Source organism: Pseudomonas sp. GW823-FHT02C02 (genome assembly GCF_058797635.1).
Genome location: NZ_JBXAJV010000014.1, coordinates 88,923 through 146,593 on the forward strand (window position 1 = coordinate 88,923; position 57,671 = coordinate 146,593).

The 57,671-nt window shown below is 53.1% G+C and carries 49 protein-coding genes (2 of these 49 cut by a window edge); 34 read left to right on the plus strand and 15 right to left on the minus strand.

Annotated features, from left to right (window positions below):
• A protein-coding gene (locus AC1ROI_RS23115; RefSeq protein WP_102599486.1) for a hypothetical protein crosses the window boundary here: on the minus strand, positions 1-907 show its 5' portion. Its footprint begins 2 nt before the window's first position; only the first 907 of its 909 coding nucleotides appear in the window; it begins with the start codon at positions 905-907; the stop codon is cut by the window's left edge — 1 of its three bases falls inside, at position 1.
• 224 nt (positions 908-1,131) lie between these two features.
• On the opposite strand from AC1ROI_RS23115, the gene AC1ROI_RS23120 reads away from it, so the two are divergent.
• The 13 genes from AC1ROI_RS23120 (at position 1,132) to AC1ROI_RS23180 (ending at position 15,562) form a co-directional block, all read left to right on the plus strand.
• Positions 1,132-1,743 carry an OmpA family protein gene (locus AC1ROI_RS23120; RefSeq protein ID WP_102599485.1) on the plus strand — a complete coding sequence of 204 codons (612 nt, stop codon included), beginning with the start codon at positions 1,132-1,134 and terminating at the stop codon, positions 1,741-1,743.
• Positions 1,740-2,024 (plus strand): type IV conjugative transfer system protein TraL, encoded by a 285-nt coding sequence (traL, locus tag AC1ROI_RS23125; RefSeq protein WP_102599484.1) that lies wholly within the window; start codon positions 1,740-1,742, stop codon positions 2,022-2,024. The genes AC1ROI_RS23120 and traL overlap by 4 nt, the downstream gene beginning before the upstream one ends.
• A 63-nt stretch (positions 2,025-2,087) precedes the next feature.
• Positions 2,088-2,720, plus strand: a complete 633-nt coding sequence (locus AC1ROI_RS23130) for a TraE/TraK family type IV conjugative transfer system protein (protein WP_102599483.1) — start codon at positions 2,088-2,090, stop codon at positions 2,718-2,720.
• Positions 2,717-3,562 carry a TraK domain-containing protein gene (locus tag AC1ROI_RS23135; protein WP_102599482.1) on the plus strand — a complete coding sequence of 282 codons (846 nt, stop codon included), beginning with the start codon at positions 2,717-2,719 and terminating at the stop codon, positions 3,560-3,562. Before AC1ROI_RS23130 ends, AC1ROI_RS23135 begins: the two co-directional genes overlap by 4 nt.
• Before the next feature lie 2 nt (positions 3,563-3,564).
• The gene (locus AC1ROI_RS23140; protein WP_102599481.1) at positions 3,565-4,767 is read left to right on the plus strand and encodes a TraB/VirB10 family protein; all 1,203 of its coding nucleotides are present in this window, start codon (positions 3,565-3,567) and stop codon (positions 4,765-4,767) included.
• Between the two features lie 14 nt (positions 4,768-4,781).
• Positions 4,782-5,387, plus strand: a complete 606-nt coding sequence (traV, locus tag AC1ROI_RS23145) for a type IV conjugative transfer system lipoprotein TraV (protein ID WP_102599578.1) — start codon at positions 4,782-4,784, stop codon at positions 5,385-5,387.
• A gap of 20 nt (positions 5,388-5,407) precedes the next feature.
• Positions 5,408-5,746 carry a TraA family conjugative transfer protein gene (gene traA, locus AC1ROI_RS23150; RefSeq protein ID WP_102599480.1) on the plus strand — a complete coding sequence of 113 codons (339 nt, stop codon included), beginning with the start codon at positions 5,408-5,410 and terminating at the stop codon, positions 5,744-5,746.
• A gap of 112 nt (positions 5,747-5,858) precedes the next feature.
• On the plus strand, positions 5,859-8,291 hold the full coding sequence (traC, locus tag AC1ROI_RS23155) for a type IV secretion system protein TraC (RefSeq protein ID WP_102599479.1): 2,433 nt from the start codon (positions 5,859-5,861) through the stop codon (positions 8,289-8,291).
• A 169-nt stretch (positions 8,292-8,460) separates the two neighbouring features.
• Complete coding sequence (locus tag AC1ROI_RS23160) at positions 8,461-8,925, plus strand: hypothetical protein (RefSeq protein ID WP_102616823.1); 465 nt, start codon at positions 8,461-8,463, stop codon at positions 8,923-8,925.
• Positions 8,926-8,927: 2 nt separating this feature from the next.
• On the plus strand, positions 8,928-9,491 hold the full coding sequence (locus AC1ROI_RS23165; RefSeq protein WP_102599477.1) for a S26 family signal peptidase: 564 nt from the start codon (positions 8,928-8,930) through the stop codon (positions 9,489-9,491).
• Between the two features lie 49 nt (positions 9,492-9,540).
• A complete protein-coding gene (traF, locus tag AC1ROI_RS23170; protein ID WP_102599476.1) occupies positions 9,541-10,497 on the plus strand; it encodes a conjugal transfer protein TraF in 957 nt (318 codons plus the stop codon).
• A complete protein-coding gene (locus AC1ROI_RS23175) occupies positions 10,487-11,944 on the plus strand; it encodes a conjugal transfer protein TraH (RefSeq protein ID WP_102599475.1) in 1,458 nt (485 codons plus the stop codon). Before traF ends, AC1ROI_RS23175 begins: the two co-directional genes overlap by 11 nt.
• Positions 11,945-11,959: 15 nt before the next feature.
• Positions 11,960-15,562 carry a conjugal transfer protein TraG N-terminal domain-containing protein gene (locus AC1ROI_RS23180; RefSeq protein WP_102599474.1) on the plus strand — a complete coding sequence of 1,201 codons (3,603 nt, stop codon included), beginning with the start codon at positions 11,960-11,962 and terminating at the stop codon, positions 15,560-15,562.
• Between the two features lie 71 nt (positions 15,563-15,633).
• Here AC1ROI_RS23180 and AC1ROI_RS23185 read toward each other — a convergent pair whose 3' ends face one another.
• From AC1ROI_RS23185 to AC1ROI_RS23195, 3 genes are all read right to left on the minus strand, one after another.
• On the minus strand, positions 15,634-16,257 hold the full coding sequence (locus tag AC1ROI_RS23185) for a thiol:disulfide interchange protein DsbA/DsbL (RefSeq protein ID WP_256580144.1): 624 nt from the start codon (positions 16,255-16,257) through the stop codon (positions 15,634-15,636).
• The gene (locus AC1ROI_RS23190; RefSeq protein WP_102599472.1) at positions 16,163-17,797 is read right to left on the minus strand and encodes a GspE/PulE family protein; all 1,635 of its coding nucleotides are present in this window, start codon (positions 17,795-17,797) and stop codon (positions 16,163-16,165) included. Before AC1ROI_RS23190 ends, AC1ROI_RS23185 begins: the two co-directional genes overlap by 95 nt.
• 282 nt (positions 17,798-18,079) lie before the next feature.
• Positions 18,080-18,511 (minus strand): lytic transglycosylase domain-containing protein, encoded by a 432-nt coding sequence (locus tag AC1ROI_RS23195; protein ID WP_102599470.1) that lies wholly within the window; start codon positions 18,509-18,511, stop codon positions 18,080-18,082.
• Positions 18,512-18,559: 48 nt separating this feature from the next.
• Between AC1ROI_RS23195 and AC1ROI_RS23200 the strand changes: the two genes are divergently transcribed.
• Positions 18,560-19,525: a tetratricopeptide repeat protein gene (locus AC1ROI_RS23200; protein WP_102599469.1), complete on the plus strand. Its 966-nt coding sequence runs from the start codon at positions 18,560-18,562 to the stop codon at positions 19,523-19,525.
• Here the strand turns inward: AC1ROI_RS23200 and AC1ROI_RS23205 are convergent.
• Entirely contained in the window at positions 19,522-20,040 is a 519-nt protein-coding gene (locus AC1ROI_RS23205) for a hypothetical protein (RefSeq protein WP_146013510.1), read from the minus strand. The two genes, AC1ROI_RS23200 and AC1ROI_RS23205, sit on opposite strands and share 4 nt — an antisense overlap.
• A gap of 99 nt (positions 20,041-20,139) precedes the next feature.
• On the opposite strand from AC1ROI_RS23205, the gene AC1ROI_RS23210 reads away from it, so the two are divergent.
• From AC1ROI_RS23210 to AC1ROI_RS23220, 3 genes are read left to right on the plus strand one after another with little or no spacing between them, the layout of a single operon-like run.
• Positions 20,140-20,562 carry a hypothetical protein gene (locus AC1ROI_RS23210; protein WP_102599467.1) on the plus strand — a complete coding sequence of 141 codons (423 nt, stop codon included), beginning with the start codon at positions 20,140-20,142 and terminating at the stop codon, positions 20,560-20,562.
• Positions 20,559-21,686 (plus strand): hypothetical protein, encoded by a 1,128-nt coding sequence (locus tag AC1ROI_RS23215; RefSeq protein WP_102599466.1) that lies wholly within the window; start codon positions 20,559-20,561, stop codon positions 21,684-21,686. Before AC1ROI_RS23210 ends, AC1ROI_RS23215 begins: the two co-directional genes overlap by 4 nt.
• A complete protein-coding gene (locus AC1ROI_RS23220; protein WP_102599465.1) occupies positions 21,683-23,275 on the plus strand; it encodes a conjugal transfer protein TraN in 1,593 nt (530 codons plus the stop codon). Before AC1ROI_RS23215 ends, AC1ROI_RS23220 begins: the two co-directional genes overlap by 4 nt.
• Positions 23,276-23,357: 82 nt before the next feature.
• On the opposite strand, the gene AC1ROI_RS23225 is transcribed toward AC1ROI_RS23220, so the two are convergent.
• Positions 23,358-23,753 carry a hypothetical protein gene (locus tag AC1ROI_RS23225; RefSeq protein WP_102599464.1) on the minus strand — a complete coding sequence of 132 codons (396 nt, stop codon included), beginning with the start codon at positions 23,751-23,753 and terminating at the stop codon, positions 23,358-23,360.
• Between the two features lie 355 nt (positions 23,754-24,108).
• Between AC1ROI_RS23225 and AC1ROI_RS23230 the strand changes: the two genes are divergently transcribed.
• The 6 genes from AC1ROI_RS23230 (at position 24,109) to AC1ROI_RS23255 (ending at position 31,594) form a co-directional block, all read left to right on the plus strand.
• The gene (locus tag AC1ROI_RS23230; RefSeq protein WP_102599463.1) at positions 24,109-24,570 is read left to right on the plus strand and encodes a hypothetical protein; all 462 of its coding nucleotides are present in this window, start codon (positions 24,109-24,111) and stop codon (positions 24,568-24,570) included.
• Between the two features lie 153 nt (positions 24,571-24,723).
• A complete protein-coding gene (locus AC1ROI_RS23235) occupies positions 24,724-26,652 on the plus strand; it encodes a helicase-related protein (RefSeq protein WP_102599462.1) in 1,929 nt (642 codons plus the stop codon).
• A gap of 12 nt (positions 26,653-26,664) precedes the next feature.
• Positions 26,665-27,294, plus strand: coding sequence for a hypothetical protein (locus AC1ROI_RS23240; protein WP_102599461.1), 630 nt, complete (start codon positions 26,665-26,667; stop codon positions 27,292-27,294).
• Positions 27,295-27,382: 88 nt separating this feature from the next.
• Complete coding sequence (locus AC1ROI_RS23245; protein ID WP_102599460.1) at positions 27,383-29,167, plus strand: vWA domain-containing protein; 1,785 nt, start codon at positions 27,383-27,385, stop codon at positions 29,165-29,167.
• A 138-nt stretch (positions 29,168-29,305) separates the two neighbouring features.
• Positions 29,306-30,340 carry an AAA family ATPase gene (locus AC1ROI_RS23250; RefSeq protein WP_158244043.1) on the plus strand — a complete coding sequence of 345 codons (1,035 nt, stop codon included), beginning with the start codon at positions 29,306-29,308 and terminating at the stop codon, positions 30,338-30,340.
• A 132-nt stretch (positions 30,341-30,472) separates the two neighbouring features.
• Positions 30,473-31,594, plus strand: coding sequence for a DUF3150 domain-containing protein (locus tag AC1ROI_RS23255; RefSeq protein WP_102599458.1), 1,122 nt, complete (start codon positions 30,473-30,475; stop codon positions 31,592-31,594).
• A gap of 66 nt (positions 31,595-31,660) precedes the next feature.
• Here AC1ROI_RS23255 and AC1ROI_RS23260 read toward each other — a convergent pair whose 3' ends face one another.
• A complete protein-coding gene (locus AC1ROI_RS23260) occupies positions 31,661-32,557 on the minus strand; it encodes a helix-turn-helix domain-containing protein (RefSeq protein ID WP_256580143.1) in 897 nt (298 codons plus the stop codon).
• A 508-nt stretch (positions 32,558-33,065) separates the two neighbouring features.
• Between AC1ROI_RS23260 and AC1ROI_RS23265 the strand changes: the two genes are divergently transcribed.
• From AC1ROI_RS23265 to AC1ROI_RS23275, 3 genes are all read left to right on the plus strand, one after another.
• Positions 33,066-34,043, plus strand: a complete 978-nt coding sequence (locus tag AC1ROI_RS23265) for a hypothetical protein (RefSeq protein WP_173678008.1) — start codon at positions 33,066-33,068, stop codon at positions 34,041-34,043.
• A 156-nt stretch (positions 34,044-34,199) separates the two neighbouring features.
• Entirely contained in the window at positions 34,200-36,767 is a 2,568-nt protein-coding gene (locus tag AC1ROI_RS23270; RefSeq protein ID WP_102599457.1) for a DNA topoisomerase, read from the plus strand.
• Positions 36,764-39,319, plus strand: coding sequence for an HD domain-containing protein (locus tag AC1ROI_RS23275; protein WP_102599456.1), 2,556 nt, complete (start codon positions 36,764-36,766; stop codon positions 39,317-39,319). Before AC1ROI_RS23270 ends, AC1ROI_RS23275 begins: the two co-directional genes overlap by 4 nt.
• A gap of 104 nt (positions 39,320-39,423) precedes the next feature.
• On the opposite strand, the gene AC1ROI_RS23280 is transcribed toward AC1ROI_RS23275, so the two are convergent.
• The gene (locus AC1ROI_RS23280; RefSeq protein ID WP_102599455.1) at positions 39,424-40,419 is read right to left on the minus strand and encodes a coiled-coil domain-containing protein; all 996 of its coding nucleotides are present in this window, start codon (positions 40,417-40,419) and stop codon (positions 39,424-39,426) included.
• A 551-nt stretch (positions 40,420-40,970) separates the two neighbouring features.
• Here AC1ROI_RS23280 and AC1ROI_RS23285 point away from each other — a divergent pair.
• Both AC1ROI_RS23285 and AC1ROI_RS23290 read left to right on the plus strand, forming a co-directional pair.
• Positions 40,971-41,642 (plus strand): hypothetical protein, encoded by a 672-nt coding sequence (locus tag AC1ROI_RS23285; protein ID WP_173678009.1) that lies wholly within the window; start codon positions 40,971-40,973, stop codon positions 41,640-41,642.
• A gap of 17 nt (positions 41,643-41,659) precedes the next feature.
• Positions 41,660-42,790: a tyrosine-type recombinase/integrase gene (locus tag AC1ROI_RS23290; RefSeq protein WP_173678312.1), complete on the plus strand. Its 1,131-nt coding sequence runs from the start codon at positions 41,660-41,662 to the stop codon at positions 42,788-42,790.
• Positions 42,791-42,795: 5 nt separating this feature from the next.
• On the opposite strand, the gene AC1ROI_RS23295 is transcribed toward AC1ROI_RS23290, so the two are convergent.
• Positions 42,796-43,260: a hypothetical protein gene (locus tag AC1ROI_RS23295; protein ID WP_102599453.1), complete on the minus strand. Its 465-nt coding sequence runs from the start codon at positions 43,258-43,260 to the stop codon at positions 42,796-42,798.
• 717 nt (positions 43,261-43,977) lie between these two features.
• Between AC1ROI_RS23295 and AC1ROI_RS23300 the strand changes: the two genes are divergently transcribed.
• The 5 genes from AC1ROI_RS23300 to AC1ROI_RS23320 all read left to right on the plus strand — a co-directional run bounded on the left by AC1ROI_RS23300 (position 43,978) and on the right by AC1ROI_RS23320 (position 52,065).
• Positions 43,978-45,099, plus strand: coding sequence for a ParA family protein (locus tag AC1ROI_RS23300; protein WP_102599451.1), 1,122 nt, complete (start codon positions 43,978-43,980; stop codon positions 45,097-45,099).
• Entirely contained in the window at positions 45,096-46,130 is a 1,035-nt protein-coding gene (locus AC1ROI_RS23305) for a ParB/RepB/Spo0J family partition protein (protein ID WP_102599450.1), read from the plus strand. The genes AC1ROI_RS23300 and AC1ROI_RS23305 overlap by 4 nt, the downstream gene beginning before the upstream one ends.
• Positions 46,131-46,380: 250 nt before the next feature.
• Positions 46,381-46,998, plus strand: a complete 618-nt coding sequence (locus tag AC1ROI_RS23310; protein ID WP_102599449.1) for a hypothetical protein — start codon at positions 46,381-46,383, stop codon at positions 46,996-46,998.
• Between the two features lie 1,713 nt (positions 46,999-48,711).
• Positions 48,712-49,203 (plus strand): hypothetical protein, encoded by a 492-nt coding sequence (locus AC1ROI_RS23315; RefSeq protein WP_102599448.1) that lies wholly within the window; start codon positions 48,712-48,714, stop codon positions 49,201-49,203.
• Positions 49,204-50,616: 1,413 nt separating this feature from the next.
• Positions 50,617-52,065 (plus strand): RepB family plasmid replication initiator protein, encoded by a 1,449-nt coding sequence (locus AC1ROI_RS23320; protein WP_173678011.1) that lies wholly within the window; start codon positions 50,617-50,619, stop codon positions 52,063-52,065.
• Positions 52,066-52,083: 18 nt separating this feature from the next.
• On the opposite strand, the gene AC1ROI_RS23325 is transcribed toward AC1ROI_RS23320, so the two are convergent.
• From AC1ROI_RS23325 to AC1ROI_RS23335, 3 genes are all read right to left on the minus strand, one after another.
• On the minus strand, positions 52,084-53,031 hold the full coding sequence (locus tag AC1ROI_RS23325) for a hypothetical protein (RefSeq protein WP_102599447.1): 948 nt from the start codon (positions 53,029-53,031) through the stop codon (positions 52,084-52,086).
• Positions 53,032-53,156: 125 nt separating this feature from the next.
• A complete protein-coding gene (locus tag AC1ROI_RS23330; protein ID WP_102599446.1) occupies positions 53,157-53,816 on the minus strand; it encodes a hypothetical protein in 660 nt (219 codons plus the stop codon).
• Positions 53,817-53,834: 18 nt separating this feature from the next.
• Positions 53,835-54,653 carry an HDOD domain-containing protein gene (locus AC1ROI_RS23335; RefSeq protein WP_102599445.1) on the minus strand — a complete coding sequence of 273 codons (819 nt, stop codon included), beginning with the start codon at positions 54,651-54,653 and terminating at the stop codon, positions 53,835-53,837.
• Positions 54,654-54,955: 302 nt separating this feature from the next.
• Between AC1ROI_RS23335 and AC1ROI_RS23340 the strand changes: the two genes are divergently transcribed.
• A complete protein-coding gene (locus AC1ROI_RS23340) occupies positions 54,956-55,576 on the plus strand; it encodes a hypothetical protein (protein WP_102599444.1) in 621 nt (206 codons plus the stop codon).
• Positions 55,577-56,012: 436 nt separating this feature from the next.
• Here the strand turns inward: AC1ROI_RS23340 and AC1ROI_RS23345 are convergent, their stop codons facing one another.
• From AC1ROI_RS23345 to AC1ROI_RS23355, 3 genes are all read right to left on the minus strand, one after another.
• Positions 56,013-57,170, minus strand: a complete 1,158-nt coding sequence (locus AC1ROI_RS23345; RefSeq protein WP_102599442.1) for a hypothetical protein — start codon at positions 57,168-57,170, stop codon at positions 56,013-56,015.
• Between the two features lie 26 nt (positions 57,171-57,196).
• A complete protein-coding gene (locus AC1ROI_RS23350; RefSeq protein ID WP_102599441.1) occupies positions 57,197-57,481 on the minus strand; it encodes a hypothetical protein in 285 nt (94 codons plus the stop codon).
• Positions 57,482-57,652: 171 nt separating this feature from the next.
• Positions 57,653-57,671, minus strand: the final stretch of a protein-coding gene (locus AC1ROI_RS23355; protein WP_146013511.1) for a hypothetical protein. Its footprint extends 287 nt past the window's final position; the window shows 19 of its 306 coding nt (coding positions 288-306); its start codon lies beyond the right edge, outside the window — the gene reads right to left on this strand; the stop codon is at positions 57,653-57,655.

A 57,671-nucleotide genomic window follows, 5' to 3' on the forward strand; every position in this document is an offset into this window, starting at 1 on the left:
ATAAAAAAATGCTCTTAGATGCTGCGTTCTCACCGGCCCCAGCCTGAGCTGGTTCCTGCGATGCGTCAGCAATCCGCAGCAATGGCGATTGCAACAGCGTTTGGATCTCCATCTTGGTAAGTGCGGGATCCTGTTGGATCTGTGCACGCACACCCGGAATGTCCTTTACCTGTTGGTTGTTATCTTGAAGCTCTTTAAAACGGGCCTTGTAACTCAGATAACGCTGGGAATAATCCGATCCAGTTGGAGACGGGCCTGATTCGTTCTGCTGCGGCTGAGGGGCACTAGACGTAGGGTTTTCCGTCGATGTCATACCGGTAGCCGGGTTGCCCGCGGCTTCCATTTTTGCCTTTAGGCCAGCGACGTATTTATGGTCGTCGAATTTGCCCATGTAGACATCGGCACTGAACCCCAACAACGAAAGGCATTTTGACGTAGCGTCAGTAATGCTTTTCTTTGCGTGGTCTTCGTCACTCGAGATGGTCCCGTAGGCATCCCGGGAGAGGAAGGTAGTTGCGCCGAACTGCTTGATCGAACCGCGTTTGCCTCCGTAGATGTACCAGAGCTCAAGGTAGACCTTGTGAATGATTTCGCGACCGAGCATGCGGCCGTCTTTATCAAAGCCCAACGGGCCACCCTCAACGTAACTTTCACTGATGAGTTCAGTTCCCCATCCAAGCCCATGTGGCCCAAAAATCTGGGTAGCCCTCATGGCTTGATAGGTCGGTGATACGGCGGTGCCCTGAAAGCCACCTTTGTTGAAAGACTTTGTTAAGTCCGGATGCGTTTCTTGTACCTGGTTCCACACTTCCAGACCGATCGTAGCCGCGGGAGCACCAGGCTCCGATGGCTTGCATTCGTTGCTTGCCGGACCCGCGGTGGATACTGCTTCTGATGTGGATTGCATTTTTAAACTCCTACGACGCTGCAAAGAGTGAATACCTAATGCAGGGGTATGACGCACAGCAGCTAATAAGGTAGGGGCAGGCTCTAGGGAGCTCGCCAAGCAAGATTTGCAATACTTAACACGTCACTATATTTTAGGTATCAAGAGTACCTATTGCAACAAAAAGGCGACTGGCTGTATTATCGCTACGTGTTACGTCGCAATAACAACCAACGAGTATCCCTATGACCACCAAAATCCGAGCCTTTATGGTTGCTTCGCTCGCCCTTGCTGCCAGCACTGCCGGCGCCGTTGACGTGCGCGAAGTAGTGATTCCGGATTCAGTGGGCGTAGCGGTAGAACCTGCACATCAGGCACATGTCCTTGGTGAAGCTATCCGTGATAGCCAGGTCAAGCGCACGCCCACCATCTGGATCGTTACCGAGCCATCGCGTACTCGCGCTCTGATGCCAGAAGAAGAAGCTCGACTGGATGCAATCGACGCGGAGGCAGCCGAAGAAGCGCGACACGTGAGGACCACGCTCTTGTTTGGCTTCAACAAGAGCAGCCCAGGTGAATGGGCAGCTCTCGAGAGCGCGATCGGTGATGCCCTGCGTACAGGCAGTATCGTGAAGCTGGTCGGACATGCGGATGATGTCGGCAGCGATGCCTACAACCAGCGGCTGTCGGAAAATCGAGCAATCTCCGTCGCCCGCTATTTGATCAAGCGCGGCGTTAGCAAAAAGAACATCAAAGTCGCCGGCCGGGGTAAACGGGACCCGGTTTCCATCGTTGACAGTTCGATGAACCGTCGCGTGGAAGTGGATGTTGTTAAAGCTGCGGGGAAAACACTTTGAAAGAGATCGACATCCCGCGCTACGTCGATAGTCAGACGCAACTACTTTTCTGGGAAATCGACGAAGCTGTAATTTTCATTGGCTGCTTAGGTGCAGGTATCGCAATCGGTGGCTGGGCAACAATCGCTTCTCTGATGTGCGGGTGGTACGCAGTCAAGCGCTTCAAGCGGTTCAAAAATGGCGCACTCGACGGCATTTTGCAGCACCTGTGCTACTGGGCCGGGGTCATGCCGCTTAATAAGCACTACCAGGACTCCTCTAAACGAGACTTCTTTCTCTAAGAAGATTTGTTTGATGAATATGCGTACGTGTTATGAATCCGTCTAGGACCCAAGGGTTTAAAAATGAAGCTTAAAAGCCTTATCGGCACGATGGAAGGGCTGTCGTCATTCGCCAAATTGAATGCCTCTGCAAACACTTTTTTAGCCGTGGCGGTGTGCGTTCTGGCAATCAATCAGCTGGGTCAGCATGAAACCACGCGCCTGATCCCGCCTACCCTGGACAAAGAAGTAAAAATCGGCTGGAGCAATGCGGACGAGGAGTATCTGAAGTCCTTCGGCCTGTATGCCTCAGTTTTGATGGGTAACGTCACGCCTAAAAACGTGAACTTCGTTGCCGATTCGGTCAGCGCCTTCGTCGATCCTCAAATCTACCCGGAAGTGCGCAAGAAAATGTTCGTTCTTGCCAACGACCCGGTGTTCAACACCAACGCTGGTTCGGTCACCTGGTCAGCGTCGAAGACCAGCTACGAAAAAGAGACTTCGAAGGTTTTCATCGTCGGAACGATGGAGTCCCGCAGCGCAACCGGTCAAGTCAAACCGGAAGTCGCCGTAGTTGAGTACGTCATGAAAATTAGAGACGGCCGCCCGGTTATTGAGGCGTTCGATACCTACCCCGGCTCCAACCCTAAAACCCTCAAGTGGATCCAAGCACACCCACCCAAGCCCGCAGAACCAATCAAGGAGACGATTCAGTGAAACGCTCAGCCATTGCTCTCATTGCGCTGGTCTCCCTTCAAGCGACGGTTGCTGTTGCTGATGGGATGTCCAACCTCAAACTGCCGCCGGTACCGACGGCCGAGAAACGAAGCAAACCTGTCGAAGCCCAACCTTTGCCGGGCCTTGGCCTTATGCCTGGCAGCAAGGAAGAACTCCGTACAAACGTAGTTCGCGTCGGCTCCGATCGAAATGAAATTGTCTATGTTTCGAGCGTCCTGCCGAACCGTATTTCTACGCCATTCGCAGAACCCCGTTCGGTCGACCAGCAGAAAGATGACGTCGACATCTCGCCGGTTGGTCAATCGCTGTATGTAACCATGAAGCCAACCGGTAAGTCGGTTGCGCTCTACATCACAGGCTCGAATCCGAATGACCCGGTGATTTCGCTGACGCTCGTCCCGAAAGAAATGCCGCCGCAAACGATCGTTCTGCAATTGGACAAGGCCCAGGCTGACACTGGCGGCAAGTCCGAGGCAGACCATGCTCCGGACAGCAACGTTTACACCGACAACATCCGATACATCTTGCGTGAAGCTGCACTCGGCAAAACGCCTGAAGGTTTCAGTGAAGGCCTGCTGCCATCCGCCGCAGCAAATATCGGCAACGTGATTGCGTACCCGAAAGTCCGTTATTCCGGCCCGACGTACGATATCTATCGTTATACGATCCTGGGCACTACCCCAAATGACGTTGATCTGGATGAAGGAACTTTTTATAGCGAGGGAGTACGAGCAGTTTCGTTCTTCCCAACTGCCACTTTAAGAAACGGGAAAACCACCGAAGTTTTCATCGTCTCTGATAAATCGGCAACTGGGGATTAACAATGGCACTTAAAGACAATCTCAATACTTGGTGGCAGGACCTGAACCCGCGTTGGCGTCAAGTAATAGCCATCGGCGGCCTGTTAATAGCGTTAATGTTGGTCGGCTCAGTTCTGGTAGGCGGAAGCAAGCCCTCCGTTCGCAAGAAACTCGAACCACTCAATGAAACGAATTTGATGTTGCCTAAAGGGAACAACAACACGCCAGAACAGCTGTACGCTAAAATTGAAGCACAAGAAAAAGAGACAAAAGCTCTGGCTGCTCAATTACAACAGGAAAAGGACGCCCGTAACGCTGATAAGCTTCGCGAACTGGAAGAGCAACAACGGAATAAAAATGATTCCGTTACCCAAGATGCTTTGGTTGAACTGAAGCGGGTGACTCAACGGCTTGACGATCTCGAAAAACGTGGGCCACCAAGCGGTTCCGCTCCAGCGCTGAATTCCCCGCTTCCAGGTTATGAAGCTTCGGCAGGCACCGGCGTCCCCGCTCCAGAAGTGAAACCGGAAGGCCCGAAGTTACGCGTTACAGGTGATAACCTCCAGAACAAACGAGAAGCACCAAAGCGTGACGAAAAGCCTGTGCCTGCTTTGTCTGCTGGCTCCTTTTTTGAAGCTATTTTGCTGAACGGTATGGACGCTCCAACCAGCGCCACCACACAGAAAAATCCAGTTCCAACAACATTGCGTATCAAAACTGAGGCAATGCTACCCAACAAGTACCGGGTTGATATCAAAGAATGTTTCGTACTTGCTTCGGGTTATGGCTCTCTTTCTAGCGAGCGGGCGATTCTGCGAACCGAGTCTATTTCGTGCGTTCGTAAAGACGGCAAAATCATTGAGTCGAAAGTCGAAGGTTATATCGTCGGTGAAGATGGCCGTGCTGGTATGCGAGGCCGCCTCGTTTCCAAACAGGGGCAAATGATCGCCAAAACCTTAGTTGCTGGTGGATTGTCCGGTTTTGCTCAAGCTATGACGCCTCAAAACGTTCCACAACTTAACCTTAATCCCGGCGGAACAGTTTCAACTCAAACAGCCGATACTTCCAGCATTCTGCAAACCGGTGTAGCAAAAGGCTTCACAACATCTGCAAACGAAGTTGCCAAGTTCTACATGGAAATGGCCCGTGAAATGACTCCTGTCGTAGAAGTCGATGCTGGTCGCAAGGTAACCATTATGTTGGTTAAAGGATTCGAGCTGAAATGAATAAGGGGAATTATATGAAACGTATTGCAATTATCGGGGCATTGTTACCTATCGCATTGCTCAGTGGATGTTCATCGTGGTTGAACACCGCCGGCGACGATGAATTTTCATGCCCGGGCATGCCCCAAGGAATCATCTGCAAATCGCCGATGGCAGTTTATAAATCCACCAATCAAATGCCGGCCCTGACCGACAGTGACATGCCGATTGGTCAGAAAGTACCAAACGTCAAATACGGTAACGATGTGGGAAAGACTGCGAGCTCTGAGCATAGCCTGAAAGCTTCAAACGGTATGCCAGGGCCAAAAGTTGCCGATCTTGCTCGCCCTGTACGCGTGCCTGCACAGGTCATGCGCATTTGGATCGCTCCGTGGATCGATAGCAAAGACGATCTCCACTTTCCGTCGTACCTGTTTACCGAGGTACAACCGCGCACCTGGACATTCGGCAAAGCCGAATTCGCAGGCCAGGGGATGGTTGTGCCTCACCGCGAGCTCGCCGCCGTACCGGCTGTCAACGCCACAGTCCCGGCACGTCAACCCGAGGAAAAACAACCCCAGGATTATGGTCCGGAAACAACGGCCGCAATCCCTGCAACCACCGACATCAACCTGAACTGAACACAACTGGGAGCTTCACTATGAACGTACAAACCACCACTCAAGTCGAAAGCAAACTGGCAGCACCTTTCGCCAAAATCGACAAAAAATCCTTGCTGGTAGTGGCCGTAATCGGCCTGGCCGCCGCTGTAGACGTCACCGCTGGTTCCGACTCGACCTTCACCACGATCGTGACCAATCTGGACGACTGGATGACCGGCTCTCTGGGTAAAGTTTTTGCTCTGGGCGCACTGGGTACCGGTCTGGCGATCGGCGTCGTGAAGCAGTCAGTAATGTCGGTAGTAACCGGCGTTGCCGTTGCCCTGTCCGCAAGTGTGGGCCCGGGTGTTCTGACCAACATCTTCACCGCCACTCTGTAAGTCCATCAAAGGCGCACTGGCCTCCAGTGCGCCTTTTTAACTGGCTCTGCCTGCGGGTTGCCCTCCAGGCCTTCCAAAGCCTACTCAACCACACTCCAAGGCGAACAGTGCTATGGCAGCCTCCAAAGCAACGATTAAAGGTAATCGGACTACCGTCCCTCACGCGAAACTCACAGTTCGGGCGGTCGACACCGACACCAAAGTATTTTTCTGCTCTGATGGAACTGAACACTATCTCGGGGCGTGTTTTGTCTCCGACGCTTTGACCGGTGCAAGTGCGTCGACCGTGGACAAACTGCAATCCGCGTTGAGTATGAGTTTTCCGCCAGGCACATTCATCCAGATCGGCATGCTGGCAAGCCCGGATGTCGGCGAGTACATCGACGCCTACGTCAACAACAAGCCTAACTCCACACCGATCCTGAGAGCCCTGACTAAGCAACACGCGAACTTGATCAGCAGTGGGGTCGATACCCCGTTGGTCCAACGCAGTGGTGTCATGCTCAATCGTCAACGCGTAATTGTCACCGTCAAATTCCCATGCCGTAACGAGCGGCCTGAAGACGTTGATATCGCCAACACGAAAGAAACCGCCGACCGAATCACAGAAGCACTCAAGGCTGCATCGCTGAATTTGTTTCAGTTGGATGCCGTCGCCTACTTGGTGATCATGCGCATCATCACCAAGCTATGGGATGCACCGCGGTCCCACTACGACGAAGCCAAGTTGCTCAAGGACCAAATCTACTACCCGGGTGACTCGATCAACTATGACGACCCTTCCACCATAAAATTCAACGAAGGCGAGCATTACGCTAAAGCGTTGAGCGTGAAATTTTTCCCCCAGCGTACGAGCCTGGCGATCATGAACCATATGATCGGCGACCCTGGTGGCCTCTCCAACCAGATCACCGATCCGTATTACATGGTTCTGACCCTTCACTATCCAGACCAAGTGGTAAAGGTCGACGAAGTCAAAAACACGTCTTCGATCATCAACCACCAGGTATTCGGTCCGACCGCGCACCTCATTCCAGTCCTGGGCTACAAGAAGAAGGGCGTGGATACGCTTGTCCATGAGATCGAAGGCAAAGGAGCCATCGTCGTAGAGGTAAACTTCACCATTTTCTTGTTCTCGCGCAGTCTCGAGCGCCTGAACAAACTGTCATCAGGGCTTCAGGCCTACTACACATCCCTCGCATTTGAGCTCCGGGAAGACCGACGGATCCTCGAGGCCCTGTGGAACAACCTGCTGCCGCTGAACACCACGCGTGAAGGCACGAAGAACCTATTCCGCTTCCACACAATGGGTGTTCGTCATGCTGTGCAGTTTCTGCCAATCCTTGGTGAATGGACCGGTAGCGGAATGAGTGGCGCCATGCTCCTACTCACTCGTCGTGGCCAGCCAGCCCTGATTGACCTGTACGATTCCACAACGAACTTCAGCGGAATCGTCTTTGCTGAGGCCGGTGCCGGCAAGTCCTTCCTTACCCAAAAAATTGTGGCCGACTACCTCGCGTCAGGTGCGAAGGTTTGGGTAATCGACGCGGGCCGCAGTTACCTCAAACTGTGCAAGAGTGTCGGGGGCGAGTTCATCGAGTTTCGTCCTGAATCGGATGTTTGTCTCAACCCATTTACTCACATCGAAGATCTCGAAGAGGAAATGGACATCCTGAAGGCAACCATCGCCAAGATGGCAGCGCCTGAAGACATCCTGGACGATTACCAACTGTCCCGCATCGAGCAGGCGATCCACAGCGTTTACACCAAGTTTGGTAACAGCGCCAATATTCGGGCTGTCGCCGAATGGTTCATCTCGCAGTCCGACGACCCCGAATGCCTGCGCCTTGGCCGCCAGCTGTTCCCGTTCGCTGGCGGTCAGTTCACACGGTGGTTTGAAGGTGAAAACAACCTCGACATGAGCAACGCATTCATCTGCATGGAGCTGAGCGACCTGAAGGGTCGGCCAGCGCTTCAGCAGGTGGTCTTGCTGCAACTGATCTCCCGGATCAACCACGATATGTACAAGTCGCAGATGGGGGAGCGGGGCCGCAAGAAAATCCTGATCGTCGACGAGGCGTGGGAGCTGCTCGATGACCCCATGATGGCGAAAGCTATGATCGCGGCATACCGGAAAGCCCGAAAAGAAGATGGCGCGGTGCTCGTTGTTACTCAATCGATCGGTGACGTTTACGCATCGAAAAACTGCGAAGCCATTGCGGCGAACTCGGCATGGCAGTTCATCCTCCAGCAGAAATCGGAATCCATCGATTCGGCAATCGACAGCAAGCAATTCAAGATCGAAGCGTATGGCCAGCACATGCTGAAGTCCGTCCACACGATGCCCGGTAAGTACAGTGAGATCATGGTGAAACGCAGTGATACCGACTGGGGGATTGTCCGACTCGTGGTGGACCAATTCCACAACGTGATGTTCTCCACCAAAGGGCCTGCTCGAAACGAAATTCTCGACCAGCTTGACCAAGGCGTTGATGCCGTTGATGCCGTGAACAACTTCATTGAGCGTGAGGCGGCGTACGCGTAAACGTTGCTGCCATTCCCCCTTCACACGCTCGATTTGGCCCGGGAATAACCGGGCCTTTTTTTGCCCGCAAATTCGTCTCAGATTCTCACAGGATTATTGTCACGTGTTATGCTTTAATATCTTGCAGCAATACATCCAAATTACATAGCAGCGACCAGAGGCCGCCCAAATGACAGATGCAAAACACCCAACCCCAGACAATTCGAGTGAGCACGTCAACGTGGAGCCTGAGGATATTCGCAGCAAGCCTGAGCCCGCGAAGAATGCAAGCATAGGGCAGGGCGGTGTTTCGTTCCTGACCGCAGCCGTCATCGCCATGGCCTTTTCCGCTTTCAGCAGCTTTCTGTCCTACCACTACGCCACTGTGAACCAGCCGGCTTCCGCGCAAATTGTTCTGGTGGATGGCTCCAAGCTCGCCAACGCCCAGATGAAGCAAACGCTGGACAAGCCAGGCATGACTCCCGAGCAAGCACAAGCTGATGGCCTCGCGTTCGTAAATGAGCTGCAAGACGCCCTGAAGCCATACAGCGAAGCTGGAGTACTGGTCGTCAATTCGTCGGTGGTGATGAATATTCCTGATGGTCTCAACATCACGAAACAGGTAGCTCAACGACTGGGCCTGACCCTGGAGTGATCATGAAAGGAAAAACTTTCAGAGCACGTCTGACGGCGCCCTTTGTGCTGCTGCGCAATGACAAGCCACGCCTACTGTTTCTGCGCAATTCACTGATCGGCATCACCGTCACATTCATCGTCGCTATCGCGAGTGTCACTGCCTTTCGCCAGGATTACCGCATCGGCGTAGATCTCGCTTCCGTTCGGTGCCTGCCGTGGCGGCTGTACTTCATCACTTACGGCCTACCGCAAGACCTGAAGATTGGTGATTACGTCGCGTTTGTGCCAGTAGGCGGGCTGATGGGGACCCATTTTGAGGGCAAAACAGTCGGCAAAATGATCGCAGGTCTCCCGGGTGACAAGCTCGTAGTCAAAGGCAACATCGCGTACATCGGTGGGCGCCTGATCGGTGAGCTGGACCTGACAGATAAACTCGGAAAGAAACCGGGCGACTTTGATCGGGTTGAGGTTGTGCCACCCGGAAAGGTATTGGTGGTCGGCACTGAACCACGCAGCTATGACGGGCGGTATTGGGGCTTCCTGGATCAAAAGCTAATTATCGGCAGGGTAGGGCCAATAATCTGATGATTAAGCTCTATGAACCGTGTATGCGTACGCGTATAGGATTAAAACAATGAAGCTAGTATTAGCCATGCTGCTAGGTGCAACGGCCCTCGGGGCCGTCAACGCTCACGCCAGCGAAGAACCCACCCGCTTCATTGAAAGGAAATCTGAAGGCTGGTTCTTCTACAAAGATCCGAAAGAGCTGCCTCCTCCACCGCCGCCGATTATTCTCCCTCCCAAACCGGTAGAGACAGCAAAAAAAGCCCCGGAGAAGGACCAGCAGGAGCCGTTTTCGGTTTCATGGCTACGTGAAAACATGCCAAAACTGCTCGACGCAGCAATCGACGACCCAACGAAAGAAAACGTTGAGGCCTACATGTACGCCCAGCGCGTGGCGATGGATAAATCCCAGCGCTATGCGGAAATGACGACTCGCGTGGTCGCAGCAGATCCGTTCCTCGACGAAAACAACCGAGTTCCAATCGCGACGTACACCAAACCGTTTTTCCTGAGGAACGCTCAAGCAGGTATATCGGACGCCCTGAAGCATGTGGCAAAAGTGGGCGGCCTATGGGTCTTTTTCGATTCGAAATGTAGCTTCTGCCAGCCCCAGGTTAATACCGTGCAAGAGATTGCAAAGCAGTACGGGTTCGTTACTAAGTTCATTTCCATGGACGGTAAAACACTCCCGAACGTACCTGAGTTTGTTGCCAACAGTGGTCAAGCCAGCATTTTGAACCTTCGCATAACGCCTACAACTGTTCTGGTAGTTCCTCCCAATAATTACTTCATCGTGTCTCAAGGCATGATGGCGCAAGACCAACTTGCCGAGCGAATTATCGCCGCAGCCGACAGCAACGATCTTCTGCCAAAAGACATTGCTCTGAAGATTCACACTTATGACCGCGGTGTATTAACGAACGAAGATACGAAACAGGGTGCGAGTAACGATCCGAAAAAGTGGGTTCAGTATCTGAAAAACAAACTGGAAGGGCGTTACGAAGGAGATAGCAACCATGCACAGTAAATTTAAGCGCTTTATAGCGTTAGTTGTGACTACGGTCATGATTACCGCGTCGCTGCCTGCCTCCGCGGGCTTACAAGATGCTCTTGACGGCATGTTCCTGTCAAACAGCACTGCCCCGGGCGGCTTTGCCAGTCAAAGTCGCGGTGGCTTCGTAGCCGGTGGCGCCGCATTGCGCAGCCCGGTACGGAACATCAATCTGGTGGCGTTCGACCCACCCCGGTTATCTGCCGGCTGCGGCGGTATCGATTTATTTGGTGGTTCGTTCTCATTTATCAATGCTGACCAGTTGGTAGCTTTGTTTCGCCAGATCGCTGCTAACGCCGTCGGGGTCGCATTCAAAGCCGCGATTGATGCAATTAACCCGGCGCTCGGCAAATTAATGCAGGATTTCCAAAACAAACTGCAAGCCCTCAACCAGATGATGAAGAACACTTGCGCAGTCGCAAACTCCATCGTCAAGTCATTTACGGACCCATCAGCTCGTAAAGAAATGGCCGACACAGCTTCCACCGCGGCCCAGACCGCGAAAGGCGCATTCTCGGACTTGTTCTCGGGATTCACCGATCTGTTCAGCTCTCCCAACACTAACAACGACAAATCAACCAATGATGGCAGTTGCGAGGAGTGCGGTAACCCAGTTTGGAAGGCCCTGACGGACACAAGCGCCGGTCAATACCTGGGCAACCCTGACACGGGTGAAGCCAATGCGAATCGTGCCAACGAAGTTGTCATGAGCATGATCGGCGCCGTCATCATGACAAGCCCCGATACTGCCGCCGGAAACAACCCTGACGGCTCTCCAAAGGTGAAAGTAGGGCAAATTTTCAGTCCAACGTTGACCTTGATGAACTTCAAAAATGGCTCCGCCGGCAACAGCACACCACTCAAGGTTTTGCACTGTAACAATGGGTACGGCCGTAATCAGTGCTCTTCGATCGACCCAAATAATGCATTGAGCTTCGATGGCACGCTCGGCTACACCAACAAAATGCTTTTTGGCTATACCCAGGGCGCGACAACTGGCACTACCTCGGACTCGATTGTTGGCAAGCTCACATACTGCCAGGCAGGTTCCTGCGGTTTCACCGCGGCCCAAATTGGCTTTATTAACGCTATCCAAACCCCTGTACTGGCTCTTATCAAGCAAGTCCAGCAGTCTCCAGGTGCGATTCAGTCCATTGCCGAACAACTTGCACCGCTGATTGCCAACGAACTCGCCGTTAAATACGGTGAAGCTGCTATTTATGCTGCCAACCAGTCTTTTAACGGGGTGCGCGGCATGAAACCTGACTTCGTGGAGCCGAACATTCGTAAATTGACTGTTGAACTGGCCGAAATCCGAGCCGAGCATGAAAAGTTGCAACCCAAGATTGTGGCTGCCAAAGAGCTCGTCAAAATTATCCTTTCAAGCAACCCGGCTGTGTTTGTAAAGCCCGGTCGTATCTAATTAAGGTGACGAGATATGGATTTTACGATTTACGTACTCGGTGATGTAAGCTCTTTTTACTCAACGATTAATGGCCTCGCCATGATCTTCAGATCAGGCGGCTTCATGAATGGTGTTTATCTGGTCGGCGGTTTTGTCGCCCTGATGTCCGGAATCATGTTCATGATTCAGAAGGGCGGTGGTGAACAGTTCATCCCTGCTAACGGTCCGATTGGTGGACTATTTGGGTTTGGTATGGTGGTCGCATGTTGCTCCATACAGGCTTCGGTAACCATTGAGGATATTTACACCGGGAATATCGCAAAGGTTGACCATGTTCCACTGATTATCGCTGCACCGGCAAGCTTGTTCACAACTGCGTCGTACAGCATATTCGACAAAGTCAATACAGCCTTCCAAAGTACCAGCGGTAGTTACATGGGCGTTAGCCAAAATGGCTTTATCACTCCGTTGAAGCTTTTAATGACGTTGCGCAAAGGCGTGGAAAATGTGGACCCTTATCTGGTCTCCAGCTTGAAGCAATTCATCATTGATTGTGTTCCAGGGTCAACGACGTTCAATATGAACAACTTCCAAGCCAGCCCGGACATGGTCAATTATGTCTTGTCATATTCAAGGCCAAATGGACTTACCACCTATTGGGATAACCTCAATGCGGCAGGAACATCCATGGCTTGCCAAGATGCTAGCGCCAAGATCAACACCGTCGTCTCTGCATTCCCGGCCAGCGCCAACTTGAAGAAGCTGATTAACGCTGGCATGAAAGACAAAAACCCCATGGGTGGCGCCTACACTACTACCAACGTGGACGACGCAATCACCAATTTGGTCCCAACCCTTTGGTCGGCGGCGCAAAGCTCTGATCAATTCATGACGAACGCGTTGTTTTTCAACTCGGTCTGGGGTACTTACAACTGCCTCGATAGCGTCCAGGATCAGAACAGTTTTAACTTGTGCATGGTTTCACTGACTCAACAAGATGAACAGTTCCGCTCTGATGCGGCGGCGTCTGGTAGCTTCTTTGCCAAGATCATGATGCCGACCATGATTTTCTTGCAACTGTTGTTCTTTGGTTTCGCGCCAATTGTGATCATCTACGGCCTGTTCAAAGGGGCCGGCGCGCTCATGGCGTATGTCAAATACCTAGGGTTCGGTGTTTGGACCTCCTCATGGTTACCGTTCTCCGCCGTTATTCAGATGTACATCCAGAATGACGTCGCCGACAAACTGGCGCAATTCACAGAGAAGGGGCTCGTACCCAGCAATTTACAGGCAGTCTATTACGATGTGCTGGCTACTCGACTAGGCATTGCGTCGGACATGCTGGCTGCAACCCCATTAATTTCTGCCGCCATGCTCGGCGTGACGGGTTACGGGATGGTGTCCTTGGCCAGCCGCTGGTCTGGTCGAGATCACAACGATGAAAAGCTCCAGTCACCTGACATTCTGAAGAACGGTGCGCATGTCGATGTTGCCTCGCGAAATCAATACAGCGCTGAAAATAAGGGCTCCGCAAAATCTGGTCTCGCCCAGGCTGACGCTGCGTGGAATAAGGCCGAACTCAAACAAACTCTCGGAACGTCGACTCAGAGCGCAATGGGTGAGGACCATACAAAACGCTCAGAATCCGCATCCGCAGTTGAAGCGAGTATGCGCCAGGTCATGTCCTATAAATCAGGGGATTCCTGGTCGAACTCACAAATGCAATCGTTGGAGCAATCCCACACCAGCATGACCCAGCAGGCTATGAAAATGGGCGATAAAATTGCCGATTCGCTTGGCATGACAGGCAACCAACGTGATTCTTTTAAGCAAAACTTTAATGCTGAGGTTGGCTTCCGAGGCATTTTTGGTGGCGTAAGTGCCGGCGTTGCATCCTCCACAGGTAAGGAAATGTCGAAAGACCAAGCGACGAAAATTAGCTCTGAGTTTGGTACTGAGATTGCAAAAAACGAAAGTGATATGAAAGGCTGGAAAGCGGCGGCATCCTCGGCGTTTGCTCATAGCACTGGCAGGGAAGCTGCGAGCGAAAATGGCCTGAGCCGTCGTCTCAGTTCCACAACAGCAGATACACAGTCTTCCTTCCAGCGCTTCCAAAAGGCGACCTCTGCTGAAGCAAGTGTCAGTTCGGGCGTACAAATTAGTGAAGATACAACGGGTGGTAACCTGATCCGCTCGCCAGAAGCAATGCAAGCTCTCAACAGCGCCATTTCGAACCTCGACAGCACTCAACGCGAAGCATTCAACAAAAAATTCCCAGAACTTGAAACCCGTTATGGGCAACGCTCCATCGGAATGCAGGGCAAACGCGAAGCGGCCCAGCTGTGGGCGCTAAATTCTGTCGACAATACAGCGTTTGCGAACGTCGTATCGGCCATGCAAAGCGGATCTATCAGCGGTCCAACCGACGGAAATGCCGCACGAGCCCAAGGCGTCGGCCAACGCGCACAGCAGGTATCCGACAATCCTGGCGGCAATGTCGCAAATGCAAGTGTCGGCACACCGTCGACTAACGTTCCGGGCGTAAACGCCGATCAGGTTGGGCCAACCGGCGCCCCACAGAAGCAGACACTCGATAAGCTCTCAAGTGGCTTGGATGAATGGAAGCGTTATGAAGATCGCGAGACGTATGTAAGTTCCCAAATGCCGGCTGGTGTTGAGAACGCCAAGGATATGGTCCGGGGCGCTAAACGTCAGGTTGCCAATGGAGACACATCGATCTCGGCTGAAACCATGACTGGCGTAATGTCGTCGAAGCCGATCGCCAATACCGTGACCGCCGTAGGCAATAAAGAGCAACAATGGGAAGCGGAAAATCCCAAGACGGCAGTAGCAGCTAACGTTGCAACCCTTGCGATCCCAGGACTAGGGTGGGGTGGAGCGGCTACACGGGGGGTTATGTTCGCCAGGGCTGGAGCAACTGCGTATAAGGCCGAGAAGGCGCTTAGAGTGGCTGAAGCAGGTGCAGAGGTTGCTCACGCCGGTAGGGTGGCGAATGCCGCCGGGCATGAAATACCCGCGGTCCTTCGCTCGCAAGGGCAAGCATCCCGTATCGTTAACGCTGAGCACGTCGCAGAAGCCTCCGAAACCGCAAAATCGGCTGGCAAAGCTTTAGCGTCCGCGGGCCGAGAAGCGAAGGACGCCACCAAACTCGCGGCTAAAACATCGGTTGAACCTGCCTTTATGATTACCGCTGATCATATGGCGGATACCCACAGAGCAGAGACCAGCGCCAATTCAGGTGCTGAGGCACCATTGAATCCTGGTTCCGTTCTACATTCGATGCACCAAGAGTCGAATCATGGCCAATCACAACAGCCTCTGATGATGCCCATGTCGCCGGCGCCGGCGGCCGATCCACTTGCGCCACTCGGCGGTCATTCAGGCGATTTGCGAGCGGTAGGAGGTGGGAATGAAAGCACGTTTGGTGATGGGCTCATGGGCGCAACAGGTGCGGACTCGGGCTCCCCGTTCGGTTCCAACGAAGGTCAACGACCAGCACCTCGCGTGAACCACAACCCAACCCCGGATGAAGGCACCAGCAGTTCCACGCCGGCACCAGGCGGTCGCGGTGGTGATACCAAGGATTCAGGACCAGGTGTCCGCGGTTCCCGGTAAACAACACGAGGCACAAAAAAGCCCTGCTGAAGCAGGGCTTTTTTATTGCTGTCGTCTCCCGCCCCAATGCATCAGCGGTTTTGAATCACCTTACTCACCATCCCGTTGGCAAGCTGGATAAACATCCCGTTATCCCCGCCGGCGGTATCATCTGGATTAATCACGTAACGCCCACCGATCGCCAACGAAGGGGTCGCATCAACGCCGTACGTCAGCAGCTTCGCGAATGCGCTCTCGAGGCGGGCCTGCGTGACCTTTGCCCACGCCTTTTCAAACCCCTGTACCTTCGCCGCGGCTACTGCCTTTGCCCAGGTCTGGGGATTTTCCATTTCCATACCGCCCTCATGGATTTGAGCGTAGGCGGCCGACATGAACGCCGCCAAACGAGCGGGATCGGCATCCTGAACTGCGTAGAATGCCCGCGCAGCCATGTAGTTTCCCTTGTCGGGTACAGCCACGGGAATGAACTCAACACTCCACCCATCAGGCATGGTTTGTGACCAGCGCCTCAGCATCTGGTCGTAGCTTGCACAAACCGGACAACTGAATGAGAAGAACACGATGACCTTGCGGGCATCTTGGTTCTGCACGGTGACTTCTCTATACGGCAACGACGGCCCCGGCTCCTGAGCCATCGTGAACAGGGGCGACATCAGCGACGTAACGACGGCCATCCGAGCGATAAACTTCTTCATCCAATTTTTCCTGTGTGATGAGCTTCAGCTCAATGACCAAATCGAAAAGTGATTCCTGATGACGCTCCGTGCGCCAATTCCGAACCGCCGATTGCACCTCGCCATAGGGCAAAAGCCTACGTGCCGCCAGTTCATTTAAGAAATCAACAGCGCCTTCGGTATAGCCCATTGCCCTGGCCACTTGTTCCTGGGTAACCAACCCTTGATCAACCAGGATTTGCCCAACCTTGCGGATCTTGCCTTCTACCAACAGGGCAAGCTGCGATTCAGCAGCCTCATTCACTTCGGCAAAACTGACTAACCCTTGCGAGAGGAGGACATCTCCTATCCGTCGGACACTGGGGGCTACTGAGTCGTCCTTGATCAGCCGCTGAACAAGCTCCATCGTCGTGGCGCCTGCGGAAACCATTCGAATCCCGGCCTGCCCCAAGGTATCGAATTGAGGTTGACGTGTAGCGGCATTGAGCACCCCCATCTCACCGCCGTTGCTGAGAATTGCCGCACGAACGTGCTTGTCGGACTTGATCATCTCAATGATCGGTCGTTTGCCAGAGAATGACTCTTTAGCCGTCGCACGCGGCACTTGCCCCTGGATCAGCGGTAAACCGTTGGACTTCAACCAATACGCTTCAGCGTCTGTTACATCAGTCCACTGGTGCTGTACGTCGTTGTTGAGGGTTTGAACCAGGCGCTGAGCGATCACGCCAAGAAGTGTTGAAGCCAGAGCCTGCTTGTCGACTCCAAAATCGAGAAGCCGAGGAATAGCTTGCGCCGCGTTGTTGGTGTGCAATGTCGCCAGAACAAGGTGCCCCGTATTCGCGGCTTGCATCGCGATTTCGGCAGTTTCGGCGTCACGAATTTCACCCACCAGAATCACATCAGGGTCTTGTCGCAGCAAGGCACGAAGCCCAAGGGGAAATGTGATGTAAGGGGTTACGTTAACCTGAACGAACTGTGGGATTACATATTCAACAGGGTTCTCAAGGGTGCAGATGTTCAACGTCCCATCATTCAGTTCGTTGAGTGCAGCGTACAGCGTCGTGGTCTTCCCTGAACCAGTAGGGCCGGTGACTAAAATAAGCCCTTGTGGTTCTTTCAGCATTTCCAAGAAGTGGTGCTTCACCAGCACCGGCATGTGAATATCGTTCAACGTCATGCTGGCGTTCGACTGGTCCAGCAACCGGCACACGATTTTCTGCCCCCCGTGAACAGGCAGAACGTTCACACGGACATCAATCGCACGATCCGGATACTGAAGTGACATGCGACCATCAATGGTTGCATGCCGTTGTGAGAGGTCCATGTTGGCGCGAGCGCGGATCTTGTCATCGAGCATTCTGCCAAGGCTGGCACTGATGGTTTCGACGTGCTGCATGAAATCACCGATTCGCATTTGTATAACAACGCGATCACTGAACCATTGCATGTGAATGTCAGGTGCTTTTAACTTTGCCGCTGTTTCAAACAACGTATTCAGATAGTCGGCGCCAACCTTATCGTGAGGCCCACTGTAAATAAATAACGGGGGTTCTTTAATCATTTTAACCTCCTACCATTAATTAGGCTTTACAGTTCAAGGTTGGTCCGTAAAACAAACGCGAGATGAAACTTTGAGTTGCTGCATCAGCGTCTAAACTCCATGATAGGAGGTCGATTCTGGCATCAGTACTAAGGTAGTTTCTCCCTGCCCACCTAACGCCATCAAAGGCGACCCGCACAGGTAAAGCCCCGCGCTCAACGCGCTCGCACGGGGCTTCCGGGGCAATGGTGTAAAGGATCCACCCGGCTAACATCAGGGAAAAACAACCGCTTAACATCTGCTTCATAAAGAGCGTCCGTAATTGTTCATGATTTTTTGAATATATATGCGCTGACTTTCTACGTATGGGCTGTTATACGCACCAACAGCTTTCCAAGTGTGGCCATACGTCACGATGTTTTTTGCAATTATCCAAGCAGCGACGTTAACGCTGACGCAGCCGTTCAGTAGATCCTTCTCACCAATTCCATAACTGGCCAGCTTCGGCAGCCACCAGGAATTGATCTGCATTAACCCGATGTCCCTTGAGCCATCCGAGTTCGAGGTGTTGATGATGTCGGCCTTTCCAGAAACGTTTTCCGTAACCTGGATGCTGCGCAGCAGACTTTCGCTGACCTTGTAGCGAGCAGCGGCCTCAGCGAAGCAGGTCGCATCAGCGCTACCGGGCCCGACCACAAAGGCTACAAGCAGTGATAAGAGGGATAGTCTTTTCATGCCGCAAAGAATACATTACGCGTACCAATAAACAAGGTGTATCAATACATGTTATCTCAGAATCGACACGCGGTATTCTGGGCGCTCCCCCTGGCCCTTGCTTGCTCGGTAGCCGTTGCCGCTGAATCGGCCAATACGGGCAGCTCGACATCGGCCGCTGAAGTATTCGACTCCGCGCAGCCGGCATCCGACATCGGTACAGACATTTCAAGCGCCATGAAAGGCCTGCTGTCCAATGCACGGGGCGGAGGGGAAGTGTTGCGCACATGGGCGGCTTGGAAAGGCGGTGACAAACAGGCCCTGCCGAAGCTATTCGAACTGGCGAAAGGCGGCAACAGCAGGGCACAGAACATTGTGGGCTATTTGCTCGATCGCGGTGAAGGCGTACGCCAAGACAGCGCTGGCGCAGCCGCATATTTTTCAGCCGCCAGCGAAAGCTTTCCCCTTGCCCGGTATAACTTGGCTGTTCTGACCCTACTAGGCCGAGGGGTACCCAAAAACGAAGCGAAAGCGATGCTGATGTTTGAGGACGCAGTTAAGTCTGCTGGCGTGGATTTGGCGGCAGTGCGCTTGTCTTTGTATTACCTCAAAAAGAGGGACAAGGACCTTGCATGGAAATGGGCCAATGAAGGTGCCAACCGGGGCAACGTCACCGCCTATTACTTGCTGGGCCGCATCCTCTACGAACGCAAAGAATTTTCAGAGGCTTTTGGATGGCTGACCAAAGCCGCCCAGGCAAGTGAACCGAACTCACCAGCGATCTTGTCTGCGATGTACAAGAACGGGCAGGGGATGGACGAAAACCGCAAGATGGCCGCTTCGTGGTGGTTAATTTATGCAGGCCTTAATCGAAACAAGGTTGGCCTAAACGCCAGTGGCTTAGGGACGTTCGGACTGTCCACCAAAGAGGAGAATGAGGCGACCCATTTCGCTACCAACTGGCTTTCGTCACACGAGAACATGGTTCGCCCGAATTACGAAGCAACAATTCTTCAGGCAAGCAGGTCGGATTAACCATGCCCCCAGATCCAGACGGCAATGGACGCTACAAGCAGGACAATCAGCGGCCATGAAATGAGCACCAGCTTCCAATCTGCTCGCGATGGCCAACAGTTGAGGCATTGGGGGGCAAACGCCAACCAAATCAAAATGTCCCCCCATTGGAAATGCTGCGGTCCTTGGGCCAAACGCCAGCTGGCCAACCCGTAAACAATCGGCAAGGCCAGCAAGGGTGCAAGGGCGGTTATCCAGGCATTCATCCAGTTCAGCCCTACGAACCCAACAGACCCCAGCACCAACCTTCCCCGATCAGTCCTGGGCACTAGAGACATAGAGCTCGGTCGAGCCATGGTCACAAGTCCCACTATGAAATGCAGCATTTCATGCACAAGCACGCCGGTAAATTGCAGGCATTTCATGGCTGTCCAGGCTCGCCGTTGAAACGCCATGAACACCCCAAGCAACACCGAAGGGGCTAGGTAGCAATACGGGTTTGCGAACAGCAAATTTGAATTCAGGTATTCAGTCATTGGCCAGGCCCAAAACAGAAATAGGATTCTGATAGATTGCTTTTTGATCCACGTGTAATATACATACGCGTTATTGATTCCAGCACCCAAGGAGCGATCATGATCTCGCCAATTTTTTTTCCTCGCCTTTCCACTGCCGGGCTCGTAGCAACCCTCTTTTTTGTGTGCGGTACGGCTCAAGCTGATCAGGCAAAAGACATTCTGTTCGCCGCTATCAAACAAGGGCATGCATCCGCCGAGCTAACCGGCGAACAGGCTGAAGCGTGGAAAAAAAAGACTGGGTCTAACGAACCCATTCTGGTCGAGGCCAAGGTTCTCAGCCGGTTTAAACAGCCAGATTGCGCAAAACTGGGTGTGAAGATGACACAGGCCAAGGTACCAAAGAAAGAGGGCGGCACTGGCCCCCTCGAGGTCGGCTGGGGGATGAATCTCTGCTCGGATGGACTTCCTCCAGCGGAATCGGTTGACTGGTCGAAATCTCCCCAGCCTGAGGTAAAGATCAACAAGGTGTCTGGCGAATGAAACTGACAAGGAAAATATTTTCGCTCGCAGGATTCCTGGCCATGGCGATTTCATCAGGTCAGGTCACTGCTGATCCACACTCGGACGGCCTGGCGCTGGGGAAAAGCAACCTCAACAAGTTGTCGTCGAAAGTGAACAACAACAACGCGCAAGGCATGCCGCACTACACGAATAATCCTCCCCAATCACAGAATTTTGGTTCATCGTCATTATTTAACGTGGGTGCGACCCGAATCACCACATGCAAAACGGCTGTGGCGGGATCCGACAAAGTGGCGAACCAGGAGTGTGATGCTGTTAACTTCCTCGCCAAAAACCCGGAAGACAAAGTTAAATTCCCTGTTAGCCCTAATGATCCGATCGTCAAGGGCATTGGTAACACGATTAACAATGCGACTGGTGGGAACGTCACACAGCAGTGCACCACAAAAACAACAACAACCCCAGACATTTATGCGACCGAAGTCTGCAATGAATACAACTTGTCCGAGGCCAAGGCTTGCACCATGGGGCAAGTAGTCGAAGTGGACGCAGATTCGAACTATCTATGTAACACGACCCATAACGCACTTCAGTCGCTTGATTGCCATCGCGGCGCAATGCCCACGATTCTACAGTCACCACAGCCATTCAACTACGCAGTCGACCAAGGAAACAATGTCCCAACCTGGACTTCACAGACCTTTAACATGAACCTATCCATCCAGGGGACACCACAAAGTTTTACTCTAACCGGTTACCAGATAGATAATAATGGCCAATTGTTGATTAACGGCGCGGTCGTATACCAAAATATTTTCGGTGAGTGGGCGGGCCGTGATCTACGAAATAGCCGCGTGACATTTGATTCCGATAACGGCAATGCGTCTCTTATGGATCAATCTAACAATTATATTGGCGACTTCTACGATGACGGCTGCAACGCTGGATGCCGAGGCGTGGCACCTAACATTGATATTACAGGGTATCTTCACGAAGGTAATAATCAAATAACTTTGGTTTGCATCAATGCAAGAAAAATTGGCCCTTGTTCTATTAGTATTCAAGGTGTCGCCTCGACGCCTATTGTTGTTGGGTCTGTTATATCTAACGGGTGTATTGACCTAGAGGCGAAGTCGCGATGAAACTGATAAAAGCACTTCTATTCTTGCTTTTGTTTCCATGCATATTAGATCCTGTCGTCGCAGCATCATGCAGAAAGACTGGTTCCGTTTGCGTTGATACCACACCATCAAAAAATATATCTGGCGTTAATGTGACGATTGCTCAAGTTGGGGGGTGCTGGGATTATAAAGATACATACGAGTGCATTCAGCCGAACTCAATTGACTATTGTGCGGCAATTTCTAAAATCGCCGGTTGCTGGCAAACTGGCACCTCTTGCATTTCAGCTGCATGGGACGGAACTTGTCTGACAGAGCAACGGACATTCCGATGCGGCGACCCATCGTTGCCTACGCCATCAAATACAGTAAAACTGGGTAACACCTACACCATCACTAAAGATCAACTCGACACTAGCCAATGCACATCATATACCGATAACCCGCTTTGTTACTTGGCATCCCACACTTGTGTGGAAGGCCCAGAAACACGTGTTATAAACGGTCTTCCTGTTTATAAAGCCTGCTGGAGGTACAAGGATGACTACTCCTGTATCAATCCGAGCAAACAAAACGACTGCCAACAATTCATCGATAAAGGATGCAAAAAAATTGATGAGGCCTGCCTCGAAAGCACGGACCCAATTGGCTGCGTGATGAAACAGGTGACATATAGCTGCATTACTCAAAAAGGCACGACCACAACGACGGAAGACTGTAGTACCAAAACTTCGTGCTACCAGGGCGTCTGCTGGGACACTGGTTATCCTAATGACACCGATTTCGCTAAAGCTGTAGCTGCCCAAGAAGCGGCCCGTGAGGCAGGTGTTTATGGAGCCAATGGAGCACTCTTTGATGGTGTAGCGGAAACCTGCGCTAAGGGGTATGGCGGCATCAAGAACTGCTGCGAGAAGAGCGGTGGGGCACAGTCAAACAACTCGATTATGGGGTCGCTGGCGTCGAGCACCGCAATGGGGGCTGTACAGTACGGCGCAAAATACATGTATGACTTCGCCTATGACAATTCAGCATGGATTCAAAGTGGTTCTAAAGCATTCGGCCTTGAGCACGCTGCGGGTGCAGACTTCCAGATCGGGATGTATGGCCTCACTTATACGTTTGGTGCCGTTCCAGCAACAGGGTTGTTAGGCGGGCCTGTATACGGTTTAGGTGGGGGATTCTATTTTGACCCATATAGCTTTGCCATTGCCGTCGCTATTCAGGTCGTCATGGAATTAAGATCCTGCGAACCAGAAGAGCAGAAATTAGGTATGCACCGTGGAGCAAATCTTTGCCATTTGGTTGGAAGCTATTGCTCGAAAAAGGTATTTGGAGCTTGCGTGGAAACTACGGAGTCCTACTGCTGCTACAACTCTAAGCTGGCAAAAATCATTAATGAACAAGGGAAACCCCAAATTGGGAAAGGTTGGGGCACTCCCAAAAGTCCAAGTTGTGGGGGGTTCACAGTTGATGAATTCCAGCGTGTCGATTTTTCAAAACTAGACCTTACCGAGTTTACCGCTGACATCATGGCTGCTTCTGTATTGCCAAATGTGGATGGCCTCCAGAATTCAGTGAAAACCATGATGGATGGCAAAAAGGAAAATTAAATTTTGTAATAAAGAAAAGCCTCAGCCATGAGGCTTTTTTTTTGCCAAAAAAAACCGACCAAGAAGGTCGGTCGATACTTCGTTAATAGCTGTTACTCAAACAAAGTAACTCGGAGAAGCATGTCCAATGCTTGCCTTGGACAATGAATGAGCAAACATTTAGGTCGTTGATTTCGATACTGTACAGTTCAGGCGGAACTATCGTCTTTATGTTAGCAGCATGAGCTTCGCCAACCGTTAACGTAAAACCACCTCCAGGCATACCACTGACTCGAGGAAATTCCTCTTTCGCTTCTTGGCGATGCAGGTCAAACCATTCCGCAACGTCATTCTCTTTGAGAATTCCGATGTTTCCGTACTCGCTTCGGATCTGATAGGTAATGGTTTTCCCACTGTTGCCTACGCAAATAACCGAGGCATTTGAAAACACGAGTGCATCTTTGGTGTACAGCGGTTGCCCGCCAATCAGCCTTTTCATAACCCCGCCCCTTGTAGGTTTTCCATAGAGCAGGGAGATGTCGCACAGGTCTCTGTAATGCTAGGGGCGATTTCTTGTCGGGACGAAATTACACACGCGTGTCCGTCATATCGGAAGTGAAAGGTAAATCACTTACCCCCAAGTGGCCGGTAGTTCGTCAGGAACCAAAAATGGAAATTCTTCTGTACCTAATGGCAATGGTAGGCGGCTCCATCCAGTACGACTCGGAATGGTTTTTGTCATTGCTGACTGTCTGCGTGGGCATTGCACTACTTGTGACACTCGGGCTAACGCGACTCTGCGCAAGCTTTAAAAACACCAAACACTAATCCAATTGAATGTGAGAGTACCCATCATGAAACGCATCGTAGCTATTGCTTTGATCATCTCTACCGTTGTTATGGGCGGTTGCGCAAGCAACATGACCAGTCGAGACTACAACGAAGCCACAGCTGGTAAAAAAATGAAGGTTGAGCTCGGCGTCGTCGAATCGATTCGCGACGTCAAGATCAACGGCAAAGCCACTCCTCTGGGCGGTATGGCTGGTGGTGCACTCGGTGCGATCGCTGGTAGCAACGGCGGTGGCGGATTGGGCCAATTAGCAGTAATGGTTGTTGCAGGAGCCGTTGGTGCAGCCGTCGGCAGCATCATGGACAAAAAGGTCCATGACTCTGATGGCGTCGAGATCACCGTCAAACTGGCAGGTAACGACTTGCAAGCGGTAACGCAAGCTAAAGACTCTAACGAGCCGTTCGTAAAAGGCGACAACGTACGCGTTATCACCGATCAGAACGGTTCTTCCCGTGTGTCTCATTGAACACAAACCCACACAGACCTCAGGCATACACTGCCTGGGGTTTTTTTTGGGGGAAAAATTTAAGTGTACGAGCGCGAGATTTGAAATAGCCACTGGTTGTCTTATTGCTACGCGTGAAATAACATTTGAACATTAAACCAGCGAATATCCAGCATGAACGAAGACATCGGCAGGCTATCCAGATTGGGGTTCTCGACGCTCCCCGAGTGCCTCCTCACTGTGCCGAAGGGGTACCGTGATTATCACGACCCGATCGAAATCCTCCCGATTCCTAACACAGGGGAGTTTCACTACCTTGCGTTGACGCTGGTCGAGCGTTCGATTTTCACCCGGGAAGGAAAGATGATCGGCGAGTTAAAGGGCGCCTTTCGTGCAGTCATGCGGGCTGTCGACGGCCGGGGGGACCGTGTTCAGATCAATGCGATCGGCAAGCCCGCGATCGAGAGCTGGCTTCAACCGGAACTTGGATCTGTCGTTAACCTTTACGGCCAGTTAACCACCTTCGACGGCCGCTTAGGCTTGGCAAACCCCACCGTGGTCGGTGAAGCGCAAATTGGGCGGGTGGTCCCCATTTACCAAGGGAAGACCAACCAGGTCAGCGCAGATCTCCTTACCGAGAGTATTGGCAGAGCGCTCCCACAGATCAATGAAGCAGCCTGCCTGCTGCTCGAACAGGCGCTAATGCACGAAGACGAATTTGCCAAGCTCACCGGATTCGCTGACCCGGCTACCTTGCTGCGTACCTTGCACACGCCACTTTCTGTTCGAGAAGGGCTCGCGGCTATTGAGGTGGCCAAATCTCTCTCTGTCAAAGCGCTGGTAAACAAGGTCATCGCCAATCGATCGAGACCGGCGGTGAAAGGCTCGCTGTTACGTATTAATCGTGACCAGGTCGCCGACCTTCTCCAGAGGGCACCATTTGAGCCCACCGTCGACCAACTCAGAGCCATTGATGAAATCGTGGGGGACCTCAGATCTCCGTTCCCAATGGACCGCCTGTTGAGCGGTGATGTGGGGACGGGAAAAACCTTCACGTTTATGGTTCCCGCCGCCGCGAGCTACTTGGCCGGTGCACGCGTGGCGATAATCGCACCGAGCCAAATTTTGGTGGATCAGCTGGCCAGCGAGCTTTCGTCACTTTTCTACGAGATTCCTGTCACCCAGTATGTCAGCAAAGCCAAAGGAGACATCTCGAAGGGGATTATCGTCGGTACCACGGCGGTGCTCACAGCGGCGAAGAAAGAAGGCATTGTGTTTGACCTGGTGATCGCCGACGAGCAGCATAAATTTTCCGTTTCACAGCGAAAAAAACTATTGGCTCCGCACACCAATTTTCTTGAAGCGACAGCTACCGCCATCCCACGCACCGTTGCGTTGGTAAAGCTCGGCGGGATGCCCATTTCGATTCTCCAGCAGGCGCCTGTTGAGCGAGAAATCATCTCTCGAATAATCACTTTAAAAGCGCGGGAGAAGTTGAACGATTTTGTCATGGAGGTCATCCATGGAGGACGGCAGGCGGCTTTCATTTACCCGGTGGTCAACGGTAACTCCGATACTTCACGTCACTCTGTTGAAGCGGCCTACGAGCGTTTCAGACGTGTCTTGGGCGACAGTGTCGGTATGATTCACGGTGGCCTTCCTGAAGACGTCAAAACAAAGACAATTCGGGCAATGAAGGATGGGAAAATCAAGCTGCTCGTGGCCTCGACAGTCATCGAGGTCGGGGTAACGTTTCCCTATCTGCATTTGCTCGTTGCGGTTAACGCAGAAAATTTTGGCGTTTCCCAGCTGCACCAACTCCGTGGAAGGCTTGCACGCAAAGGGGGCCTGGGCCATTTTATTATGTACCTACCAGAGCCTATCCAGCAGCAGGCATCAGAACGGTTACGGCGCTTGTCGTCCTGCACCGATGGGTTCCAGTTAGCGGAAATGGATGCTGACGCTCGTGGATTCGGTGATCTCGATATCGATGGAGAAAGGCAATCAGGTTCTTCTAGGATGCTTTTCTGGGGTGTTACCCTTGGGAGGTCGGAAATAGAGCAGGGCGCAATAGATGCAGGTCTCATCCCAACAAAGCAATAAAAGGGGAACAGGTTGGGCGCCAAATCAACACCACTGGCTATCAAGGTAGCGATTTATGAACGACTTCTATCGGGTCAAATGTCCCGAGAAATCGGCCGTTCGTATGTGCTTAGCCAGCCCACAGTTCTGAAATATGCTAACGACGCAGTGGACGAATTGCGACGAGTAAGTGACGTCGAGGCTTCGCCAGTGCTGCTCGGCTTTCTGAGTAGAAAGCTCAAAATGCAGTGCTTCCAGTACCCTGGCGACGATGAAGTTCGGGCACTAATGGCGCCAATTCTGCAACCCTATCTGGTTCGGGCGGAATCAATCAATTTCGCCGGCCGCGAAAGTGCCGACCAACCGTTATCCACCCGGGTGAGCAGGTCCACTGAAGAAGAGTTTTTGCAGATTGTCTCATCGCTGGCGGAAGGGCACCGGCCCGGCCTGACATCCTCGGCACTGCTCAGGGAGCTCGTTGAAGATTATGTCGCGCAACAACGCACCAACCGTTCAACAACCGCGTTAGCCTCCCCGCAGGCTACACAAGAGGCCCACACACCTCTACCGAGCATCGACACCGAGGCATTGCTTGCTGACGTGCTGCACGCTGTCCGCCTACAACTCGAACACCACGGTTTGAAACCGATCAAGTCGAACTGAATCCCCGTTTCTAAACCCGTGTCACGCATCCCCCCATGTAAGGCATTCGCATCCTGGATGCCGCAATTTCATTGCAAGGGGATTCAACATGGGCCACTTCGAAGCACAACTGCCATCCGCGTCAAAAATCTCTATGCGCCACCTGTACCTGTACACGCACATGCTTATCGCGCAAGCGAACGTGAATGGTCGAAAGGTACGCATCGTTTGGGACAACATCAGCACAGCTTCAATCGGTCCTGATCCAATGATCCCTGGTGGATTGCTGATGACGTTGCCAAAGATGGCGGCGCTGGGCACGGAAGAAGACGTTGTGCTGATTGAAGGGCTGATCTCGCACGAGATCGTTTGCCACGGACTGCACACTGACTTTTCTGTTCCATTAAAACCCGGCATCACTGGCGATCTGTGCAACATTCTGGAAGATCCACGTGGCGAACTCTTAGGTATTCCCAAATACCCGGGGGCTAACCAGAAGATCCACGCTGCATTACGCATCCTGAAGGCTAATGGGGTGTTCCGTGGTCCAGATCTAACTCGCGAAACGCCGCCGTCGATTCTGGCCAGCTGGCTTGTCACTGAGCTTCGTAGTGAGTTGCTCAAACAAGACTGCCTTTCGGAATTCGCTAAAGCTTACCGAGCTCTCGCGGTCAGTACCTTCGGGTCCGATCTTGTTGGCCAGGTCAAGCAGATCGCACTGGACGGCTGCCACGCGAAAGATACACAGGGTGCCTCTGATGCCGCTGACCGAATTGTCGCTTTGCTGAAACTGGCAAAAGACAACCCGGCAGCTAAAGGGAAACCCAATGAAAACTCAGGCGCTAGTGGTAGCGGTGAAGGGAAACCTTCCCCGGGTAGCGCGAACGAGCAGGGTGGTAATCCATCGCCGGCACAGGGCAATCCAAACGGGCAGGCTGGACATCCAACGCCGGCAAAGGGCGACCTGAGCAGCGCGATAGATCAAATCCTGAACGCTTCCTCGAAGGATTTGGGTCCATTCGGTAAAGGTCTGGAGGAAATCCTCACCGCGAACACCAAAGCACTAACCAAGTCTGGAGGGGGCTATCAACCCGACAACGCTAGCGAAATGCAGGAACAGCGCCTATCGAAAACGGGTGGCTCTATTGAGAACCGTACACGCCTTCGAGCGGGTGCTCAAAAGACCGCCGCGATGTTGTCCTTGACGTTCGAGGACATGATCGAAACGGTGACCAAAAGTGAAACCCGACGCACAACCGAAGGCAAGCTCAATACACGGTCACTGTGGCGGTACCCGCTGGGCGAAGAGAAGCTTTTCACCAAGACGACAGAAGGGGAGTCGATCGACACCTGCTTCTATCTCCTGGGTGACGAAAGCTCCTCAATGGACAGCAAGTTCGGTCCGGCACCTGGTCCACGTGAAGTGGATGCACGAATCACCGCTCACGAGGCCTGTAAGCGCGTCTCCATTGCGGTAGGGGAAGTGCTTCACAACCTTTCGATTCCGGTGGGAATAGCTACTTACAACACCGTCGTCAGGGAGTGGCATGCGTTTGATGAAAGCTGGGCGAGTACGCTGCAACGCTATGCTCCAACAGCAGCAAATGGAACCAAGACTCACCTCGCGGTGGTCTGGGCTCTGAAGAAACTGATAGATCGGCCTGAGGCCCGGAAGATCTTGATTGTGGCAACCGATGGCGATCCAGGTGACAGCGATGTACTGAAAGCGGCGATCGCAGAATCGTCGAGCCTCGACATCGAGGTTCGATTTGTTCTGATCGGTGACCGATACAAGGGCCAATACGCAAGCGCTGGCTTGAACTTTGGTGTTGCTCTCACGGAAAACGAACTGGCAAAAGCGGTATTTGGCGCCCTTAAACAGGCAGTTGCCTAGTCATAAACCAACCCACCCACCGAGCTCTTCACAGAGCTCGGTTTTTTTTTGCGATCCTTTCCACTTCTAGTCCCCTGTTACGCATTTCCGTGTACCAGGCCTTCGCAAGAGGCCCCAACCTGCACAATGGGGAATACCATGGAATTCATCGACACCTCCGCTCCGATCGCTGTTAAAAACGCTAAAGAGGTTTTTGAAACCACGTCGCCGTTCTTCGACAAGATGCAAACCAAGATTTTCCCGGCAACCCAACACACTCCGGTCGTAGGGCGGTTCAAATTCAAAGAAAGCAGCCTCACTCGTTTGATCCTCTGGGCGGCGGCGGCAAATCTTCCAGCCGGTTTTTTCGGCGCCGAGATGAAACGCAATATGTATACCTATGGCCCTTCCGGATGCGGTAAAACACGACTGGTCGAGGCATTTGCTGCTCGAACTGGACGTTCGGTTTTCAGGGAGCAATGCTCAAAAGAAACCACCCTATCCGACCTGTTCGGCAGCTGGAAGCTATGCGGAAAAGATGAAGGCATGAAATGGGTGTATGGCAAGGTTTGCCTGTGGGCTATGCAACCTAACTCCATCCTGCTGTTGGATGAGTGGGACCAAGTACCAGCTGACGTCGCTATGGGCCTTAACGGTGTTCTAGATGGTGCTCCAATTCATCTGGATCAGACAGGGGAAATCATTAAGATCGCACCTGGTTGCATGATCATGGCCACCGGTAACACCAATGGTCGCGGTTCTGCTGGCGGTCAAGGTGGTAGTGCTGCTGTCTACAAAGGCACGCAGAAAATGAACTTTGCCAACCAGGACCGCTTCAACGTCATGTTTGAAACTTATCTCCCTGAGGCGGATGAAGCTGATCTCCTCGTAAGTGAGACCAAGGCAAATCCGGTGGCCGCAAAAGCCATGGCCAGCCTTGCTGCAAAAATTCGGGCCAATTTTATTGGCTTGAATGAAGACGCCGGCGCCGGTGGCATGGCTTTCCAGTTTACGATCACCACACGGAACGTCCTCAACTGGTCGATGAACTTCAACCTGCTCACCCAAATGGGGAAAAAGGTCGAAGAGGCATACGTCGAAGCGCTACGGATGACAGTGCTCGACTTTGCACCGAAAGACGAAGCAGCTGCGATTCTCTCAACTTGGTCGACGATTGTTGGGCCTTCCAACTAATCGTTAAACGCTCCATCACACCCCGGCTTGCCGGGGTTTTTTTTGCCTTCAATTTATGGGGGGCTGTGCGCCATCTCCTGTCACTGGGTCTTCGCAAGAGACCTGCATTTCAGTGAATTTCAGGAGAAGCACATGAGCACAATCCAATCCACCGCCGACGTAAGCGTTCAGATCCTTCAGGACGTTGTGCTGTTCGACTACATCATCGGCGGCAGCACCGGTGAGAAGACGGTAGAGGCTGATGACTTCATTCGTGAAGTTGGCAAAACACTCCCGAGTGGCACCTTTGCCTGGGTTAACAAATACCGAGCAGAAGCAAAGCGCGAAATCTTGAAGGTGGGGGTCTCTAGGCGGGTCAACAACCGCGTGCGAGGCTACTTTGTACCAACAGCACATGCCCAAGGGCTGGCCCAGGCACTGAAGCAAATCAAGGAAAAATACCTGGCAGAGAAGAAGATCTTCTTGGCTGAACTGCCCGGCAAGGTTGAAGAATGGGCTAACGCCCCGGAGAACGCTAGCGTATCAAAGCCAGGTGGTAGAACCCGGGCTGAACTGATTCGTCAGCACGCTCCGCAGCACGGTGTTCTTGAAAAGATGTTGACGTTCGACATCTCCGCGATTCGTATCAACGACACCAACTACTTTGGTGAAGAAGATGCACTGCAACAGGAAGTAAAGGGGCTGGTTGGTCAGGCCGCTTTTGAGATCTCCGAGGATGTTCGTAAGTCCTGGTCGGGATCGCAGAAAGGCCACACAACCTCTCGTGTTTTGGGGCTGGTGCGCCGTGTCCAGGACAAGGCAGAAGCCATGAGCGTGCTTTCGAGCAAGTTCGGAAATCTGGCTAAGCTGTGCGGTGAAGTTCTAGCTGCCGTACCAACAGGACAAAACATCGAAGGTGTCGCCTTCATCCAAGTTTCGAGCTTGCTCTCGTTCTGCATGGATCCCGAGAAAATCATTGGCGACCAAGCCACTGCTTTCGATCCTCTCGATGTCACTGATCAGACCGTCACAGGTGCACCAGATACCACCAGTAACGTCTTCTTCGGTGAAGCTCTCCAAGTGACTCCGACAACGACAGCACCAAATACAACACAACCTGAAACAAGCGTGTCCATCGTTCCACCTCTGCCCACTGATCGCGAGGCCCATGCGAACATCTTCTTCGATGTAGAGCATGACGCCGTAGCAATCGAACCCGCTGCCCCAGTGTCTGAACCCGAACAGCAGGACCCAGTCCAGTCGTTCATTTTCTAACCCACAAAAAAAGCCCCGATCATTGATCGGGGCTTCTTCATTTCTTGGTAACCGCGGCGAGGGTTGTTACTCAGTAAAGTTGTTACCTGGTACTTCCACTTCGGCTTTGGCCATCAGGTAGCGTTTCGATTCGCGCTCATACAAAGAGACCAGCGTAATCCGCACGTTGATCGGTGTCTGCTCCCACTCTTCAGAGCTCGGTGCGTATCCGGCCCACTGGGGATCTTCCTGCATCTTCCTGATAGAAAGCCAAAGCTGCTCGTTTAGGTCTTTGGAGTTGAAAAAATCTTCAGCAGTAAAATGCTCTGCGAGTAAGTAGACCTGTATGAGAGGCAGTCCTAAAAACTCAGCAATTTTTTGAAGCTTCTCTTTACCCAGTGACTTAATTTGGCGGTTGCCATTCGCCAGGGAGTTCCAGTAGATCTGAGTCACACCGACTATATCGGCGATGGCGCGATCTTGAAGGCCACGTTCAACAATGGCCTTTTTGATCATCTTAATCAGACGAGCACCTTCGATTTTGTTTCTATCACGAGTCGACGTTTCATCTTCAGTCGGCGACCCTGCATCAGCTACCGCTTGCGCTTCTCGCGCCAACTGAGCTTGTTCTAACGCCTGCTTAGCTAATGCTGAAATTTTCTGCCTACTATTTTTCGGTGCAGCTTTGGCGGGCTCCGGCGTAACAGCTGCGGCTGGGGTCTCGGCTGGAGCTGGAGTAGAAGCTGGTTTCTTTGCAGCAGCGGAAGAACGCACTCTCGGAGCCTTAGTAGCAGCCGGGGCAGCTTTAGGTGGTGAGGACTTTGCAGTACTAGCAGCTGCTGGTTTTTTTGCTGAGGTACGAGCCTTGCTCTGCGGCTTCTTAGTTTCAGTTGCAGTAGCAGGTGTCGTATCTACATTTTTTGCTGAAGCGCGAGACCGCCCTTGCGTAGAGCCACTTGGTTTCTTGTCACTAGGTTTTGTCATGGTTACGGCTCCAGGTTGTTCGCGTGGGGTCGAAGAAGAAGGGGCGCCCCTTGTATAAATAAAGCAGGGAAATGCCATTATCTGTAAAATTAATTCTACACAGTTAACAACAAGATTCAATCTCTTGTTCATGTGGAACAAGAGGCGGAGCGCCCGTTTTTCAAGGCTCTGCATAGAGACGGATTAGGCCAAAAGCAGACAGCTTTAGCGTGAATTTTGTGCGTAAAAAGAGCCTCAAACCAGAGGATAGAGCCGACCCACCATCGACAAGTTCCCAAACTTTTTCTCTACCCTGGCATCTGCCACTCGCATGATCAGCGAGGCTACTTCCCGAATTGATACCGTTGTGCTCCCTCCTAAAGGCCAACCAGGCGATCGGCGCATGAGCTGGGTTGGCCGGGATAACGCTGGCAGCAGATTCATTCAGTATCATTTTGCTGATGTTGTATTATTGGTACGTGTTGAGTATCCTCGACCGAACCAACTCCAGCAAAAAATGAGGTACTCCATGCTCCCCCAGGACGCAAAGCGCAATCCGGATTCCTACTCGTATCCAAACGGGATGCTCAACTCAGGCTATATCGCCGGCGTCCTGCGGAACAACGACCCAGTAAAAGGGATCTGCTTCATCCAGCAGACCCGCAGTGAAAACCACATGCTTCCGATCCATTACGACCCGAAAAAGTCGCCGATTCCCCGCGAAATCAAAGAGTGGGACCTGATCATGGCGTACGTCCATACCGACGGTGCAGTAGAGGGCGAAAACCGGATTGCAAAGCTCAAAAGCATCCGCTTTGAAGCCCCAAACTTCATGCACATGGGTACGCGCTTTCGTGATGACTTCATGAAGAAGTGGGGCGCAGCGGTTCATGCCGCAGCCGTCGATTCCGGAACACCGAAGTCCGTCGAGGAATTGCAGGCGATGCCGGGCGATGACAACGATGCACGTCGTGACTCGTTCGACTGGAAAGCGATGGAGCTGAACAAGAACGCATCGAACCAGATTCGCATCGCCGGCTTCATTCAGGCCAAGTCACTGGAACGCAATCGTAAACATCCGACTGATGGCACCCCGATCAATGACCGACTGGTGGTTCTGATCCGGCAGAGCAAGGATTCGGATCAATCAATCCCGGTCCGCTGGTATGGGCGCAACCTTCAGCCCCTCGCCGAGAAACTGGCCCGCGGGATGCCCATCGTCGTGTCGGGTGAGTTCCGTATCGACGTGAAAGCCCTCGGGATGCCGGACCCTGAGACTCAAGTTGCCCCAGTCTCGAAGACCCCCTTCATCCAGGCGAAGGACATGCCCGCACCAGTCTCCCCGGATTCCGGACACATCAAAATCGTTCCAGGCTGGGCGGCCGAGCTCTTCAAAGGCCACGGCACGGCCCAGACCGAACAACCTGCCGACCAAGATCGAGCCGCACTGTTCGGCGCTGCTTTCGCTCCACAAGAAGGCCAATTGGATGAACAGCCTGGCGCGTAATTAAACGGCAACGCCAAACGAAGTGAAAAAAGCCATCGAGGTCCTTGACCACTGTCGATGGCTTTTTCCGTTTTGGTGGCAGTAGTAACTCACAGCAGCCCCGACCATTACAGGCGGTCGGCTTCAACCCCTATAAAACTGAAGGCATGGTCAGCAATGGGCAAGACTCTCATCATCACTGAAAAATCGACTGTCGCAGCCACCATCGCTAAAGCGATCGGCGGGTTTAGCAGGGTAGAAAACTGGCTCGAGAGTGAAGACGCCATTCTTGCCCCCGCTGCTGGACACCTGGTGGAGATCCATTCAGAGGAGATGGCCAAGGCTGGCCGGGATATCAGTAACCTGCCGGTGATTCCGGATCAATTCGAACTGCGCCTCATTGAGGAAAAGAAAAAATTCTACCAGGTGCTCGATCGCCTCATGCGCCGATCGGATGTTACGGCTATCGCCAACGCCTGCGACGCCGGTCGAGAAGGGGAACTGATTTTCCGTCTGATCTACAAAAGAGCCGGGTGCACGAAGCCAATGCTTCGCCTCTGGATGACCTCAACCACAGACGAAGCCATTCAATCAGCCTATGCAGGAATGCGCCCCGGGGCGGACTACGACAACCTTGCAGAGGCGGCTGAGATTCGAAGCGAAGGCGATTTCATCGTCGGGATCAATGCCTCTCGCGGTATCACCCGGCTTTATGAGCGCCAGACCGCTAAAGCCGAAACCTTTCCGTTGGGCCGGGTCCAGACCCCGACGCTTTCCTTGGTCTGTGCCCTGGAGCTGAGCATTCTGACTTTCCGGCCGGTGCCTTACTGGGAAGTGCACGGTACGTTCGGTGTTGGCGCCGGCAACTATGTCGGAAAATGGCAAGCACCTCGGACTGCGGATACCGCCGGCACTGAAAAGGACAACCCCCCACACCGAATACTGAACCGAGCAATCGCAGACGGAATTATCGCCAAGTGCTCCGGTGCGGTACCGACCAGTGTGGAAGAAGAGGTGAAGCCGGCACAAAAGGGCGCTGGCAAGCTGTACGACCTGACCGGGCTACAGAGGGAGGCGAACCGCAAGCTTGGCTTCTCGGCGGCTTACACCCTGGAGCTGGCCCAGAAACTCTACCTTGATCTCGGCCTGACCACCTACCCGAGAACCGATTCCGCCTACCTGCCAGATGACTTCGTTGGTGAAGCCAAAAAGCTCATGAGCACCTTCGGGGGCAGCCCATATGAGGAGCATGCCCAGCGCGTTTTGGATGCTGGATGGGTCAAACCGAACAAAAAGATCTTCGACTCGAAAAAAGTATCTGACCACTATGCGATCGTGCCCACCGGTAAGCGCCCGGGAGAGCTGACCGAAGACCTGCATAGAATTTACGACATGATCGTGCGTCGATTCATCGCGGTCTTCCATCCGGCGGCCGAGTATTCCGTTACCGTGCGGCTAACCACCGTTGAAAATGAAGTGTTCCGCACTACCGGACGGGTGTTGGTTTCACCTGGCTGGATGCAGGTGTACGGTCCGGGCGCCGCAGACGCTGACGATGCCGACGACCGTGAAGGGGATGCTGAAGACAAAAAAGAGTTGGTCCCTTACGTGAAGGGCGAGCACGTAAGCGCCGCCGGCCTTGATCTGAAGATGCTCAAAACAAAGCCCCCTCAGCGGTACACCGAAGACACGTTGCTCGGTGCCATGGAAACCGCAGGCCGCCTCATTGACGACGAAGAGCAGCGGGAGGCGATGAAGGACCGCGGGCTCGGTACGCCGGTTACTCGCTCGGCCATGATCGAATCGCTATTGGCGGCTAAGGATGGATCTAACCGGAAGAAAGACCCCTACATGGTGCGAGACAAAAAGTACCTCGCGCCCAGCGCCAAGGGCATGACGGTCTACCGGTTCCTGCTGGAGAACAACATCCAGGCTCTGACCTCACCGATCCTCACCGGTGAATGGGAGCAGAAACTGCGATTGATGGAAAAGGGCCAATACAGTCGGGCGACCTTCAAACAGGAGCTGTCCGAGCTGACGATCCAGATTCTCGACACCATCAAAGAGAAGTATGCCGGCATCACCGTCAAGGTGCTCAAAGCCCCGTGTCCGACATGCGGTGGGGCTGTTGAAATCCAAGCCAAGACGTTCGCGTGTGCGGGGCAGTGCGGCTTTTCGATCTGGCGTGAAATTGCCAAGCGCACCCTAAAGGTATCCGAAGCGGAAACCTTGCTCACAGAGAAATTGGCGCTCGGCCTCAAAGGCTTTGTCAGCACAACTTCAGGGAAAAAATTCGAAACGGGCCTGCGGCTGCTGGATGACGGCAAGTTGGAGTTTTACTTCGATCCGACCGCCAATACCAAAGATTCAAAGGGCAACGTGGTGACTTGCCCGAAATGTCAGGGCCCTATGCGGCGGATCAAAACCGCTACCGGCCATTTCTGGGGATGCTCAGACCGAGATGAGTGCAAGCACACCATGAACGATCACAACGGCGATCCTGTCGAGCGGCCAAAGGCACATGAATGCCCAGAGTGCGGAAAACCCATGTACTTGCGAAACGCTGATAAATCGCCGTTCTGGGGATGCAGCGGCTTCGTTAAGGGCGGCGGCGGTTGCAACAACACACTAAAGGACAATAACGGAACACCTGTGCCTAAGTCGGCACCATCGCCGGCGCCCGCGTCCCCACAGGCAGATCAACCATCCCAATCCCAGCCGGCGGCTTCCGAGGTGTTCCTGTGAACGCAAACAACAGAATCATCCGAGCGGCCTTTCTTGTTTTTGGGTTTTGGTGGCTGGTGTTCACGCTGGTCGAATTCGGTGGTCAGCCGTTAGAGGTGTTGGAGAACTGGCAATATGTGGGGAATACGGTTTCTCGATGGGTGCTGGGTGTTGTTGCCGGTTTGATAATGGGTGTTTGGTACATCTGGTTCGGTCGAGTAACAGCGATGAGCCGTTTGTTCAAAGGCAAGTTGGGCAATCGGCTCAATGGCGCTCGTTCAACGCTTGGCGACGTGCCAATGCCGGCCCGGGCGCCCAAGCGAGTCGACAGCCTGGCCAAAAGACTCCCCATTGGCAGTGCGCTGGTGAATGCCTGGGTAGCGGCCAACGAAAAGAAGTATCCGCAGCACGTAAAATTCTTTTGGGCAATCTGGGACACATACTCGGCACACCAGCACTTCCCAGCGTCGCATCGCAAAGGTGGCCATGGTAACCGGCGCCTATGGGAACACTGTCTGGCCGTTGCTGATACGGCCCTGGCTGATGCCGGCACCTATGTGTTTGATGGGGTCTACGTAAAAGCTCGGGGCAAACCCAAGTTCAAAATCATCGACCTCAAGAACAAGGAGTTTCGATTCGACCCTCAGGACCCACTGATCCCGATCCTGGCACTGGCACATGACATCGGCAAGCTGGAGGCTTATGTCCTCGAGCCAGATGGATCAGTCAAAACCAAGGAAGAGGGCAGTGCACTTACCCCCCAGGATGACAACCGCATTTCCCACGATTCATTGGGCGCCCGCATTCTGGCGCGGTTTCCAGAATACTGGGCACTACCTGGGCGCGACAGAACAGCGATCAACCTGGTCATTGGTCACTACCATCATCCAAGTCAGTTCCCCGTCGATCGTAATGGCCTGAGCCTCGATGACCGGATGACCGCGCTGATGGAGTATTTGATCCTGGTCGACAAGAAGACCGGCATGGCTGAATCGAACATCACCGACAGTTTGAATGAACTCGAAATCACCGAGGAAGAGTCGAGCTCGATCTACCACTGTTTCGTGGACATCATCACCGAATTCGGACGCGTCAACGGCACAGGAGATAAAGCCCGGGACTCCACGCTGAAAATTGCACAGAAGCATGACGGGCTGATTGTGGTGAAGGAAAAAGACCTCCGCATGCTCATCCTTGCCAAGATGGGCTGGTCTTTGGACGAGGGCGACGGCCGCTACCGGGTCACACTCAATCTGATGTCGACCCTGCAAGAGAAGGGTGTGCTGTACACGACCCACAACCATGCAGACATGAGCCGCTTTCTCCCAATGTATTCGGCATCCTTCAGGGACTCACAGACAGGGGCCCACATGACAACGTGGGAGCCCGTCATCATTATCCGACCTGTCTCCACGACGCCTGAATTGGCAGGCCTGACCGGTCTACCGAATCTGGGCTCAAAACTGGACGTCGAACGCCCGCTCTTCACTCACAACCTTGGCATTCAAGAGGTCGACGGCCTCCGTGCGCTGATCGCTCTGGGCTTTGGTACCGAAATTGCCGCCAAGGCGAACATAGCCGGCAAACAAGCGAAGGCCCAGGCCTCAGCACCACAAGTCACGGCTCAGAACCCGCAGCCACTGAATGCCCCCAATGCTCAGTCGCCGGCGGATACCGGCTCTGGCCCGTCCACCGGTGTGGTGACACCAGCTGAAGTGGAACAACCGGCCACATCGGGTGTTGCCCTGGACCAGCCGACTACGCCGATTGAACAAACCGTAGATGCTGAACCCCAGCAACTGGTCAGTATCAAACCGGCGTTGCGCCTGGTGCAAACGACGCCCCCCAACACGCTTGAGATCAGCGAGCCTCCATTGGAAGCCGTTGAAGTGCCGGCGGAGGAAGAGGAGTTGCACCCGGACGAGCTGCAACTTGAAATGGCGGGGCTGCTTGAGCAAGTATCCGCCGATGATAACGACGATGACGAATTCATGGCGTTTGTCGGTACCTCTTCAGAAGACGACGACGGCTTCGGGGACGCGTTCGCCGACTTCGGCGAGGAGGTGGCCACCCCTCAACCTGTTCCCATGAACAAACCGGAAACAGCGTCGGTACCTGAGAACCAGTTTGAACAGCAAACCAAACCGGAAGAATCGCCAGCGGCAATCAGCTCCGAAACAGCATCCGCCGCACCGATAGCCGTAGCGATACCTGATCCTGATGCACAGTCATCCAGGCGTAAACTCAGCCCGGCAACTGAGGCCGCAGCGTTGAAGGCCTTGGGCGACGCCACCCCGGATTTCACCGCATTCGTTCAGCCACGCAAAAAAAAGAAATCGGTGTTGAACAACATGACCCGCATTCGTGAGGCCATCGCACATCAGGTGATACCTGTGTGCGGGAGTAGGGATGGGTTCGAATATTTGCTGGAAGCGGACATTGTTGCCTTTGATGCGGATCTGGACCTCAAAGCCCTAATCAAGGCGGAGAAGCTACCCACTGTGACGCCAAAACCCGGTTGCACGATGGTCGGATTTCCAGTCGTAACAGAGCGTTTGAGCCGCGACTGGTAAAGCGAAACGCGATCAAAACTCCCTGGCCAGCGCGATGCAGGCTGGGGAACTTGATCGGCGGCAGGCGCAGCGATTGAAAACCTTCCCGTCAACTGCCGGCCTCTTTATTTGTTGACAGGAGTCGTCGGCAGATCTTCATCCCTCTGCTCAGGCGCAATCACTTGGGGTTTGACGCTTTCGAGCAAGGCCGTTTGCAGCTTGTCATTCTGTTCGCTGAGTTGGGCGTTCCGTTGCTCCAGCTTCTCCAAGTTACGATCCGTGACCTCAAGTCGCCCGCGGAGTTGCGCCGCCTCATCACTGGCTTTTGATCGCAATTGCCGCAGCTGATCCTTCTCATTCCGCTCCCGCTCAAGCTCTTTGGTCAGCTTGTCGGTTTTGGTCTTCTCCTCATCACGTACCCTGGCCGTTTCTCGCATCAAGAAGTCTTGTGTCTTGACCAGTTCAACCTGGTGGCTTTCAGCCAAGGTGGTCAGATCCCTCTGGGAGCTTGCCCGCAGATCCGTCAACTGCTGTTGCAGGCTATCCACGTGCCCTTGAAGGCGCTGCTGTTCCTGCATATTCACGGCCAGCTGAGCCGCTGTTTTCTCTGTCTGGTCCTTCAGCTCCGCCGCCAACGCTTTACGTTCAGCCTCATTGGCCTGTAGCAGCTCCGTGAACCTGAGCTTGTCTGCCCGCAACCCCTCAATCTCGCGTGTCTGACCGTCGAACCGCTCGATGGCAGCCAGTTCATTGGCTTGGGCAGTTTCCATCGCTGCTACCGTGTTGTCTGCCTGAGCCTGTAGCTGCTGCCGTTCAATTTCATGCCCGGCAACAGCGGCGTTGAGTGCGACATCCCAGATTTTGTCGAAACTCGCACACACGTCATCGGGAATGCTTGGTCGCCGTAGCCGAGCACTCAGTGCTGGTCCGGCCTGCACCCAAAATTTCTTGACCTCATCGTTGACCAAGTTGGGGGATGCCGAGATGCCGTGCTCTGCGGCGATCATCTCCCGGATGGTTGACTGCCGAACCTCCTCGCCAAGGCCAAGCAGCCGTTCCGCGTATTGATGCACCAACAGCCGTGTGCTTTTCAGCTGAGCATTGGGTGACTGCTTTGTCATGGCTATCAGGGCTCCGTCATTGAAAGGTTTGCGCTAGTGGTAGTTCGGTTTTTCCATACCGCTTTTTTGCTAGGAGTTCACGAGACTCGAGCAAGCCACTTATCAGGCTCTGCGCCGAGGTCAATGATTCAGGCTTACGCTGAATATTGAACGAGCTGATTCAGCCGACGGCTCGAATCCTGACTGTTGTATCAATTACCGGTACGGGGTGTGTGGTGCTGAATTCAACGATTTACTTCTGGCTCATTCGGTTCATCACGGACGAACGACTGGCCGAAAAATTCCAGAAAAAACAACGCGTTACGTATGTAAACGGCAACGCCATGGACGCTCGGAAGTGGTCTCCGTAGAATTCTACAACATTTCATACTGAAACCAATACGATTCCTATTAGGAAATACGATAATTCGTGATAACCATAATTATCACGACTTTTCATAAGGAGGGGTGGCCGTTAGATCAATCTAGCAGTAGCTCACATTTGTGCGGAATGGGTTGCCGTTTCGATAAAACCCTTTAGAATCGGGTTTTTAATTAAAAAGACTTGCGCTGTGGATCAAGCCAAATCACGCAAAGTGGAAAAGGGTTCGCCCTTCTTACGCCCAGCGAAGCTTTCTCGAGAGGCCTTCAAAGCGTTCATTGAACAGCGTGGCTGGCGAATGGCCGACGTGGCTTGCCGGTGGTCAATCCGGCCGGAGCACTTGAGCAGGATTGCGGCGGACGAGGACCGTGATCTGAAATGGGATGACCTGGTGCGATCGCTGCCGGCATTGAGCGCCTTCGAGCGATCGTGTGTGACAGCGGCTAGGCTTTCCATCATTCCGCCAAAAACCCGCAGACGCAAAGGGCAGCCCATTGTCGAACCGGTCCAATCGGTAGACCCTGAGTCGGCCGGCGCCGTAGTGCAAACTGATCCACCGTTCAAGTGGGAGCATGGCGACGACGAGGGCGAGGATGAAGCGTTCTCGCCGGGCGTCGACGGCTTCCGTTACCGCAGCTATCTGTCGCGGGGCTCAGAACTGGTGGTCGTGCAGGAGATCGATGGCTTTGCCCGCGAGCATGCCATCCTGGTCGTAACCGCTACCCGGGTCGGCGTCGACCCCGCCGGCGGAGCACAGGAAGAGTACCAATGCGAGTCAGCGACGGGTGATCGGCGGTGGTTTGCACCGGATCAGATTGACGATTGGCTGGTGTCCAACGGAAAAATGCGAGATCTACGATGACAAAATCAGTTACAAGCATGCTCAGTCGGTTAGATTTCCAGTCCAACGCCGTGATCGCTCTGCTCGATTCCGATGTAGTGGTGGAACCGAGTCAACATCCCGACTTGATCCAAGCCAACAGCGACATCGAGGCGGCGGCGATATGGGTGAATACCACCGCCACCAATCCGAAGTCTCGCCGGGTCATGCGCAAGGAGGTGGAGCGATTCATCTTCTGGTCCCAGTACACTCGCGGGAAGCAACTGTCTCAGATCAACGTCATGGACGTGAACGACTACGCCACTTTCCTGGCCGATCCTCAGCCCCGCGAGTTGTGGGTCAGTGAAACCAAGTATCCGCGTAAACACGAGCAGTGGCGCCCGTTTGCAGGACCGCTCAGCCTAAGCTCGCAGCGCTATGCCCTGATGCAAATTGGTAGCATGTACGCATGGATGGTCAAGGGCGGTAGACTCAAAGGTAACCCGGTCGGCCTAGTACGCAAGCCGCATGCGCCGGAGGACAACACGATCAAGCGCTTACTGCCTGAAGAAGGCATTGCCCTCGCCTTTGAAGCAATCAGCCTGACCAAAAGCCCACGCAAGCGAGCGCGGGATCACTTTATGTTCAGCCTGTATTACCTGACCGGTGTGCGAACCTTTGAGGCGACCACCTCCAACATGAGCAGCCTCAAATGCTCGGCCAATGGGACCTGGTGGCTGACTGTTCTCGGTAAACGCAACAAAGTCCGTGAAGTACCCATTTCCGAGGAGCTGTACCAGGACCTGCGGCTATATAGAGAGACCTTCGGTTTGCCGCCGGATATACCTGCGAAAGATCCAACCCCCCTCCTCCTAGCCGCCAATTCGAAACTCAAAAGGGCGCACACCAGCACAGTGCTCAAAGCCATCATCGAGATCATGACCCGGGCGGCGGGCCTGGCCATTCAGCGCGAACAATTTGAACTGGCCGACCGACTATCGGAAGCGACAACCCACTGGCTTCGTCACTCCTGCTTCAGCCATCTGGCAAAAGCCACGGGCGATCTGGTGATGATCAAATCGTTGGCTGGCCACAGCAAGATCGAAACCACTAGCCGTTACCTGCACACCGAAAACGATAACCTGCATGCCAGAGTGGTTCAGACACTGAGCACGCCGCGGCTCAAATAGCTCAGTTATTGCTTTGGCGCACCCCGGGACGCTTTTTGGGCATCCAAGTATTTAAGGGCTTCGACGCCAATCCAGAATGCCAGTTTCCCATCGGCATCATGGCTGGCTTTTTCAAGCCTCTTGAATTCGTCCAAGGGCAAGCCGGCGCCCCTCAGGAGCGCATGGAAAGCCTTCATGGAGTTATTCAGAACATCCAGTCCACCGCCTTCCAGGACGATCGTCAGCGGCTCAGTCAGTATTGGTGGTGGTGCTATGTCCCCAACGTCGGTGGTGTGCGCAGGGTCATTTAAGTGATTCGGCGCATCCGACTGCGCTGCCTTGCGCTCAACTTCGGCAACCTCGACCTCGTACTTTGCCTCGGCCCAGTCCAAGAAGCCGCCGGGTTCTCCACCGCCCTCAAAAAACTCTTCTCGTAACGCTTCATAATGCTCACCGTCGTTGTGGTGCAGCCATTCGTTGAAACTTTTCATGCTCTGCGCTCCGGGTGAACAGGCGCGAAACCCGCGCCCTGGTACTGCCGAACCCCTCACGGCGTGCTTGTGTGTAGCGGTTGCTCGGCTTTTCCTACTCGTTTGCCTTGTGGTTCGCTTCTTCGCGCCACTTGCTTTCAGCGCTTGACTTGGTAGTACCGCGGACATCTATTCGCTCCCCGCGAAATTCCGCATACGCACGGTATGACTTCCCACCCTTAACTATCCAACCCTGGACCTGCTCACCGTCAATTACGGTTGAAAACTCAACTGCTGCGCTCATTGCCTACGTGCTCATGTGGTTATTAATGAAGCCAGCTTGCCGTCACGACAGCAAGTCGTGTGCATTTCGGAGAGCGAGTCGCGGCCTCCTGACAAGAATATCAGCCAGCCCATCGTGACGTTCACGGAAGATGCCGGCAGGTCATCGAGCGCCCCCCCTGTGCGAAAGACCCCTTCCCTGCTGCCCTAGGTGCTCGTACTTGGCACGTACACCAAGCCAGTGATTAGCCATTGTCTGTTTCAACGTGCGGCATTAGATACTTAGCTGATTATTCGCAATCCATAGGGTATTGATCATTAATTTGCCTTTTTACTATATGAAGCTACAGTGCAAATGACGATTTCTATGCGGGTATCACCCCATTTTGTCTTGTATCAGCTGATACATCCGGTACAGAATGGCCCCATTCGTACTTTCACTCGCCGGTGCCGCACATGAATGCAGCTACAGAACAACTCGATCAATACACGTTCACCGACTTCACTTCCTTGAGATACAGCCCGAAATTCGTAGCGGAAAGCTTGCAGATCAGCTCGCAAACCCTGAAAGCGATCGAGAAGGATAACGACCTCACAATCGACCGAATTCGTGGGCCTGTCGGTGTTCGTAGTTACTCACTGATTGATATGTTCCGCATTGCTGCAATCCGCCGCCAGAACGGCAATACCAAAGGCCTTGGTCGACAAATCACGATCAGCACCTACGTACAAAAAGGCGGCACTGCAAAAACCACCACCACTTGCAACACGGGGATTTTGTCAGCGCTGGCAGGCTATAAAACGCTGATCATCGACAACGATCCTCAGGCAGACGTTTCCAGCATGTTGGGCTATGACCCAGATCAGACGACTGAGGAACTTGCCGAGCTTGGTCTACCGGTGGACCGTGCGGTTGAAGGCCATTTGGGCAACTTGATGCGCCTCGGGTCAACCTTCCCGCCCATGGATCTGGATCAGGTGATCAAGAAACCTTTCGGCGAGGATGGCCCTCACCTGATTCCCGCATTCGATTCGCTTGACGACATGGATGTGGTCCTTCGAAACGCGCAAGGCGCTGACTTTCGGTATTCGTTGTTCATTGAGCGGGCTCGGCAAGGCAAGGTCCCGCATTGCGACCTGTCCAGCTACGACGTGATCATCATGGACAACGCCCCATCTGGCACCATGCTTTCGCGTAACAGCCTCGCCGCTGCGGATTTCTTGTTGTGCCCAATACGCATGGACAAATTTTCGTTTCGAGCATTGTCGCGACTGGCTTTCAAGATCAATGACATGAGCGCGGATTTCGGGCGGGCCCCTGAAATCATCGCGATTCCGACGATGTACATCAGGAACCGTCCTCGTATTCAAGCCAACTTGGCTAGGCTTTCTTCGCTGTTCCCGGGTAAGGTGACCGAGCAGCAGTTGATCCATTCCGAGGACTATTCGAAGAGCCTGGAGGATGGCATCCCGCTGGTGCTCTGGAAACAAGGTACCGAAAACTCCCTCGGCGCCTTCCGTAAGGTATTCGACGAAGTCATGGAACGCGCTAAGTCCGTGCTGGAGAAATCCAAATGAGGAGAACCAGTCCTATCGGCAAACCCTCGGTCATCGCTACCGAGGGCAGTAGCATTCAGGGCGTCTCAGTCCCAAAAACTATGCCTGAGGCACATCTGAAACCGATGGAAGAGGTTCTTCGGCAGATGGGCCTGTCTGATGATCCAGCCGCTGAAACTCCGTCACCTCCGAACGGTGCGTTGGTATCCGCTGCACGTCACTTTGAGCCAGGTCCTGCGGATGTCGTGTTGGCCACGGAGAAGCTTCCAGGCGAAGTGATGTTTCTTCAGATGTCGCTCATTCGCAAGGGGAAGTACCAGCCCCGCCGAGTGTTTGACCAGGAGAAGCTTGCCCTACTCGCGAATACCATCGAAGACAACGGCGGACTCAACAACGCGATCGTTGTTCGGCCTCTGCCAGATGGGAACTTCGAGCTGATTGCTGGCGAACGTCGCTTCCTGGCGCACGAGCTGTTGCGCAAACACACCATCTACGCCCTTGTCCGTCACCTCACTGATGAAGAAGCGGCCGTACTGTCCGTTGCGGATAACGACGCTCGCGAAGACCTTACCGATTTTGAACGAGGCGTCAGCTACAAGCAGCTGCTCGACGACAAGATCGTTCAGAACCAGACTGAGCTGTCCCGTCGGGTCGGTCGCAGCATGGCCACCATCAGCCGATGCCTGGCGTACTTCAAGCTGCCCGCGCCAGTCATTGGAATGCTTGAGGAAAATCCGGAACTCATCGGTAACAGGGTCGTGGCTGACCTGGTCGCGCTTTCTGACCAAGGCCATACAGAAACGGTCATTGCTGCCGCCTCGAGAATTCGCGACGGCTCCTCCCAGGACAGCTCAATCAACTGGGCCAAGAGCGAAGTCCGTAAAAAGGAGCATCCGCACACTCCATCGCCTCCCAAGCACATTGCTTACAAGGAGCGCACCCAGCTGGATGCGCGCATTGACGGGCGTAAAGTGATCCTGACACCACCAAAAGGTGTCAATCCAGAAGAGGTCCTAAAGTACCTGGAGGAGATGCTCAAAGACCCTTCGTAGCAACTGCGCCGCAATCAGAAATCGCCACTGGAGACGGTGGCGTGATTTCGATTTGTATCTCCTCCCCCGCGGTCCCCCTCTCAGCTGCATACCTGTCGAACAGCATTCTTTACCTCACGCGAAGCTTTCCGCCGGTGCCGTATGGGCGCCCACGCCACTTGTCAGCGGTCTTGCCCAGCTATTGCGTGCATTAACTGCTGTGCAGACGGTATCTTGATCACCATAAAGCCAAGACGACTGGATATGCCGTATGCACAACTACCCCGCGGAATCGCTCGATATTCAAGCTCGCTTGCACGGTTTTGGTCTGAAGCCGAACCACCTGATGCTGATTGGGTCGTTTGTCGTTGCGTATGGGCTTTTCGAGACAACACTGGAGCGTGCACTTTGGACTCTCTCGGAAACTGACGTGGCGGGCATACGGCCCTTTACCGAAAAACTAAAGTCTGAAGAGCAATTCAAGATGCTTGGTGAAGGGAACCCCAAGCTCAGCGATAAGTGCAACGCCGTGCTGAAGGTTGCCGCGCAAGTCGCGGAGGATTTGAACGATTACCGTAACAGCCTCGTTCATGGCTATCTGCTTTCGTTTGGCGCTGACAGTACACCGTCATTTATGAAGAATCCTGGCTGGCACGATGTGAAGCGGAACAAGCCTGTTGGCGATGCCTATATTCAGGAGCCATTTCAGGATCTTGTCCTGATCGCTGCTTGGGCGCTCTTTAAGATTGTGCAACTAGCGGAGAAGTCTCTGGCCGATCCAGCAGCACAGCGTGCCATTGAAGCCTTGGCAGACGACGTGAATCGAGCGAGAAGCTACGCCAACGAAACGCGGCACTTGTGTATGTTGATGAATCACGAGAAGTACTAAGGGCAGTATCTCAACCTTGTTCGGGTATCCTCCAGGACGACTCGAACGGCGGCGGTCTCTCGCTACCGCCGGCACATCGCGAGGTCACTCCCCTCTGGATCACACCCTCGACACTAGGCCCATAGCTTTGAGCATCCTGGGCCTGACCTAGCCCCCCCTACTTTAAAGCCCTAAAATGCTCCCAACCTGTTGATTTTTAAAGGGTGGATTTCTGGCTCACTCATTTTCACTGTGAAATATCGGTAGATCTGGTCTTTTTCACTGTGAAAAACCTTCAAAGCGCTGTCTGTTTTTCACTGTGAAAAACCCCCTTTCTTCATATCCAACTGTCCTCCCTTTCGGCTATTCAAACTCGCAGGCGCAAACACTTGCGGCACCTTATCAATCGAAGCCTTTGCCCCGTAAGCCGTACCCATATACTCCTAGCAGTGGGAGCTATGCACTATCCACAGCGCACTGCGCACTGCGCACTACGTAGTGTGCATTGCCTACTGCGCAGTGCGAACTACCCACTGAGTGCCCCATTAAGGGAGTGTATTACAGCCGCCTGAGCTAAGAATGGGTAAGCTTTCTTTCGGCAGCCCAGGGCGTCTACCCCTTGTTTTTCACTGTGAAAACCTACCCCCCTCGATTTGCTCTAATCAGCGTCAGATCTGTTTCGAGCGGGTTTTCACAGTGAAAATTCTCGCTTCTATTTTTCACCGTGAAAATAGCTCGGTCGCATTCAGCGCTTAGGCTCAACCAGATTTCGCCAGCTCTCGTTTTCACAGTGAAATTACCGACCATGCAGCTGTGCATGTTGTTAGCGATCCATAGGCGCCTCCGACCGGTACGTCGCGCTGCTGATGAACAGCTACCTGTTCACCACAGGTTTTCACTGTGAAAAGGTTATTTCCACTAACCATGCCCTTACACCAGGTCAGCCCTGATCCGTCCCTGCGAGCCTCCTGAAAAAGCAACACCGGTCTACAGCTCGTTTTCACTGTGAAAACCCTGCCGCGACATGCGTACTCGAACCGTAGACCTTCTGGTTAACCTTATGAACTTCCCAAGGATTTAACGGGCTGAGCCACGACTCCGTTACCAGATCTTCGGGCAGAACCTTTTCTCTATGAAAACAGGCAGATAGTGGAGTCTGGCGTTACGCGAGCAGATACAGGTTTTCACTGTGAAAGACTCACGCGACTTAACTCTGGCCATCTGTCTGCCGGCGTCGCCCAAACGATGGGCGCACAGACTGAACGCCAGAAGACCCCGTGAGGCCGTCGCAGGCTTATCGACCAGAATGTTTTCACAGTGAAAACCTAAAGACAGAGGCACCGTACTTAAGACACGTAGCTAGAGGTTTTCACCGTGAAAACCTGCTCTACGGCGATGGCGGGATTTTTTCGGGTTTACCATCAATGTCCAAATCGTGGAAAAGGCATCGATGATAGGGCGCCGTAGGTTTTCACTGTGAAATGTCACGTTCCTGAGCCTGCAAGCCGAAGCCAAGGCAATGAGCAATTTTCACTGTGAAAATAGTTAAACGCACCTGTTTCATGCCAGCGCCGGCACCGGACAGGGCGGAGCGCTACTGCCAACCGAATGGCGTTATTTAATACCGAATACATATAGCTACGTGTTAGCAGTCGATTACAATGCCGTGTGATTCATACCGAGTTACACCCAAAGGCTCAATTTAAGCCAACCCTAAATACCTCGGAGATGCACATGACTTCTATTGCACTGGTACTCGCTGACGGCTCTGGAACCATTTTCGAAAACACCGATCGGTCGTCTGAGCGAGCCCCGCTGTTTATCGGGTATGTCGAGTTCTTACTTAATAAGGAAAAAAGCCAAAAGCTCAAACTCGACGTCGCAGTCTGGGTGAAGCAAAAAGCCAATTCGGAAGAGAAGTTTTATTCACTCTCGATCGGAGGCATCAATGCCAGCCTGTTCAAAGAGAGCGAAAAGGTGGGTGACGGCCCTGACTACGCAGGTAGTTTTGGCTTCAACCATGAAATGCGCATCGCAGGCTGGAAGAAGCTCGGCGTCAACGGCGCCAAGGATTACATCAGCCTTGCCATTTCACCCAGGGTGAAGAATGCTTCCCAAGCTGCACCACAGCAGAACACGGCATCAACTCCATCCCCAGCGCAATCGCCGGTAAATGCACAAACCCCGCAGCCTGTAGACACTGGTGATCCAGCGTTTCAGTTCTAGGATCCAGATAACCCCCCCGACCCTGCACGCACGTGCGGGGTTTTTTTTTGCCAGATTCCAGGCAGGCGCTACTTCTATATATAGCTGGCAAGGAGCACATCACCGTCAACACCACCTACAGCGGCATCGGGCACTACGGCAAACCAAAGGAATGCCCTCTTAGTTACGCTGATCCTGGGCTGACGTACATGCCCATCCCCCACAATGAAGTGAAGGCGGATCCTTCGATCAGGCACACGTCCAATTTGCCGATACCTGCACGCCGGCGCCCTCTGGCCGGGTGCACACGGTTGCGCGAGCGTGCCAGGCGGACAAAACACACCCCAGGCGAGTGGTCTTTGCCATGGCACAGTTGGCTATCCACACTGCTCAGCCTGGTGCGAACGGGTTTTCACAATCACCGGCGAAGTCGTCGGCCTCAAATGTGCCACGGTTAGTTGAGCTCCATTCGGGAATCGGCAGAATCACGAGAATAGACCTACAGCCCTAAAACACGGGGCCATACAGGCAAATGTGCCATCGTTAGAGACCATAAACCTCGATCCATCAGGAAATGTGCCATCGTTAGATTTTGCGCTGAGTTGCTCTTTTCTGAAATGTGCCAGCGTTAGGGGTTATAGCCAGACACGATTACAGACGCTTTTCACTGTGAAAACAGTTGCTGACGTGATCGATTCAGAGCGCAGGCACAGCGTTGCTACAGGGCCATATAGGGGGGACCGGAAGGGGTTTCTGGGACTAAGGGACGATGAGCCTACTTAATGTGCCATCTATAGGGGACCGTCGACGCTCATAGCCCCTTGATCTACTTAGCAAAACCCAAATGTGCCATCGCTAGAGCATTGCTAAAGTAAACCGCCAGAAATGGCTCCCAGCAGTTCCATCGTTCTGGCTGTGATGTGCCACGGTTAGATAGGCACAAGTGAAAATCATCTCACCCCAATTTGATGGAAGCCTTTAAATACGCGGGTTACAGATGATGTGCCATCGCTAGTGGGTAATTTCACTAAGCGGGGCACAATTGGAGGATGGATCTAACGATGGCACATGAATGCCCTAATGGAGGCACATTTCACTAAGCCTGGCACAGCACTGCTCTAACGAGGGCACAAATGGCACGAGCGCTGGCACTATAGGCCCTAACGATGGCACACAAAAAGCGCTGGAGGCCTTATAAACCGTGGCTTTGCGGGGTCCACTAACAAAGCTTCTAAAAAGCAGTAAAAACAGAAACAAGCTGTTGTTAGTTTTTTTGGACTGACCAGGCGAGAAGCAAAAGCGGAAAAGCTGACCGTTCAAGCTGAACACTAACCATGGAACAATTCGACCCTGAAGATGGCACCGAGAAAAGATTGACCCCATCTCAAACGTTCGGGTAATGTGCCACCACAGTCACCCAATGGCACATTTGAGATGGACACCTCTTCAACACGACCACGAACTAAACGGACACCTGATGCGCCGACTGGTGAGGACAAAACTCCCACGAAGCGAAAGCGTGCTCCGAAAATTCTGGTGGTCAGGGAGATTGAACCCTCAAAAGCTGTTGAGCTGAAGAAAGCTGTTGAAGCCCTGGCGATGCGAAACGTTTCAACGACCAGTGATTTCACATTCCTGCAACGCAAGCTGTACAACACACTAACTCAGTTCGCCCAACAGAGGCCAGACACTGAGATGGTCCACGATATCCCAATCAAGTTGGTTGAGGAACACGTGGGTCATACGACCTCGAATAGCAGGGACCACCTGAAAAAAGTCCTAAAGGGCATGACCCAGGTACAAGTGGAGTTCGATTACAAAGGCGAAAGCCCAGGTCGAAAAAGTGGGTGGGGCGTCGCAAACTTGATCGCTGAAGCCTATATCCTTGATGACAATCAGACAATCCGCTACTCATTCCCCGCAGAATTGAAACGCCGGTTACTCGATCCGACAATTTTCAATCTGATTGATCTGCGAATGCAGTATCACTTCACAAGCTACTCCGCGCTCTCTCTGCACGAGCTCGTATCCCGATACTACGGGTTCTCTCAGAAAGAAACCTTTCGCGAGCATTGGACCGCCTGGAGCGTCCTGCTATCAGGTTCAGCAACCCCGCATGAGGAATTTCGAGACTTCAATAAAATGCTTGGCCGTGCAGTCGACCAGGTCAACAGTATTGAAGGGCGTTTCAAAATCGAAGTCGTCATGACCAAAAACAACCGCAAGTACGACAAGCTATGGTTCAAGCTTGAGCCCCTGATGCAACCTGAGCTTGGGCTATCGCCAGCACCAGAGATCGTAGGCGCTGAGGTTTCTAAGCGGCTGAAGGCTCTGTCCTTGAGTGCCAAGGACATCGAAGAGCTGGGAATGAGTCATGATGAGGAGTACCTGCTGGCACAAGCGGACTACACCGAAGCGCAGATGAAGAAAAAGGACTCTGTCGCCAGTCCTGCTGCTTACTTCAAAGCAGCCGTAACCAACAACTACGCTAAGGCGCCAAGCAAGCAGAAACCGGCAGTCTCAACGGATGCCCCGGCTCCTGCACCGAAACCGCCAAAGACTGTCAAAAAGCCTGCGGCCGCTACGCAGACTGCACCGGCGAATCAAATGAATGTCCTTCTCGAGCAATGGGGTGCTGCACAGCGCACAACAATCCGCGACGAGATCAATGCGCAGAGCCCGGAAGAGCTGCAATTGCTGTTGGCGAAGTACGAGCCGCAGCTGAAGAAGGACGATCTGGCTTACAAGCAATACAAGTCGAAGGGCTTGAGTCCAATGGTGCTGAATTGCCTAGTGGCGATCATTTTTGAAGATCGCTTCAAGGAAGCCCCAACATCAGACCAGCTGTTGCAATTCCTGCTATCCGCGAATGCAGGCGTCTAAGCATAGAAGGTGAGGGGTTCAACCCTGCGAGGATGCCATGAGGCCGGTTCGTTTGATCAGGGCCAGCAGCGATTCAGCAGTGAGGAAAGGGGCATTTTTCAACATTTGCTCCATCACCAACGTGATAACCGAATAGCAATCACCTGGTCCGATCGGTAACGACCTCGAGGCCAGACCCTTAGCATTCACCGATAAAAACACTTTGCCTGGCTGGTTTTCCAGAGAGAACCATTTTTCGTTCTGCGCACCGTGGCCTTTGCCATCGAACTTGCTCTGGATTTGAAGCAAAGTTGCCAGCACCGAGGGTAGCTCCCGTGTCGACAGCTGAATCGCGATCTTGTCTTCCCAGTTGTAGGTGCGGGTACCAGACGCCAAAGCCGCTTCAATCCGAATGGTGTGCTCTTCGGTCCGGGTCTGATCGGCAGAGAAGCAAACTGCAACCTTCCCGCCATACACGTGCCGGTTCACATAGTTTTTTCCGGATTGCTGCTTCTGCGGCTCATCAGGTTGGCCAACCGCTACACCAACATCGACAGAGCCATTGGAAACGTCGTTGGCCGCTTCGACCACATCTCTGCCCGCAGGCCTATTGAAATCGGCATGTAATGCCTTGGCGTAGGTCCTACGCAGGTACCCGCCGTCGCCGTTTTCTGGGCAACCGCTATCTACCCAGCGCTTCAGTGCCTTTGCAAATACAGGCCCCTCTTCACGGCCGATGGCAACAAGCAAAGGAATGCTTGGCGCAGTTAATTTCGCGGTGGCCAGGCGGTCGGTAACCACGGGGAGAACTGAGAAAAAGATGCCTTGGAGATAAGCAATCGATTGAGCGTCGCCAGCGTTTGCGCGTTCAATCGAGGAGGTGAGGGTGCTGCCCTCGAGAGTGTGTATCTCCTCCAGCACCTCTATCGAGGGGGCCGGTATTTTTAGGCGGAGGAGGTCAGAGGTGGTCACGCGTGCATTGAACATTTTTCAAGTCCTGGGCAAAAGGAAGATCCAACCAGTAGGCCTGGCTCAGATCTTAGCAATCATCCAGTATCTTATCAATACGTGTTATTTCCGTGCATTTTACGCGGGTAATCGTGGGCGATTTTTTACAGTATCTCTACGTCCAAAGCATGGTTCAGCTCGGACTCAATGTCGACCGCAATACCATCAATCATGAAGTCGTTTGGCTTGATCACACCAAGGGCCATCATCACCAATGGCGTCCCCATATCCAGGTGTTTTGCGAGGACTCGAATGGCCTCCAAATCCTTCAACGTCGGCATGGGTTTACCAACACGCCAGGACCGAAGCTTCAATAATGGTATCTGCGTCTTTTCCGCTGCCTCCCTCAGATCGGTAGACCACGTTGCGGCAATCAGTTCATCAATGATGAATTCAGCTGAGCCGGCGACGTTCGATTTCGTGACGGAGTCAAAGTAGTCCGCGGCTTCTCGGCTGTCTTGTGCATTTGAAGATGACTTGAACACAGCGGAGGACTGGATCAAGCAATAATCCGACCAGCAGAACACGTCTGCCATTTGCAGCACACGAAACCCGGAGCAGCCTAAGAATGCGGCAATTTTATCGATACGTTTGCGATCCAGAACATCGAGTAACACATGCGGCTTGGACCTCGACACATCGCCGAAGCAACTGGCAAGAGAGTCCGCAGTGAATCCACACTGATTACTGGCGACTGCGAACGGGACAGATAGCAGATCGCTTCTGTCAATTATGGCCTGATAAAGGCGGAGCCCTTTAAGCACGACGAATCCTTTTCGTTTTCATACAATCATCAAATTCACCGAAGCGGATACCCTATCTCGGCTGACAGCCCACCAATCTTGAGCTAAGCCGAATCCGAAAATGACATTGGGATCAACACGTTCGGTAACAGAAGATTCATCCAACCCCGAGACAACACTAAAAGCGAAGGCCGAGGATACTGATAGCAATTGGCCAAGCTTATCGGGTAGTGGCTCAACATTGGAATACGTGAGCAACGCTTTTTGGATAGCCACCGGGAATTTCCAACGTTTGAGGAGCTCAGCGGCCACCTCCGCGTTGTCAAAGTCTAGTAGATCCATTTCAACTTCTCGGCGTTCCATAAAGTCCAAAGGGCCTACGTGTTGAATTACTTCCGACGCCTCATCCGGCATGACAAGGTGAATCAATAGCACGCCTAAACCCTGCATCAATCCTGTCGTGAATGCCTCATCACGGTCATGGTCTGTTTTTGCGGCCAGGTGAGAAGCCATGAACGCAGTATGAAGCCCCATTTTCCAATAGGCGGGCATATCGATGCCTTGCACTTCTGGAATCGCTTTCATCAGACCGTTCGTAATGATAGTGGTTCGCAGCGTGTGTATCCCGATGGTCGAAATTGCATCCTCGAGACGCGACACTGACCCGCTACGGCCAAAATAAGCGGAGTTGGCTGTTCTCAGCACCTTCGCTGCCAAGACCTGGTCAGCGCTTATATTTTTCACGATGTTCGACAGAGGAACCGCGGAGTCCTTTGTCATCTCGTACAGGTCCATGACAACAGTCGAGATCGTTGGCAGTGCTGCGGGTCGTTTGAATATCCGCTCCAGGTTTCTCATAGTCTCTCGCAGGTTAGGTCGATTCGCGGTGCGAATTGTAGCGTTGGGTGCAGGGTGACCCCAACGATTCGGGTGGCTCTCGCAGAAATTGGCCGCAATATCCTAGTCCGTATGGTAATTCCCAAGGGCCACTATAATCACCCATAACGCATAACAGCACTCGACGAGGATTCAAAATAGCCTTGACAGTATCCATGAGTACTGTTCCGTGTGAGCACGATTATAACTTCCTGTTGACCATCTCCTGTTGCAAGGCCGTTAGGCGGAACGCCTCAACTGCATACTCTTTCAGGAGATTCCCCATGATTCAGCAATCACAAACTACTCAACTCAATTCTCGGTCCCTGCGCATTTCAGGTCTTTTCCCTAGTGGGGAAGCCTTCAGTGATGTGGTGGACGCTGACACCTCCTATGAAGCCATGATCCGTGTCATCTCCCAGTGCCGTTACAGCGACGCCGGCGGTGATCTTGAAGTCATCCGTGTGGCCGATGCGCGTACAGGCGCTCAGCTCACTGAGGCGCTTCTTTCCGCGGATCAGGATCTTCTGCGTGAGGTGGATGCTGTTGAGTACGTGCTTCACACAGTTCAAACTTCCCTCGACACTGGGCGCACCTCTTGGTCTGACGAGAAGTCTGCCGAGCTTCGCGCCTTCGTTGAGTTCTTCGACCTCGTGCTGTCCCAGGCTCCGGGTGTTTTTGATGGGCTGTGTTCAGGCCAATCACTGACGTCCGATGATGAGATCACGATCGTGTTCGAGGATTCCAGAAGCTTAGAGACTGAGCTTGTGCCGGCCGACGCGCTTTATGCGTTGGCGACTGTGGCGCTGGAGGAGGGGAGGGTTGCCGCTGCCTATCAGGTTCTCACGATGGCCAGCTTCACCCGCGTTGCATTGAGTCAGGCCTGCATCAGGGCGCTGACATAAGAGAAACCTTCTGGACCAAGTCCAGAAGGTTTTTTTTTGCTCACCAGATTATTTTCACCGGCTCCAGGTCTCGGACGAGGGCCGTCAAGTTCTCTTGTATAAGGACAGTATTCCCCTCGATCAGAACTCGCTGTGATTCAAATTCCGGGGTTTGCTGCCAGTGAGTTCTGTGCACTGGAATCAAGCAGGGCATACGTCCCGTTAAGTCCGACACGATAAACGAGTAGAACTCTTCACTACCCCGGGTGAGAACCGTGGGAGGGCTGGTAATTACGTAGAGACCATGAAACGCCATACCAGGTCCCAATGTCGCGATATGGTGGTGGTGGCCAGAAGCTGCGTATGCATCATAAAGACAAATCATGGTGTACGTTCCGTACCGAGCCGAGCTTTCAACGATGAAAAAAAACCCCGCTTCTGAGGCGGGGGTTTTGGGTTATTTGGCTAACCGCTGCTCGAGCATGTGGGAAAACCGCTTCTCGTATTCATCGATCCACTGTTCGTACCTGGCCAGTGCCGTAGGGTCAGGTTTGGTTTCGTCGTTGCGCCAGCGGTAGATCGTCATTTTGGTCACGCCCAGCATGGTGGCGAGATCTTCATCGTTCTTGGGATTGAGGCGTGTTTCCCATTCTTTGAAAATCTGGCTCATCGGCCGGTTGAATCGCTTCAACCGCTCGACGCGAAGCGGCTCTTCTGCAAACAGCGCCCGGGCCTTGTTCATTACGTCGTCTGGTACCGAAGCTGTTCGCCCATAGATGTAGGAGGAAAGCCGCGGGAGACCAATGCCGAGTGCAAAAGCATAGTCCTGGTTACGAAGGCCCAGCTTGTTGCCGATGTCGACCAATTCTTGCTGATCGACAGATAGCTCGGTGCGCCCGCGTGCTTTCTTTTCCCCAGTAGTGGGTTGTGAATTGCGCTGGGCGGTGGATGCCGGTGTTTCAATTTCGTCATCGGTTTCTTGTTTTTGAAGTACAAGACGCACTAGGGGGTCTTGTTCCATCTGGAATACTCCGGAATCTGCCACAGTCTGTTCTCCGCTTATCACCCGTTGAAGTGCCTCTGCCATCCGCTTTGTGGCAGTTTGAGTGTCTATTTCACGATCGTGATCGATTTCTTCATGATCCACCAGAGTCGATTGCCCTATCTCCTCACCCCTTTCCAGCATGTCCTCAATAGAACTGTGATTCACGACCAGTTTCTGGCGGTCTCGAAAAACCTCACGGGTCACATTGTTGGCGACGGCGTAAACGACAGCATAGACAGCGTCGGTGTCGACAGTCTTGGGGAGCTGGGAGTGAAAGAACACCTCCATAACGCGTTGCAATACCTCATCAAAATCATTGAGGTCACAGCCGTTCTTTTTGGCTTTTACGCGGCAGATTTTGCGAACGCGCTCGTCTTGATTCATCGCATAGGCGATTCGATTGACGAGGAGAGGGGAGCGATCGCCATCCAAAATGTACTTCTCGCACAGTTTTTCGAATGGCGACTTTTTCCCAGGGGGGCTCAGGAGGGAGTCAGGGATATCGCTGGTGTTTCTATCTTGCTCCGGATTCAGTTCCAACTCCGGAGCTTTTGCTTGTTCTGCTGCCATAGAGGGGCTCGTTGATTCAGAAAATCCTACGCAGCCACGTTGTCCACAGTTCGATCCAGACGGGGGAGAACAACCTCTCTGAAATGCTCCAAGGAACTGGACACCTCAAGTAGGACTTTCATGCCTGCTGCCAGGATCTCAGTTCGGATCTCTGGGTATTCAAGCATGGAGCGTTCAATGCGTTCATTCACCTCCTGCACCTGGCTTGTCAGTAGACGTCCGTTAATCCCGGCTTCAATAAGCGGGGCCTGACCAAGCACAACACCGAGAGCATCCAAGCCAATCTCGATTGGGGTGTATTCGTGGTTCATGAAGCATTACCTCTGGTAGCGACCACTGTGGGCTGCTGAAGTTGATTATACGTACGTGACAGATTGCGTCAATCGAATCCATAACGCGTAAGTAGAAGATGCAATCGGTTCGAAAAACTGTTTCCGTGCAGCGCGAGGGTGTGAAACTAGAAGGGTGGACCGTGCCAGCTGTTAGATACAGGTGGCCTGA

Coding starts and splice junctions, on each gene's coding strand:
- traA (WP_102599480.1), top strand. CDS start 5,408: ATGAACGTACAAACCACCACTCAAGTCGAAAGCAAACTGGCAGCACCT.
- AC1ROI_RS23185 (WP_256580144.1), bottom strand. CDS start 16,257: ATGAAGAAGTTTATCGCTCGGATGGCCGTCGTTACGTCGCTGATGTCG.
- traC (WP_102599479.1), top strand. CDS start 5,859: ATGGCAGCCTCCAAAGCAACGATTAAAGGTAATCGGACTACCGTCCCT.
- AC1ROI_RS23235 (WP_102599462.1), top strand. CDS start 24,724: ATGAACGAAGACATCGGCAGGCTATCCAGATTGGGGTTCTCGACGCTC.
- AC1ROI_RS23175 (WP_102599475.1), top strand. CDS start 10,487: ATGCACAGTAAATTTAAGCGCTTTATAGCGTTAGTTGTGACTACGGTC.
- AC1ROI_RS23300 (WP_102599451.1), top strand. CDS start 43,978: ATGAATGCAGCTACAGAACAACTCGATCAATACACGTTCACCGACTTC.
- AC1ROI_RS23265 (WP_173678008.1), top strand. CDS start 33,066: ATGCTCCCCCAGGACGCAAAGCGCAATCCGGATTCCTACTCGTATCCA.
- AC1ROI_RS23120 (WP_102599485.1), top strand. CDS start 1,132: ATGACCACCAAAATCCGAGCCTTTATGGTTGCTTCGCTCGCCCTTGCT.
- AC1ROI_RS23310 (WP_102599449.1), top strand. CDS start 46,381: ATGCACAACTACCCCGCGGAATCGCTCGATATTCAAGCTCGCTTGCAC.
- AC1ROI_RS23195 (WP_102599470.1), bottom strand. CDS start 18,511: ATGAAAAGACTATCCCTCTTATCACTGCTTGTAGCCTTTGTGGTCGGG.
- AC1ROI_RS23270 (WP_102599457.1), top strand. CDS start 34,200: ATGGGCAAGACTCTCATCATCACTGAAAAATCGACTGTCGCAGCCACC.
- AC1ROI_RS23165 (WP_102599477.1), top strand. CDS start 8,928: ATGAAAGGAAAAACTTTCAGAGCACGTCTGACGGCGCCCTTTGTGCTG.
- AC1ROI_RS23210 (WP_102599467.1), top strand. CDS start 20,140: ATGATCTCGCCAATTTTTTTTCCTCGCCTTTCCACTGCCGGGCTCGTA.
- AC1ROI_RS23230 (WP_102599463.1), top strand. CDS start 24,109: ATGAAACGCATCGTAGCTATTGCTTTGATCATCTCTACCGTTGTTATG.
- AC1ROI_RS23215 (WP_102599466.1), top strand. CDS start 20,559: ATGAAACTGACAAGGAAAATATTTTCGCTCGCAGGATTCCTGGCCATG.
- traV (WP_102599578.1), top strand. CDS start 4,782: ATGAAACGTATTGCAATTATCGGGGCATTGTTACCTATCGCATTGCTC.
- AC1ROI_RS23335 (WP_102599445.1), bottom strand. CDS start 54,653: ATGAGAAACCTGGAGCGGATATTCAAACGACCCGCAGCACTGCCAACG.
- AC1ROI_RS23180 (WP_102599474.1), top strand. CDS start 11,960: ATGGATTTTACGATTTACGTACTCGGTGATGTAAGCTCTTTTTACTCA.
- AC1ROI_RS23130 (WP_102599483.1), top strand. CDS start 2,088: ATGAAGCTTAAAAGCCTTATCGGCACGATGGAAGGGCTGTCGTCATTC.
- AC1ROI_RS23280 (WP_102599455.1), bottom strand. CDS start 40,419: ATGACAAAGCAGTCACCCAATGCTCAGCTGAAAAGCACACGGCTGTTG.
- AC1ROI_RS23250 (WP_158244043.1), top strand. CDS start 29,306: ATGGAATTCATCGACACCTCCGCTCCGATCGCTGTTAAAAACGCTAAA.
- AC1ROI_RS23255 (WP_102599458.1), top strand. CDS start 30,473: ATGAGCACAATCCAATCCACCGCCGACGTAAGCGTTCAGATCCTTCAG.
- traF (WP_102599476.1), top strand. CDS start 9,541: ATGAAGCTAGTATTAGCCATGCTGCTAGGTGCAACGGCCCTCGGGGCC.
- AC1ROI_RS23315 (WP_102599448.1), top strand. CDS start 48,712: ATGACTTCTATTGCACTGGTACTCGCTGACGGCTCTGGAACCATTTTC.
- AC1ROI_RS23160 (WP_102616823.1), top strand. CDS start 8,461: ATGACAGATGCAAAACACCCAACCCCAGACAATTCGAGTGAGCACGTC.
- AC1ROI_RS23345 (WP_102599442.1), bottom strand. CDS start 57,170: ATGGCAGCAGAACAAGCAAAAGCTCCGGAGTTGGAACTGAATCCGGAG.
- AC1ROI_RS23340 (WP_102599444.1), top strand. CDS start 54,956: ATGATTCAGCAATCACAAACTACTCAACTCAATTCTCGGTCCCTGCGC.
- AC1ROI_RS23260 (WP_256580143.1), bottom strand. CDS start 32,557: ATGACAAAACCTAGTGACAAGAAACCAAGTGGCTCTACGCAAGGGCGG.
- AC1ROI_RS23295 (WP_102599453.1), bottom strand. CDS start 43,260: ATGAAAAGTTTCAACGAATGGCTGCACCACAACGACGGTGAGCATTAT.
- AC1ROI_RS23305 (WP_102599450.1), top strand. CDS start 45,096: ATGAGGAGAACCAGTCCTATCGGCAAACCCTCGGTCATCGCTACCGAG.
- AC1ROI_RS23225 (WP_102599464.1), bottom strand. CDS start 23,753: ATGAAAAGGCTGATTGGCGGGCAACCGCTGTACACCAAAGATGCACTC.
- AC1ROI_RS23220 (WP_102599465.1), top strand. CDS start 21,683: ATGAAACTGATAAAAGCACTTCTATTCTTGCTTTTGTTTCCATGCATA.
- AC1ROI_RS23140 (WP_102599481.1), top strand. CDS start 3,565: ATGGCACTTAAAGACAATCTCAATACTTGGTGGCAGGACCTGAACCCG.
- AC1ROI_RS23290 (WP_173678312.1), top strand. CDS start 41,660: ATGCTCAGTCGGTTAGATTTCCAGTCCAACGCCGTGATCGCTCTGCTC.
- AC1ROI_RS23325 (WP_102599447.1), bottom strand. CDS start 53,031: ATGTTCAATGCACGCGTGACCACCTCTGACCTCCTCCGCCTAAAAATA.
- AC1ROI_RS23350 (WP_102599441.1), bottom strand. CDS start 57,481: ATGAACCACGAATACACCCCAATCGAGATTGGCTTGGATGCTCTCGGT.
- AC1ROI_RS23200 (WP_102599469.1), top strand. CDS start 18,560: ATGTTATCTCAGAATCGACACGCGGTATTCTGGGCGCTCCCCCTGGCC.
- AC1ROI_RS23190 (WP_102599472.1), bottom strand. CDS start 17,797: ATGATTAAAGAACCCCCGTTATTTATTTACAGTGGGCCTCACGATAAG.
- AC1ROI_RS23245 (WP_102599460.1), top strand. CDS start 27,383: ATGGGCCACTTCGAAGCACAACTGCCATCCGCGTCAAAAATCTCTATG.
- AC1ROI_RS23320 (WP_173678011.1), top strand. CDS start 50,617: ATGGACACCTCTTCAACACGACCACGAACTAAACGGACACCTGATGCG.
- AC1ROI_RS23205 (WP_146013510.1), bottom strand. CDS start 20,040: ATGACTGAATACCTGAATTCAAATTTGCTGTTCGCAAACCCGTATTGC.